Here is a 57671-nt window from a genome sequence, read left to right as displayed (position 1 = left end):
CTGTTAGCGATGCTGGATGTCGACAAAGCGTCGTTTGGTTGGCAGCAAAAAACGATGCTTACCGCCATGTCTATTCAGGGTAAAAACCGCAAACTTAAGCCCATTCGGCTTTCGTCAGCACCTACGTTGTTTGCCCGTACCGACTGGGAGCCTCTCCAAAAAACGCGACTACAAACCGCTTCGGCGTTGTTTGAATGGCCCGGCCACGTAGCCCAGGCGAGCCAAGTTCAGCAGAGTTTATTGAATGATGAACAGCAGCAACAGTTTGCGCTGGGGCGTCAACATTATCTCACTACCTGCGCGGGTTGCCACGGCAGTGACGGGGCAGGACTTAGCCGTTTTGGTCCGCCCTTGGTAGAGTCTTCGTGGGTGTTGGGGGATGAAAAACGGCTGGCGCTCATTGTATTGCACGGCATGGAAGGCCCACTTGATGTGGCAGGAAAGCTGTACGATGTTCCTGACATTCTGCCTGTTATGCCTTCTCATTCTACAATGGACGACGGGGCTATTATGGCAATATTGATGTATATCCGCAACGAATGGGGCAACAATGCGGGCCCGGTAAGCAAGGGGATTGTCGGTAAAACCAGACATACTTCGCAGGGAAGAGTAGTGCCTTGGACGGCCAAAGAATTGAATCAGTATGTGAGTCAAGCAACCGAACAGAAAGCGAAATAGCCCTATCAGAATGGATAAAAATTTGGAAATACTTAAGAATCTAAGCTTAGAAAGGCTTGAAGAAAGCTTTAAATCTATTTCAGAGTCCCCAAACAAAGAAGATGAACAAGGAAAGAAGAGACGTGAATCTTACAAAAATGCTTATCCTTTTTTCGTACAGTATTTTGCTGGGGTAGAAGAAATCACAATAGACAATTTAGTGATTGCTGCTCACTTTGTCTATGGTTGGATGCCTACTATTTTAACCTTTGAATTTGCACATATTGATAAAGTGTTAGAGTCATTGAACAAAGTAAAACGAGGTAATTTGCTTAATAGCAGCGAGATAGTTGAAATAAAAGCTTGTGTAAATAATTCCTTGGTTGGTACCTCTAAACTTTTGCACTTTATCAATCCTGATAAATACGCAATTTGGGACAGTAATATTTACGCTTATTTGAAAGAAACAAAGAAGCATTATGGTGTAGACAATGTTGATTTGTATTTAGGGTATCTCAAAAAATTAGGGGAGATTACCAATGAAGATAAATTTAAAGACTTTCACAACGCTATCAATTCAAAGGTCAAATATAACGTGACTCCCATGAGAGCCATTGAATACGTAATGTTTCATGCTCATCCTAAATCTGAATCCACTGAATGAAAAGACGCCAATTTATACAAAAGACTGCTTTGGGTTTCACGGCGCTTTCGTTGCCTGAATTTTCTTTGCCTATGGCCTCTACCCGTATGGGTATTGTGGTACATTCGTACGCGAGCCGATGGAACTCTAAAGTTCAAAGTGCTAAATACCCAGGATTTCAAAATGCGGTTGATTTACTGGAACATTGTCATCAAATTGGCGCAGGGGGCATACAGGTAGTGGTGAAAGATTGGAGTCTTGATTTTGCCCAAAAGGTCCGCGACAGAAGGGAGAAATTAGGACTTTACGTAGAAGGCTCCATTGGTTTGCCCAAAAAGCCAGAAGATGTAGCTGCGTTTGAGAATGAAGTGAAGAATGCCCGGGAGGCGGGTGCACAAATCCTCCGCACGGTCTGTTCGGGTGGGCGGCGATATGAGGTGTTTCATTCGGCGGCGGCCTTTCAAGATTTTAAGAAAAGCTCGTTGGTTTCTCTACAATTGGCCGAGCCGATTCTCCGCAAATACAAAGTCAAACTAGCGGTCGAAAACCACAAAGATTGGCGGGCGAAGGAACTGGTAGCGGCATTGAAGCAAATCAACAGCGAATGGATTGGCGCAACCTTAGATTTTGGCAATAACATTGCCTTATTGGAAGACCCCACCGAGGTAGTGCAGACGCTCGCCCCATATCTTGTCAGTACGCACATCAAAGACATGGCCGTGGAAGAATACGCCGAAGGATTTTTATTGTCAGAAGTGCCCTTGGGGAAAGGAATATTGGATTTGCCCAAACTGGTGGGTATTTGCCAGCAACACAACCCCAATGTTACGTTCAGTTTAGAAATGATTACCCGCGACCCGCTGATGATTCCGTGTTTGAATTCGGATTATTGGGCCACGTTCGAGGGTATTACGGGGGCTGAATTTGCCCAAACGCTTCAGATGGTCAAAAAAAACAAGTATGCTTCGGCACTGCCGAGGGTATCACAACTAACGCCCGAGGAACGGCTAGCGGTAGAAGAAAATAATATATTGGAAAGTTTGAAATACAGTAAAGAAAAATTAGGCCTTAAATAACCAAAAAATTACCCCTGAATTGCACCCAAATGGATAGAGAAACATTCCCCGGAATCAAACAATTTGACTTGACAGGAAAAGCCGCCATCATTACTGGAGGTTCGAAAGGACTAGGACAAGCGATGGCCGCTGGACTCGCCTCGGCGGGAGCCAACGTGATGATTGTTAACCGAAATGCAGAAGAAGGCGCTCAAACAGCACGGGAAATTAGCGAAGAATTTGGGGTCAAAGCCCTCTCTTTCAGCGCCGATACGACCGATTTGACCCAAACCGAAGCAATGGCCAAAGCGGCGATGGACGCCTTTGGCCGTATTGATATTTTAATCAACAGCGCCGGTATCAATATTAGGGGCGCCATTGACGAAGTAACACCCGAAGATTTTAAAAAAGTAATGGATGTCAACGTCAACGGTACGTGGTTGTGCTGCCGGGCGGTGGTTCCGTACATGAAACAAAACAAGCGTGGCAGCATTATCAATATGGCCAGTACGTTGGGAATTGTGGGCTTGGCCAACCGTACACCTTATACGTCGAGCAAAGGCGCGGTGGTGCAAATGACCCGGGCGCTTGCGTTGGAGTTGGCGCCTTTCAATATCAACGTAAATGCCATTTGTCCAGGGCCTTTTTTGACCGAAATGAACTTGCCCATTGCCGATACCGAAGAGTCTAAAAAGTTTATTGTGGGTGCAACCGCGCTGGGGCGTTGGGGATTGCTGCGGGAGATTCAAGGGGCTGCAATATTTCTGGCCAGCGATGCTGCCACCTACATGGTTGGCTCGATGCTTACCGTAGATGGTGGTTGGACAGCAAAGTAAGCCATAAGTGCCCAAAAAGCTCGGTTTTTATACCTAGTTTGGCCGTGGCCCTTCGGATAAAATATTCGGAGGGCCATTTTTATTAGACAATGAGAACAATCACTTAAATCGTTGTAATGTCAAACCCTGATTTATGTAAATTGTAGCGATATAACCGTTATAAGTATATTCATTATCCCACACTGATTAGACGTACCTAAAGTTTGAAAATAGCTATGAAAAAAGTATTTATTTTAATTTTTATAACCGCCGTTTGGCTACCTAGCCAAGCCCAGTTAGGCTACCGTACTCAGTGGGAGAAATCGGTAGGCTCCTCGTTAAATGGTGAGCTAGCCATTGGATGGCCTTTCAGTCATCAAACGCCCAACGGTTCAATCCTGTTTAGTTTTCCGTATCGACAGTGTGTCCTGAAATGCAGCACAACGGTCTTAAATCGGACCATTTTTGTGGATAGTACTTTAAAAAAGGATAGTCGCTACTTACTAAACAATAACTATGATTATCAGCCTTTTATCAATGGGTATTTTGTAGAAACTGGGAATATTACTGAGTCTCAAACCAATAAAGTTTATTATACCTCAACCGTTTATGACCCCAACAGCGATGTAAAAGCCGTTTTTAAACGTGCTGAAAACCCCTTGAAAGTCGGAGCACTAACGCCTACTTCCAACGGAGGATTCCTGATTTCGTTGCATGAAAATGGGGCTTTTGTCCCCGATAGCATCATAAGCGTGGGCAAGAATAGGCAAGTTACCTGGAAATATGCGATGCGCTCAGAGTTGTTTCGTTGGCAGGATTCCACCTATAAACCCACGGCATCTGATGAGCCTTTTTTGGGGAATGATAAGACTGCGGCTTACATTGCTAAGAAAGAGATTCGTTCTAAAACAGACTTTTCTCTCCTTTTGGCTACCACCAAAAATCTCGTGTTGGTAGATAGTACTGGGCGCGAAAAATGGACTGTTTTGGCCGATTCAAGTGTTTACACAACCAAAATTGTGGGTCAGGATGCACAATCTCGCTACGTAGTGTTGACGGTAAAAGATTCGACAGGAAATCTGCTAAAATTTGATAAAGAAGGAAAAAAAGCCGAGACGCTTTCCCTAAAATTACCGCCTTTCTACAACCTCAATAATGTAGCCTTTCAAAGTACGCCCGACCACGGTTTTTTGCTTTTTCGTAAAAACTACGCCATTCCTGAACTCATCAAATTTGATAGTACTGGTCTGCCGCAGTGGCGGTTTTTGGGCCCTGCCTATTTGAACAAATTAAAGGTTTATTCCAACGGCAGAATCTTGGGATATTCGCACTATTACAACGATTACAAATTGTTTCTGCTGACGCCGAGTGGAAGTCCGATTTTCTCCGATAAAATTATTCATTTTGTGGAAAATAATCAGGGATGGATTTATTTTACCACGTCTCAGAAAGTCTACGCGGTCAATCCCGAAGGAGAACTCGCTTGGACGGTAGAACGGCCTACCTCCTATGCCATTTTAAGTTTTGACCGTGACGGAACGCTGCTTTTGACCGAGACCATTTCTGCAAAGAATGAAAATGCAGCCAGTTTCTTGAAATTGGCTGGTTTAGACGTAGTTAACAAATACCGCATTTCAAAATTTTCATCGACTGGGCGTTTGATTTGGGCATTGCCAGTTAAGCTACCCGTACAAGACTCCACCCGACAGGCTCGAATGCTGGCGGGCACGTATCCCTCCAACGACCAGAAAGGCGAATACCTGATTTCCCAACTGTTGGTTACCCTGAATCCTGACGCGACGATGGGAAATTGGGATAACTTTTCGCACATCACCTCCGTCACTAAAATCACGCGGCCCTGTTACGAGAACCTTACCGCCACGCTTCAATCAACGGCATCGACCCTCTGCGAAGGACAAAAGCTACCTTTGACTGCAAATCCCGATTCGCTCCATTTTTTATCCTACCAATGGCAGCGCAACGGGCAAATTCTACCCGCTGCCCTCCAGTCTACTTTTGATGCCACCGCGACGGGAACCTACCGCGTTTTGGTGCGGGATACGGTTTGTGGGGTTTCTTCTTTATCGCCCATTATTGAAATAAAACCTGCCGTAGAAGCCACCGTTACGCCCGAAATGACTGGGCCGATTTATGCCCCGCAGAAGGCCCGCTTGAAAGCCAACGAAGGGGCGGGATTAACCTATCAATGGTTGAAGGATGGAATAGAAATCATGGGAGAAACCAGCGCGGTGTATGAAGCGGGAGAAAGCGGAAACTACGCCGTAAGAGTAACCAAAGACGGCTGTCGTAATACTTCCCAAACGTTGGGAGTTACGATTTTACAGCCGCTGGGTATGGAGCCTACGTTGACTGAGTCAGTAAATGTTTATCCCAATCCGACAAATGGCAAGTTTCACTTGACGCTACCGTCGCAGAGCCAGCAGCCTTTTGTAGAAATGCTTGACGCCACGGGCCGTTCATGGCCTTTGCAGGGGCGTGCGGGGTATTATCAAGCAGAGGCTACTCCTGGTTTGTATTGGATACGGGTAAAAGTTGGCAATGAGGAGATTAAAAAACGATTAATCATCATTCATTGAGGCTAAATAAGTGAAGAAAATATACCTTTTTGTTGGTTATTTGGGGGCTGATTCGCAAGATTCAGCTCTTTTTATTTTATTCGCAATATGAAAAACCCTGTTTCCTAAACCTTTAACTTATTATTGCAATGGCTGACCGAATAGGTGGTTATCGTATTGGCAAAATGCCAGACGATGTAACCCAAAAAAAAATCAAAAAAAACATTAATCTCCCGCCCAAAGTCGACTTGCGAAAATTTATGACTTCGGTCGAAATGCAGGTGGGGAACAGTTGCGTGGCCAACTCCTTTGCGGGAGCATACGAGTATTTGGCCAAGCGTACCCTCGGAGATTCTTCGGACGTAAGTCGCTTGTTTATTTACTACAATGCCCGGTATTTTGCGGGGGAACAAGACGAAGACAATGGCTCGATGATGGTCAATGCCATCGAAGGACTAAAAGAGTACGGTGCTTGTTCAGAAGATTATTGGCCCAACGATGAAGATAGAATCACGGAAGAACCAGATGAAGATTCCTACAATCACGGTTCTAATTTCCGGATTGTAGAAGCCGAATTTATCAAAACTGATCTAAACCTCTGGCGGCAAACCCTGGCCGAAGGGTATCCGATTGCGTTTGCGCTCAATACCTTTAAATCTTTTGATAGTGCAAATCGCAACAAAGGCCGCGTAATCATGCCCAGAGCTTCTGACGAGGTTCGGGAAACGCACGGTTGGCACGCCATGCTTTGTGTGGGTTATTCTGACCCCGACAAAATGTTTATCGTTCGTAATTCGTGGGGCGAAAGATGGGGCGACGGTGGTTATTGCTACATTCCGTACGATTATGTCATGCACGAAGACTACAACGGACACGATTCATGGATTGTCAAAGCCGTAGAAAATTTGGATTACAGCGAGGGTATTTCTGACGACAGCGAGGAGTCCAATTTCTACGATGAAGACCGGACCTACCTGACAGATTTCTACATTCAAGTCGAAGACCCCGAAGATTTTGCGGTTCAGCTAGAAGCCCTTTGTCAGGAGTACGTCACGGAGGAAGATGAGTTTTATTTTGACTACGAAACCATCGAAGATGAGGAAGGGGTAGAGTACCTCGAAATCACCAACTTTGAAATTCTGACGGATGTGTACGAAGATTTCTTGGCAGATTTGGACGCGCTCTGCGAAGAATACGCCATTGACGGAGATTATGAGTACGCGCTAGTTGGGGCCGAAGAGGAGGAAGAAGACGAATAACTCAAACATTGACAAGGGTTGGTTAAGACTTCAGTTTGTCATTTTGTGGTTAATTATATAATTTTAAGGAGATTTGTTTGTGATTTCGCTTTGTCAAACCAACCCTTTTACAATTATGAGAACCATTGATGCTTGGCTGAATGAATACGGCGAAAGCCATCAGAATCCTACCAATAAACTGGTACACTGGATTTGTGTGCCTGCCATTTTTTTTAGCGTGGTAGGATTACTTTACAGTATTAAACTGCCCGTTTTGATTGCCGAAAATCTACCGCTCAATGTAGCAATGCTCGTACTGGCACTGGTGACGATTTATTACATACGTTTATCCGTTACCTTGGCGGTGGGGTTGATTCTGTTTACGAGTTTGTGCCTTTTTCTGGCCCAACAAGTTGAAAATCAAGGCTGGACGCTGTGGCAGGTTTCGTTGGGCATTTTTGTGGTTGCTTGGATTGGTCAATTTTGGGGGCATAAAGTGGAAGGAAAAAAGCCTTCTTTTTTTAAAGATTTACAATTTCTGATGATTGGCCCCGCGTGGTTGATGCACTTTATATACAAAAAAGCGGGTATACCTTATTGATAGTTCTATCTCAAATTTGGGGGTAATCGGTGCAATGCCGATTACCTTTTTTGTTTTCCTAAACCTAAAATACCAACTGATTGACCCTACCTTATGAACGCCTTTGAACGCCAAAAAAAAATATACCTTGAAGGAGCCTCAGGAATCGTGTCTTCCATTCCCGTTGACGCTCAGGGGTTGGAAAACAAAGCGATAAAAGCCTTGTCGCCGCAGGCAGCGGCGTATATTGTGGGGGGAGCGGGCCAGGGTGATACCATGCGCCAAAATCGTCGAGCGTTTGAGCGGTGGCGCATCATCCCACGTATGTTGCGCGACGTGTCGGCGCGGGATACGAGCATTGAATTATTCGGCAAAAAACATCCTTATCCCTTATTTTTGGCTCCCATTGGTGTGCTGGAAATGGCGCATCCTGAGGCCGATTTGGCCGTAGCCAAAGCCGCCGCCGCCATGCACATACCTTACATTTTTTCCAATCAGGCATCGGTACCAATGGAAGTCTGCGCGGCGGCAATGGGCGACCAAACGCGGTGGTTTCAGTTGTATTGGAGCAAGTCGGACGAATTGGTGGCGAGTTTTGTTAGTCGTGCCGAAAGTGCTGGTTGTGAAGCAATTGTGGTTACTTTGGATACCACCCTTCTGGGCTGGCGTACCCAAGATTTGGAGTTGGCGTATCTGCCTTTTCTGCGTGGAATGGGCATTGCCCAATATACTTCCGACCCCGTTTTTCGTCGATTGTTGGAAGAACCAGACCCCACGCCTGCGCCCAAACCCAAGATAACGTACGACGCCATACGTACCTTGTGGAACGTTATCCGACATTATCCGGGGAGCTTTTTAGAAAATGCCAAATCGGGCAATCCTCGCAAGGCGGTCAAAAAATTTATTGATATTTATACGCGCCCTTCACTGACGTGGGAAAACCTGGCCTATCTGCGCGAGATTACTAAACTGCCCATTTTGCTCAAAGGAATTCTTCATCCCGACGACGCCCTCAAAGCCTTGGATCATGGCATCAACGGTTTGGTTATTTCCAACCACGGCGGTCGCCAAGTGGACGGTGCAGTGGGCACGATGGATATGTTGCCGCGCATCGCTGAAGTAGTCCAAGGGCGTATTCCTTTATTGTTGGACAGTGGCGTGCGCGGCGGGGCCGATATTTTTAAGGCTTTGGCGCTCGGCGCTACTGCCGTTTGTTTGGGGCGGCCTTACGTGTATGGGCTGGCTTTGGGAGGTAGCGAAGGCGTACAGCAAGTTTTGGCTAATTATCTCGCAGATTTTGATTTGACAATGGCATTGGCGGGTTGTCGCTCAATTGATGAAATCGGGCCAGAAAGCGTGATGGAAACGTAGGGTTTTAACCGTAAAATTTTAAACAGAAAAACCGAAGAACCGTAAAATTCCAAACCGTAAAACCGTAGAATTTTAAACTGAAAAACCGCAGAACCGTAAAGTTTCAAACCGTAAAACCGTAGAATTTTAAACTGAAAAACCGCAAAATTTCAAACCGTAAAACCGCAGAATTTTAAACCGCAAAACCGTAAAACCGTAAAATTTCAAACCGTAAAACCGCAGAATTTTAAACTGAAAAACCGCAGAACCGTAAAATTTCAAACCGTAAAACCGCAGAATTTTAAACCGCAAAACCGTAGAATCGAGAAATTTCAAACAGAAAAACCACAGAATTTCAAACCGTAAAACCGCAGAACCGAAAAATTTTAAACCGAAAAACTTTAGACTCAGAACGCAATGTAAAAGTATCTTTATTTACTTCTTTTTCAGCACCAATGCCGATACCAGCGTCATGAGCAAACCTACTGGAAACGGCTCCATGAAGGTGACGGCAAAATTGTAAAACGGATTTTGATATTGGGCGTTGGCCTTGGCAATTTCGGCGGCTTGTTGGGCGATTTCAGCCGCGCTTTTACCGTCTTCTTTCATTTTTTGGAGATGATAGGCTCCAAAATCCTCCATAAAAGTAGGGAAGAAATTGAAATAAAAAATCAACCACGTCAAAGCGTAACAAACGCAGGAAATGACCGTCACCGAAATGCCGATTTGAAATGCCTTCCCAAACGTAATTCGGCCTTCCCTGTGTTGGTCGCGGTACGATTTGATGCCGAAATAAACCAACGTTAATGAAAGAATCATGGACGTAAATCCAAACCAAACGCCGTAATCCGCGAAGGTTTCAAACCCAATGGCTCGGCCAATAGTGGTTAATAAAACCAGTAAAACAGAAGAAACCGCTCCCGAAATAAGACCGAACCGAATAATTGTCTTTTGCATAATTGGTAGTTTTGAAAAGGTGAATGTTAAAAGGGTGAAACCCTGTGCAAAAGTAAGGTTGAAGCCAAGAACGGACGGTCATCCTTTTGGGTGATTTTTTAGAAATGGCCTTAAATCATTCTTTAGTTTACCTTATAATATCCCCAATTCTTTGGCGCGGTTGATGGCTTTGGTGCGGCTGTTTACATCCAACTTTTCAAACAACCTCGCTGAATGTGTTTTGACGGTGTTGAGCGAAACAAACAGTTTATCCGCAATTTCCTGATTGGACAATCCCTGCGTAATCAATTCCAGCACTTCCAACTCCCGTTTGCTGATTCCCAATTCCTTGATTTTATTTTCGTCAAATACGGGCGGTGCCTGAACAATGATGGGAGCGGGGGCTTTGCGGGTGAATTTAAGCCCCGCCCAAACCCCGATTCCCATGAATAGAACCGCAATCAACCCACCGTATATTTCAAAAATGTGCATTCGCACCAAAAACTGGTACTCGATGAGTTTGAGCACAATCAGCAGGAGACCCAATCCAAGCCCGTACAAAAGATAAGTTTTTCTCATTCCTTCAAAAAAACAAATGACTGCGGTGGCATGACTTTTTCTCAAAATTGATTAAAATTGACAAACAACTCAATTTCTTCTCCATTATTCGCATGAAATTAGCTCATCAAACCGCCATTATTACTGGCTCTAGTTCGGGAATTGGCCGTGCCATTGCCGTTGCCTTCGGAAAAGAAGGTGCCAACGTGATTGTCAATTACAACAGCAGTAGAGCAAAAGCCTTGGAGGTTGTCAAACAAATAAAAGCCGAAGGCGGCGATGCCATCGCGGTCAAAGCCAACGTGGGCAAAGAAGCCGACGTGCTCAAAATGTTTGAAAAGGCCATTGAGGCGTTTGGCCAAGTGGATATTTTAGTGGCCAACAGCGGGATTCAGGACGATGCTCCTTTCCTAAATATGACCCTCGACCAATGGAACAACGTCTTAAACATCAACCTGACGGGCCAGTTTTTGTGTGCCCGCGAAGCCGCCCGACATTTTGTAGCCCAAGCCGAAGGGAAAACTACCATGCGAGCCATTGGCAAAATCATCTGCATGAGTTCGGTACATGACATGATTCCTTGGGCGGGCCACATCAACTACGCCGCCTCAAAAGGGGGAGTGTTGATGTTTATGAAATCCATTGCGCAAGAGCTTGCACCGCTCAAAATCCGCGTCAACGCCATCAGTCCAGGGGCTATTCAGACGCCCATCAACAAAAGCGTGTGGTCGTCGGAAGAAAATAGGCAAGCGTTAATGAAACTGATTCCGTACCGTCGGATTGGTCAACCCGAAGACGTGGCCAAGGCCGCCATTTGGCTGGCTTCCGACGATTCTGATTACATCACAGGAGAAACCCTCTACGTAGACGGCGGCATGATGCTCTATCCTGAGTTTTCAGACAACGGCTAATGAAACAGTGGTGCAGGTTGCTCACAACCTGCACCACACTCCTACAACCTGCCCCCACTACTTATTTATCCCTCAAAATCCATCGTTTTTCCCAATCGACTGCTTTCAATCGCCAACTCCATCACGCGGGTGGTATTGCGCGCGTGTTGCGGCTTCACAATCAGCTCTTTGCCTTCGGCAATGGCTTCGTAGATGTTGTCATAAAAAGGGGTGTAGTGGCCGGGTAGCGTTTGAACCGTTGCTTTTCCTGCTTCAGTGTATAGCGTTCCCCACTGGTTTTCGGGTTCTTCTCCCCAGTTTTCGGTGTTGGGTAGGGTGTTTTTTCGCAACGTATCTTCTTGAATGTCAAGCCCGTATTTGATAAAGCTTCCCTTCGTTCCGTGAATGATATAACGTAAGTTATTTTCAAAAACCATTAAACTTGCTTTAAGAATGACGCTTTTGTCGGTATAATCCATCCGGATGTCAAAATAATCGTCGGTTTCTCCACCTGGGCGAACGATTTTGATAGTGGCGGTTACTTTTTGGGGAGTGCCAAACAACACCAATGCTTGGTCGATTAAATGAGGCCCTAAATTGTATAACGTTCCTGCCCCTGCAGCGGCTACTTCTTTCCATGTTCCTTGGGCTACCTCGGGGCGAAAACGGTCAAAATGTCCTTCAAATTCAATCACTTCTCCCAACGTCCCGTCGTTGAGCAGTTTTTGGATGGTCAGAAAATCAGCATCCCAACGGCGGTTTTGGTAGGCTGTTACCACCAACTTTTTTTGTTCGGCCAGCGCAATCAGTTCGTCGGCTTCGGTGGTTGTGTTGGTGAATGGTTTTTCAATGACTACGTGTTTGCCCGCTTCCAAAGCGGCCTTGGCGTAGGGAAAATGGAGGTCATTGGGGGTACAGACAAACACAAGGTCGATGGAATCGTCGGCCAAAAGGGCTTCGGTGCTGCTGATGACCTCAATGGAGGGGTCGAATTCGTGCACTGATGCGGCGTTGCGCGTCACCACTTTGGTCAATTTGAAATGAGGGTTGACTTTCAAAAACGGCGCGTGAAAATAACGCCCCGATAGCCCGAAGCCAATTAAACCAACATTTAAAGGAGTAGACATAATCACAAGTTTTGAGTAACGTAAGGTGGTCTAAAACAGATTTGCAAATAACGAAAGCATTCTCCAAAAATGAAGGGTAAATCTTTCAAAAGTTACTGTATCGGCGCTGTCTTTTTTTAAGGAGTCGGGTAAGAGCTTCTTCCTGATTGGGTCCACAAATGTTGGTCATAGCAAGCGGTGTGTGTTGGGGGAATTCCTGATAAATTGGGCAAAAAGTTTTACCTTTGGCCTCTCAAAACTAGAACAGCTTTCGACGAATGCGTTTTTTTCAGAAGAATACCACGCTCTTTGCCCGACTCGGCTATTTCATATCCATTGTTATCTTATTGATTCTTTCGGTCATTGCCATTGAGTTTTTTGTGGGCAACGGCGACGGTATTTGGTTTGATTATGATTTAAGGCTCATTGGTTTTCGGGTGGTGGCGTGGGCTGTTGGATTGGTCAGTCTTTATTTGTTGATTCGGCAAAGTCCCCCCGTGGTTCAAAATATTTTGTTGTCATTGACGAGTGTATTTTTTGTCATTTACGGGATAGAAACCGTCGTGGGGTGGATTCATGATTCGGGCCAAAAAGCCCCCGCTGCCAACCAGCCCCAATATGCGGGCCCTGCGTATGATTCGAGCTACGCGTTTGATGAGTTTTTGGGTCGAAAACCCATCCCAAACCACAATTTTAAATGGGTCAAAACGCTGAATGGCAAGCCAGTGATTGATGTGTTGATGCACGTAGACTCGTTTTCGCGGCGCATTACTCCCTTTGCCGATAGCCTCAACGCCCAACGTAATCGGTATGCGTTATTTTTTGGATGTTCGTTCACCTACGGCGACGCAGTAGCTGACAACGAAACCATGCCCTATTATTTTCAGAAAAACAACTCGGCTTTTCAGGCGTACAACTACGGTTTTTTTGGGTACTCACCGCGCCACATGCTCGCTCGTTTGCAGCACCAAGACGTGACCAAACAGGTGACTCAAAAACAGGGTTTTGCCGTTTATACCTACATTGAAGACCACGTCAATCGGGCCATTCCGTCGGCGGGCTGGATTGGCATGTACGATGGCTATTTTCCAGACGTGGATGAATCTTCGATGCAAACCAACGGGGTGTATCGTTTTGTCCATCCGCTCAAATACCGCTTTGGGATGATGGTCTTCAAAAGCAAAGTCCGTCAGCATTTTGCCATGGATTTTCCGTTTGCGTATCGTCCAAAAGATTATGAACTTACCGCCAATCTCATCAAAAAATCGCAGGAAGAATACAAAAAACAGTTTAAAAATGACGATTTTTATGTGGTTTTGTACCCAGATGCGCTGAGAATAGATTCCCCCATGCTTGGGTTACTGAAAGAGCGGGGTATTAAGGTCATTGATTTTAGAAATCTGTTTCCTTATCCGTCCAAAAAATACCAATTGCAACACGATGGGCACCCCAATCCAGAAGCGCATCGATTGTTGATGCAAGAACTGTCCAAAGAGTTGAAAACGAAAGGTGTTATTTAGCCTTCGATTGTCAAAATAACCGAGTCGTATCATCGTATGCTTCAGATAGAACCGTTTGATTTACAGGGCATAAGCCAAGTGGCGCAGCGGCTCATTCAAGCCTGCCAGACAAGCCCAGTGTGGTTGTTTGAAGGCCAAATGGGGGCGGGAAAAACCACGCTCATCAAAGCTATTTGCCAGCATTTAGGGATTGTAAATACCGTACAAAGTCCCACTTTTTCCATCGTAAACGAATACCTTACCACGAGCGGGGAGGCTATTTATCATTTCGACTGTTATCGGTTAAAAAACACCGCCGAAGCCTACGACATTGGAGTGGAAGAATACCTCGATTCGGGTAATTTGTGTTTGATTGAATGGCCCGATAAAATTGCCGATTTGCTCCCCGACCGATTTGTTACCATTTCCATCAAAGAAACCGTGAACGGGAAGCGGGAAATAATAGTTACCGATAACAACACTGACACGAACGATTAAACACTTTTTACAGAAATGACAGGTTTTGGAGAATTGGCTCAACAAACCGCTCTTTACCCACAGGAAGCACTGGCACCCGTCAAAGTGGGTCAACAAAGTTTGTTGATCGGACTGCCAAAGGAGGTGTCATTGCAGGAAAACCGGATTGCCCTAACGCCCGAAGCGGTTGCTATTTTGGTGCGCAACGGGCATCAGGTAGTGGTAGAAAAAGGAGCGGGAGAAGGCGCTCAATTTCCCGACCACGAGTACAGTGAAGCGGGCGCCCAGATTGCGTATTCGCCGCAAGAAGTCTATACATCAGACTTGATTTTGAAAATTGAGCCCTTGGTTGAGCAAGAATTTGCGCACCTTAAAAACGGTCAAAAGATTATTTCGGCCCTCAATTTGCCCACGCGCGAACGTTCGTATTTTGAATTTTTGAACGAAAAGCACATCACGGGTATCAGTTATGAATACATCGAAGATAAAGTAGGCGGATTGCCCGTCATTCGGTCGTTGAGCGAGATTGTGGGGAGTACTGTCATGCTGATTGCGGCCGAATACCTCAGCAGTGCCAACAACGGACGCGGAATTATTATGGGCGGAATTACGGGCGTACCACCCACCAAGGTGGTCGTTATCGGGGCAGGAACTGTGGCCGAATACGCCGCCCGTACTGCCTTGGCTTTGGGGGCAGAAATTAAGATTTTTGACCAGCACATTTACCGCCTTCAGCGCCTCAAATACGCCATTGGTCAAAATATTTATACCTCAATCATTGAGACAGATACGCTGGCGGAGGCCATTCAGCGGGCCGATGTGGTGATTGGCGCGCTGCGCCCCAACGATGGCTACAGCCCAAGCATCGTTACGGAAGAGATGGTGTCAAGAATGAAGCCCAATTCGGTCATCATTGACGTATCCATTGACCAGGGCGGCTGCATCGAAACTTCGCGCATTACGACCCACAAAGACCCCATTTACCGGGTTCACGATGTGATTCACTATTGCGTTCCCAACATCGCGTCGCGGGTGGCACATACGGCGAGCATGGCATTGAGTAATGTGTTCTTGCCCATGCTGCTACGGGCAGGAAATACGGGTGGTATTGAACAAATGATGTACGCAAATCGTTGGTTTAGCAAGGGTGTTTACTGCCACGGTGGTATGCTCACCAATCCGATTATTGCCAAAAAATTCAACATGCGCCACAAAGATTTAAGTCTGTTGCTGGCCGCAAGAATGTAAAATGAGGAGCGAGGAGTGAGAATAATTCCCTTCTCACTTCTCGCTCCTCACTCCTGAAAAATTATGATTAACAACAGTAACGAAAACGCGTTGATGGACGATGCCAATTCGCCAGAAGTCAACCGACGGCTTTTGGGATTGATATCGCAGGATTTTGTTAAAATATCCGACCAATTAAAAGAGGCTTCGTACCAGATTCGAAAAAGAGGATTTTCGGAAAATCCCATTTTTGTGGCGGTACAAAACAACCTAGATTTAGGAGTTTTATTGATTGCCCAAAACGAACTGGATAACGAATGGTCGTACCGGGCCTCTTTTCTGGATGAGTTTACGCAGCGAGGATTAGTCGGTCCCGAAGCGGTAGAAATGTTTAAAGAAAACTACCGCAACCCCGACGAATATTGCTGTTTGTTCGTCATTCAGGGGGACTTTGCGGGATTTGTTTTCATCCCCTTTCCCGAAGATTAATGCCATAGGGGCGGGGGGCATCGGTGTTCCGCTTGCCTCCGCCCTTTTTGTTTGCTCTCAAACAACGGCGGGTGCTGGCACAATCATCTTAAAAGCGCTCGGAATAAGAATGGCTTTTACCTCGTTTACCTTACCCAAATATTCTCCATCTACCTGAAAGTGGACTTTTTTGGCGGACTTCATTCTCAGTGCGTCCGTTTGAAAAATTTCTACGGTTTCTGAGTTATAAGAAGCGTGAAAAAAGACCATCTTAAACAGCTCTCGTACCGCTAGTTTTTTAATCACAACCACTTCAAATAATTCATCTTCCAACGTGCCGACTGGGTTGATAAGCGCCCCCGTACCGTATTTGGTCGCGTTGGCAATGACAATCATGGCGGCTTTCATTTTAATAGCTTTTTGGTCAATCTGGAGTTCAACTTCCATCTTTGGGTTTTGCCACAAAACCTTCAGGGAAGCAATCAAATACCCCCACATTCCGCGTACTTTCTGAAGTTTAAACTTTTTCATGGCGTAGGCGTTCAGGCCAATGTCACTTAGGTGAAGGCACAGCTCCCCGTTAATGACCGTGGTGTGAATTGTTTTGGTGATTCCCGTAATCAACACATCCAATGCCTGAGCGGGATTGTCGGTGATTCCCAATTCGTATGCCAGTCCATTGGCGGAGCCTGCGGGCAAAATGCCCAATGAGATGTTGGTGTGTAAAATACATTCGGCCGCCAATTTGATTGTGCCATCTCCCCCAACCGCCACTACCCGATGGGGAGAAAACTGCTCAATTTTATCCTTTATTTTGGCTACGTTGGCACTTTTGGGGAGTTTATACAATTCAATCGTGTGATTCAGAGGGGCAAAATAGTTTGTTATTTCCTGCGCCCAATCTCTGGTGTTACGCCCTGAACCGGGGTTGAGGATAAAAAATATTTTGTGGCTTTCGGGGGTTGTCATGGGCGGATAAAAGTTGCGATTAACGACTATAATTTAGTAAATTGCTGAAGATGGAACACAAAGTAAACAATTCTGTCGTATCAGTGAAGGTTTATCACGGATATGGCCACCAAGAAAATATGATTTTGTATGGTCATGTGCTGGCTGGTAAAAAAGTAGTTCGACGTCGGTACACTACCAATGTTTTAAAGAATGTACTCCATTTGATAAAATTATTTTTTGTTACACCCGTTCCAGGGGCCCGAGTGCAACTAGAATGGGGCGAACAAAAGTTTTATACTACCACCGAAAAAGACGGTTTTTTTAAATTTGAATGGCAATCGACGGCCAATGTAGACGCTGGATGGCATCTTTTAAAAGTACACCTACTCAACGAACAAGGGCAACCCACGACCACGGGTGAAGGTAAAATTTTCGTGCCACACTCCACACAATACGGATTTATATCCGACATTGACGATACGGTACTGGTTTCACACTCGGCCGACACGGGAAAAAAATTAAGGGTAATGTTTACCAAAAACCCCCGCAGCCGTAAAACATTTGCCGATGTAGTACGATTTTATAAACTCCTCGCATTTGCGCACACTGAGCCGGATTTGCCTAACCCTTTTTTCTACGTATCCAGCAGTGAATGGAACCTGTACGATGATTTGAATGAATTTTTCAAACACAATGGATTGCCAAAAGGAGCTTTTTTGCTCAATAAAATAAAAAGATGGTACGAGTTGCTGCAAACGGGGGCCACGAAGCACCAAGGCAAATTGATGCGGGTAGTGCGGATTTTTGAGGCTTTTCCCAAACAAAGATTTGTGTTGTTGGGAGATAATTCGCAAAAAGACCCCGAGATTTATGCGCTGTTGGCCAATAAATATCCCGAAAGAATCATTGCCCTCTACATCAGAAACATAAGCCCCGAAAAGGAAGATTTTACGAGAACTGTCCTAGATTCGATTCAGGATAAAAGCATACATACCTGTCTTTTTAAACATACCGACGAAGCCATCCTCCATTCAAAATCAGTGGGGCTGCTTGATTGAATCGTTGCAAATGCTTAATAATAAAGGTTTTAAACTTTACTAAACACTTAATACTCACTACCCATTTATGCTGATTGTTGATGCCCACTTAGACATGGCGATGAATGCCGTTGAATGGAACCGCGATTATACCTGTACGGTACAGGAACTTCGGGAGCGCGAAATTGAAAAAAATCTTTCGGACAAACGCGACCGGGGCAAAGGTACGGTTTCGCTGCCTGACTTGAGAAAGGGCAACGTGGGCTTGGTGGTGGCTACCCAATTGGCGCGGGTTACCCAACGCGGAAGCGCCTTTGACGGATGGTATTCGCCCGCGCAAGCCTGGGCCATGACCCAGGCGCAGGTGGCGTGGTATCAGGCCATGGTTGATTTAGGAGAAATGGTTCAGATAACCAACGCCACGGAGCTAGATACGCACATTGCACTTTGGGAAAATACCGACGTGCCCAACGATAAAAAGCCCGTGGGATTTATTCTTTCGTTGGAAGGGGCCGATTCGCTCATAAACCTTTCGTATCTGGAAAAAGCATACGGTTATGGCCTAAGAGCCATTGGCCCAGCTTGGTACGGCTCTGGTCGTTATGCGTCGGGCACGGGTACGACCGACGGACTGACCGCGGCGGGCAAAGATTTGCTGCGAGAAATGGATGCCCTGGGAATGATTCTGGATGCCACCCACCTCACCGATAAGGGGTTTGATGAAGCTTTAGCCCTTTTTAAAGGCCCTGTTTGGGCAAGCCATCATAATTGCCGGGCATTGGTGCCGCATCAGCGACAGCTTACTGATGAGCAAATTTTGCGACTGGCTGAGCGAGGTGCGGTCATTGGTGGTGCGTTGGATGCTTGGATGATGGCCCCGGGTTTTGTGCAGCGACAATCAGATCCAAAAGCGTTTGGGGTGACCATGTCAAAACTCGTAGACCATTGGGATCATATCTGCCAACTGACGGGCAATAGCCTGCACGTTGCATTCGGAACAGATCTGGACGGAATGTTTGGTCGAGAGCAATCGCCTTATGATTTAGATACCATCGCCGACCTGCAATTGTACCAAGATTTGCTCCGTCAACGAGGATACGGAGAGGATGATTTAAAAAACATCTTTCACCAAAATTGGCTGCGGTGCTTGAAGCAGGCTTGGCAAAACAATATTTTATAAAAAGTTGTTGTCGCAATAAAACCTAGTTGCAAGCATTTGATATGTCCAAATTTTAAGTGTATAAATGACATATTAAAAAAAATTAATAAATAGTGCATATAACTTAATGGAAATTTGAAAATTACCTATAATTTGCGTTTGAGTAATTAAACTAATCCAATCTATTGTATGCGTAAAGCTCTATTTATGAGCCTTTTATCGGCATTGGTCGGTATAGGGCAATTGATAGCGCAGGACAGAACCCTGTCAGGTACTATCAAAGACGAAACTGGGCAAGCCCTGCCCGGCGTGAATGTTCTTCTCAAAGGCACCAATCGCGGAACAAATTCCGACGGTGAGGGTGCCTTTAAATTGTCGGTTCCTGCTTCTGGAACACTGGTGTTTTCATCTGTTGGTTATTTGACCAAAGAAGTGGAATTGGGGGCGGCAACAGTCATTAACGTTCAAATGGAAACCGATGCCCGCACCCTCAGCGAAGTGGTGGTGACGGCATTGGGTATCTCCAAAGATCAGAAAGTATTGAGCTATGCCACCCAAACGGTGCAGGTAGCCAATATCTCCAAAGCCCGTGAATTAAACGTGGCCAACTCTCTGGCGGGTAGAGTCGCCAACCTTGACATCGTTCGTTCTTCTTCGGGCGTAGGTGGTTCTTCTCGTGTTGTTTTGCGCGGCGACCGTTCAATCACTGGTAACAACCAAGCCCTGATTGTGATTGACGGGGTGCCGATGGACAACTCAAACTTCAGTCCGGGCAATGCCAACGGTGGTCGCGACGGAGGCGATGGCCTTTCGAGCGTTAACCCCGATGACATTGAGTCTATTAACGTACTGAGCGGAGCCTCGGCCACGGCCCTTTATGGTAGTCGCGCTGCCAACGGTGCCTTGATTATTAGCACCAAAAAAGGAGCCGTTCGCAAAGGATTTGGCGTAACCATCAACAGCTCTTTCCAAGCAGAGCAGGCCATGGTTTTGCAAAAGTTTCAGGATGAATACGGACAGGGAAGCGCGGGTGTTTACAACCGCGCCAGTGAATTTAGCTGGGGACCCAAAATGACAGGACAATCGGTGGCCCTGTGGGGACCTGACCCGGCCAACGCTTCCAAAACGTACAACATGAACGCTAACCCTGGAAGTTATAAGGATTTCTATTCGACGGGTTCTCAAATCTCAAACTCCATCGCGTTTTCGGGAGGAAGTGAAAAGACCCAAACCTATTTTTCTTACACCAACGTAGGAGCAACGGGTATTGTTGACAACAACAAGTTGAAGCGCAACAACCTCAACCTGCGTATCTCCAATCAAATTGGAGAGCGGCTTTCATTGGATACCAAAATCACCTACTTGAGCGAAAAAATCGATAATCGCCAACAAACGGGAGAGGCCTTTGCCAACTTGCAGCGCCATGTTTTGCGGATGCCGCGCAACATTTCGTTGGAGCAAGCCCAACAATTTGAGTACATTGACCCTGTAACGGGTAACCTTCGTCAGAACTTCTGGAATCCGGGCTCAAACGGTGGACAAAACCCTTACTGGATTAAAAACCGCGTCATTGCGGCCGATAATCGCGACCGTATCACGGGCTTTACTTCGTTGACCTATAAGTTAACATCGGCTCTCAAAATCATGGCGCGGGGTGGGATAGACCGCTACGTTGATAAGTTTGAAGGAAAATGGTACAACAACACCTATACCATTGCCGACAACGGCGACTACCAAACCAACTGGCGCGAAGTGAGTGAGCAGAACTATGATTTGTTTGCGATGTACGACAAGAAATTCTCGGATTTCATTGCCGTCAATGCCACAGTGGGGGGAAGTATTCAGCGCCGTAAGCAATTGGACCAGAACACATCCAACGGTGGCTTGAACCGCGAGAACTTGTTCATCACCACCAATGCCCGCAATACCCAAACCACGCGCGGCATCAACGAAACCGAAAAGCAGGGTATCTTTGCCACGGCCGACGTAACGTTTAAAAATGCCCTTACCGTAACCCTTACGGCCCGTAACGACTGGTCTTCGACGTTACCTAAAGAAAGCCAATCATATTTCTTCCCCGGAGTTGGATTCTCGGCCATTCTGTCCAATATGATTACGATGCCGGAAGCCATTTCGTTTGCAAAAGTGCGGGGCTCTTTTGCCCAAACGGGTAACGACGCCCGTCCGTACCTGTTGAACCAAACCTATTCGTTTTTGCCGGGCGGTCCCAATGGATTTATCACTCGCGACGGAATCAAACCATTCCCCAATTTGAAGCCTGAGTTGACCACCGCGCTTGAGTTTGGTTTGCAGATGAAATTCCTCAACAACCGTTTCGGGTTTGATTTGGGTTGGTACAACAGTGATTCTAAAAACCAATTGTTCCAAGTGGCCATTCCACCAGCCTCAGGTTGGTCGTCGGAGTTTATCAACGCTGGTTTGGTTAACAACAAAGGAGTGGAACTTACCCTCAACGCTACGCCCGTACAGGCGGGAGATTTTCGTTGGGACATTGATTTGAATTACGCGAAAAACGTCAACAAATTGGTGGAATTAACGCCTGAATTGAAGGAATTGAACTTGACCAATGACTTTATGAACAACATCCGCGCGATTGAAGGCCAGCCATTAGGTCAGGTATTCAGCCGTGGATACGTTCGGAATGCGTCAGGACAGGTGATTGTGGGTACCGATGGTTTGCCGCAAATTACGGCCGGTACAACCGTGTATTTAGGAAACTCACGCCCTGATTGGACGGGTGGTTTGAGCAACCGGATTACCTACAAAAATCTGGCGCTTAACTTCCTCATTAGCGCCCGCATGGGCGGCGTGGTAACGTCCTTCACCAATGCTGTTATTTATGCCGACGGGGTAACCGAAGAAACCCTCGCCGGACGCGAGAGCTACACTTTTCCCGGTGTGAAAGCTGACGGTTCTGCTAACAATATTGCCACCACTGCCGAGCGTTATTGGTTGAAAGTAGGTGGGCGTAACACCCCTGCTGGTGAGGTATTTACGTACAGTGCATCCAACATTCGTTTGAGAGAAGTAGCCCTGAGCTATAACTTACCATCGGGTTTGTTGCAGAAAACACCTTTCCAAGGAGCTTCGCTTTCGTTGGTGGGTCGTAACCTATTTTTCTTCCTAAACAAAGCAAAAGGTTTTGACCCCGAACTCACCGCTGGCGCCCAAAATACCACGGTTGGTTTGGAATCTTTCTCGATGCCGTCAACGCGTACATTTGGTGTCAATTTGAACCTCTCTTTCTAATCCATTGACGTTTAATTTTGGGGATCAAACATTGTTTAACATTACAAATAGAGACAAAATGAAAATTTTCAAAAAACTTGTCATTCCGGTTGGTATGCTGCTGACGGCTTCGGTTGGGTTTTATGCCTGTACTGATAAGTTTGAAACACTCAATACCGATAAAACAAAGCTGACTTCCATTGATAAGTCGGCCGTAGGAAATGCCTTTGCGGCAGCACAGTGGCGCGGCGTATTTGGCGACCGTGGACCTTTTCAGTTGATGGAAAGTTTATTCGCCGATTTGCACGCGCAATATTATGCCAACGTAGCCATCAATTTCCCTTCTGACCGCAACGTGATGGTGGGCAACTGGCTGAATGGTGCTTGGAATAACTTTTATGGACAGCAGATTCCGCCGCTTTTGGTGGTGTTGGATGCCACCAAGCCCGGCGGGCAGGCCGAAGATGCGGCCATTTTTGCGATGGCTTCCATCTGGAAAGTACAGATGTATTTGCCCATGACCGATTATTGGGGCGCGATTCCGTACTCAAAAGTGGGTAGCGGCGAAAAAGTTGTAGAGTATGATAGTCAGGAGTTTATCTATAAAGACTTCCTGGCCACGCTCAAAGCGGCGGTGACTGAACTGCAAAAATCCAAAGGCAAAACCATTTTGGGGAACAATGACCAAATGTATGGCGGCAACGTGGATCGTTGGATTAAGTTTGCCAACACCATGCGTTTGCGTTTGGCCATTCGTATGTCAAAAGTAGACCCTGCCTTGGCCAAAACGGAGGCAGAAGCTGCTGTTGCTGCTGGTACATTGGAAACAAACGCCGATGATGCTTTCATCAAAGTAACTGCAAACTCACCCAACCCGCTCGGTGGTATCACGGCATGGAATGAGTTCCGAATGAGTGCTGCCATGGAAAGTACGCTCAAAGGCTACAAAGACCCTCGCATCAGCAAGTTTTTCAGTCCAGTGTCGGGCGATACCTACAAAGGATTGCGTAATGGATACTCGCAGGTGCAATTGGGCTTGCCCGAAAATGCGCCGGGAGCCAATTCAAACGTAGCGCCTGCATTTCAGGATGCCGCGCGTTTTACACAACCTTGGGGTATTATGTTTGCTTCCGAAGCTCACTTCCTCCGCGCCGAAGGTGCTTTGAATGGCTGGAGCATGGGCGGAACAGCTAAAGACTTATATGAAAAAGGAATTGCGCTTTCTATGACTCAGTGGGGCATCACCGACGCGGCTGCGATTGCCGCTTACACCGCTGGTACCTCTACGCCCGTTGCCTTAAATGATGTGGTAAAAAGCCCCGGCATGACCGACATTCCCGTAAAATGGGAAGCCACGGCCGCCAAGCAACGTGAGCAAATATTGACGCAAAAATGGTTGGCATTGTTCCCTTATGGCTTTGAAGCCTGGGCCGAATACCGTCGTTCAGGATTCCCTAAACTCTATCCTCGGGTAAATTCAGATGACCCTGATGTACCAGTGGGCAGTATTGTGCGCAGAGCACCGTTTGTTGCGGGCGAAATCAGCACCAACAAGGCTGGCGTTGATTCTGGCGTATCCAAATTGGGTGGCGCAGATAAATCAACGACCCGTTTGTGGTGGGATAAACCTTAATGATACTTTTGAAGATAAATGACCGAAACGGGCGAGAAATCGCCCGTTTTTGGTTTAATACTCAATTTCTTCGTCCCGAAGCAGTTGGGCAAGATTCAGGACGCAGTCATCCAATAACGGAATGTTTTCATCGTAATTGACTAAATACCAAGGCGCATTGGGAGTAATGACAAAAATCTTCTTGGTTTGAGTGGTGATCCAAATGACTTTTTCGACACCAAAATCAAGCATTTTCTGCGATTTGTTCAACATGTACTCTAGGTCACTCGTGAGGCCAGTTCCTTCCAGAGCTATTTTAATGTCGACCTCAACGACAATTTTGGGGGCTACGTCAAAGTATTTATCGGTCAACGTAATTTTTTCTTTTTCAAAAACGGCAATATCGTTGGCTAGATTACTCCCTGAATTTACATGCAACCCAGACTCATTGGAGGCTACTAAATATTTTTTTCGATTGATGTTATTATTAACAAACCAATTGATAATAGAAACAAGTACTGCCTGCAATGAACTGCTGCCCATAATTTCTTCGAATGTTTTTTTCCCTGATAATACCTCTAAATAACCACGATAAGGTAAGGCTTGCCCGTCAAGCTCCTCGTAGACCAAGTGGGCGGGAATTTTTCGAATTTTGGGACGTCGTTTGGTGGCAATAACAACCATAGGATGTTCTTTTTTTGACAATTTTACTCAAAAAAACGGCATAAACCAAGCCAAAATTTTATCTTGCATTATCCAATAACCTCATACAAACCAATGCGTCTGGTTCATTTTTTATCCCTAAAACATGGGTTGTTTATCGGCCTGCTTTTGGGACTGGTCCAAGTTTCAACGGCCCAAAATGCGGTGGTCCGCGAAACAACCCAAACCCTCACCACCTATCCGTTTTCGGACCCTGACCCCGTGCCCCAGCCAGGGCGGGTGTACCCTTATTTTAGGTATGACGGCTACACCACTCAACCCGTGATGAAAGAATGGAAGTTTATTGAACTCGAAAACGACTACATCAAAGTATACATCACCCCCGAAATCGGCGGGAAGATTTGGGGGGCGTATGAGAAATCAACCAACTACCCTTTTATCTATTTCAACCACGTTGTCAAATTCCGCGACGTGGCCATGCGCGGGGCTTGGACATCGGGTGGGATAGAAATCAACTTCGGCGACATTGGTCACGCACCTACTGTCTCGGCACCCGTCGATTATTTTACCCGCACCAATGACGATGGGAGCGTTAGTTGCTTTTTGGGGGCGTGGGATTGGTCAGCCCGAACGCGCTGGATGGTGGAGGTCAATCTGCCGAAAGACAAAGCGTACTTTACTACTAAATCGCATTGGTATAATGCAACGCCTTTAGAAACAAGCTATTATCACTGGATGAATGCGGGTTTCAAAGCCGCTGGCAATCTTGAATTTGTGTTTCCGGGTACAAATTACATCGGCCACAACGGTGAGGCGGGCACGTGGCCCAAGGATTCGTTGGGCAGGAACCTGAATTTTTACGAACAAAACAACTTCGGCTCTTATAAATCCTATCATGTGTTGGGAAAAAACACCGACTTTTTCGGCGGTTTTTGGCACAACGACAACATGGGTTTTGCCCGATATTCGCCCTATCACGAGAAATTGGGCAAAAAAATATGGATTTGGGGCCTTTCCCGCCAAGGTATGATCTGGGAAAAACTCCTGACCGATACCGACGGGCAGTATGTGGAATTACAATCGGGGCGGTTGTTCAATCAGGCTTCCGAAGGCAGTATGTACAGTCCTTTTAAGCACGTGTCATTCATGCCCTACACGCATGACAGTTGGACGGAATACTGGTTTCCCGTCAAAAATACCCGTGGCCTGACCCACGCCACGCCGCAGGGAGCAATGAATCTGCGCGTGCAGGATGGTTGGCTCAAACTGGATTATTGCGCGGTTTCGACGGTGCAGGATACGTTGAAAGTGCTGGAAAGGAATACGCTTGTTTTTGCAAAAAAACTGTCTTTAAAACCGCTCGAAATGGTGCGTGATTCGGTAAAGTGGACAGGTGATTTCGCCTCGCTCAGGATTCAGGTCGGGGTGGAGATTCTGGCCGATGGAAGGTCGACAAATACCCAACGGTTTTTAGGATTTGCAAAAAAAATTGATTGGAAATCAGATTATGGCATGTATCTCCACGCCAAAGATTTGATGAATCAACGCAAGTACATAGAAGCGGATTCAATAATTAATACATTACTGGAAAAAAGCCCTTCTTTTAAGCCTGCACAGGTCTTACAGGCAGAAGTGGCTTATGTCAGAGGATCCACCCGTGCAGGTATAGTTGCTGATTTTGTGCTAGGTGATAATGCCTATGATGCCAAAGCCAATTTTATTGCCGGCTTGGCCTACGAAGGTATTGGAGAAATGTGGACGGCGGCCAAAGACCGTTTCGCTACGGCTTCCCTCGACCCGACTTATCGCGCTGCGGCGCTGTATCATTTGGCAAAAATGGCGGTCAGAGAAAAAAATTATGTCAAGGCGTTGGCGCTTTTAAAGCAGGCGCAGGAACGCCAAGCTGACCACTGGGACGCTAAAGCCCTCGAAATTATTGTGTTACGCCTGTTGAAATCAAATGAGGCGGCTTTACAAAAAGCAAAAGAGATTTTGCAAAACGACCCGCTGAATCATCTCGTTCGGTTTGAAATAGCCCGGATGACGCAGAAACCGGAAGATAAACAGCAGTTTCTGGGAATGATACGGAGTGAATTGCCTTCTGAAACCTACTTGGAAATGGCTATCAGTTATGAAAAACTGGGGCTGTACCCAGAAAGTCTGGAGGTACTGGAATCGTCGATTTCCAATCCAATGGTGAATCTATGGAAGGCGTATTTGTTGGATAAATTGAACCGAAAAGCGGAATCGGCGCAAGCCCTGGAAGCCGTGCTTTTGGCCTCTCCTGAAGGTGTTTTCCCTTTTCGTAACGAAACGGTGGAAGTTTTAAAATGGGGTTTGACGAAAAAACAACACGGGAAATTACGCTACTATCAGCATCTCGCAATGGCTTCAGTGCGTGGTATGCACGATGTAAGTGACTTTAGGGCAATCGAAATATATAACCCGCTACCTGATTTTTTTTCGTATTATTTGTACAAAGCAGAGGTATTGAAAAAAGACAAAGCCCAAGTAAAAACCGCTCTCGAAAAAGCCTATGAATTGGCTCCAAACAATTGGCGAACCGTAAAAGCCCTCGCGGATTTTTATGCCGAAAACGGGCAGTTAAAAAAAGCCCTCGATGTCAATGAATCACGACTTTCTAAGTCTCAAAGGCTTGGCAAATCTGAAACCCCACTGCCCGACCACGAAGTGTATATTTTGGGGCAACAGCGGGCGCGGTTACTCCTGAAATCAGAGCGCTATAAAGAATGCATTGAGCTGATGCAATCTTTGAATATCCTGCCCAACGAGGGCGCTTCGGGAGCTCATGCGTTGTTTCGTGAGGCCAATATTCGGTACGCCGCCGAATTGTCCAACCGAAAAAAATACAAAGAAGCACAACTTTATCTAGAACAGGCCGAAACATGGCCCGAAAACCTGGGCTCGGGAGAACCTTATAACCCTGACAATCGCTTGACCTTGTACCTGAAAAAATTTGTGAATCAAAAACTAAAAAATAGAGAGCCTGACGCTATCGATTTACATTTATTGAAATTGAGCAAAGGTCTTTCAGCTAAAGAATTTGATTTACTGAAACTGTTTGAATAAGCTAAAATTCGTTACAAACACCGATAAAATATCTCCCAAGGTTTGTTTTTTTAACTTTCGTAACTACTTGAAATTTACGTAGATGTCTGCTTTTAAATGCTTTTTTACGCTTGCCCTTGGGTCGATTTTGGCATCATGCCGCCCCGATTCTGATACCCTGTTTACCCGCTTAGACGCCGACGATACGGGGGTGACCTTCAATAATTTTGTGGAAGAAGACGCCGATAACAATGTACTAGGCTACGGTTATTTCTATAATGGTGGGGGAGTGGCGGCGGGTGACTTCAACAACGACGGCCTTGTTGACCTGTATTTTACGGGAAATATGGTAGCCGATAAATTGTACCTGAATACGACGAAAAAAGGCGAAAGTATCACTTTTGAAGACATCACCGAAGCCGCAGGAATCAAACACAGCGGCTGGAAAACGGGCGTGTCGGTTGTTGATATAAACAACGACGGCTGGCTGGATATTTACGTTTCGCGCTCTGGAGCCGAAGACCCGAATTTGCGTCGTAATCTATTGTATATCAACCAAGGCAAAGTCGAAAATGGGGTTAGGTTTGTTGAAAAAGCGGCTGAATATGGCCTCGACGACCCCTCCTACACCACGCAGACCGCATTTTTTGATTACGACAAAGACGGAGATTTAGACTGCTTTTTGCTGAACCATTCGGTGCAAGAATACGCGGGGTTTAGCAATTTGATTGCGCAATACCGGGAGCAAACCGATACCCGTTACGGGAGTAAATTGATGAGAAATGACGCGGGAAAATTCGTGGATGTGTCACGCGAAATGGGCCTGATTAACAACGTATTAAGCTTTGGTTTAGGGCTGAATGTGACGGATTTAAACAACGACGGCTGGCTGGATTTATACGTATCGAACGACTACAACGAAAACGATTATTTATACATTAACCAGCAGGGAAAAGGCTTTAAAGAATCCATTCGGGAAGCAATGGGACACACCTCTCTCTATTCGATGGGCACGGATGCCGCCGATGTCAACAACGACGGATGGATGGACATGGTGACGTTGGATATGTTGCCCGCCCAAAACGAACGCATCAAACTCACGGCGGGAGATGATAATTACGATAAATACCAGTCCCTTATTCGGGCGGGCTTTCACCAGCAGACGATGCGGAACATGTTGCAGTTGAATACAGGCCCTCAGTTGGGGGGAGGAGCAGGATTTTCTGAAATCGGGCAATTGGCGGGGATTTCCAATACGGATTGGAGTTGGTCAGCGCTGTTTGCCGATTTTGACAATGACGGATTCAATGACCTTTTTATTACCAATGGATACGCCCGGGATTATACCAACATGGAGTTTTTGAAATACTCCGCAGACGTACAGACGGAAATCAGCCAAACAGGTAAAAATCCTGAAACGATGGACGTAATCGCCAAAATGCCGCCTATCAACGAGCCTAATTATATCTTCAAAAATAAAGGCTTTACGGAGCAAGGAACGTGGGAGGGGGGCTTTGACAATAAAATCAAAGAGTGGGGGTTTGAGCAGCCAAGTCAATCAAACGGGGCGGTTTATGCTGATTTGGACAACGATGGGGACTTGGATTTGGTGACAAATAATGTGAGCGAAAAAGCCTTTATTTACCAAAACAACGGACAGCAGAAAAGCCCGCAAAACTACCTTCAAGTGCTACTTAAAGCCCCCAACGAAGCCTTGAAAATCGGCGCGAAAGTACGCGTGTATTCCAAAAATTTGGCGCAGACGCAGGAGTTTCAGCCCGTTCGGGGGTTTCAGTCGTCGATGTACGTGCCGCTGCATTTTGGGCTGGGAAAAACCACAGAGATTGACTCACTGACCGTCACTTGGGCCGATGGAAAATCATTTTTGGTCAAAGCCCCTAAAACTAACCAACGCCTTATTACGGATTATGCCGACGCAATTTTGACCACTGCTGGCCTTTCAGCTTTCACTGCTCAGCGGCCACTGCTCACGCCAGTTTCGTCCTCTCTTTTTACCCATTCCATTCCCTTGGTCAATGATTTTAAAATTCAGACGTTGCTGCCTCAAATGCTTTCGGGGGTGGGGCCCTGCATGGCCAAAGGCGACATAAACGGCGATGGCCGTGAAGATGTATACATCGGTGGCGGACGTGGGCAGGCAGGAGGATTGTTTGTCCAAACGAATGCGGGCTTTGTCAACTCATTACAGGTAGATTTTCAAAAAGATGCTGTGTTTGAGGATGCGAGTGCGGTTTTTTTTGACGCCGACGGCGATTCCGATTTAGATTTGGCGGTAGTCAGTGCCGGCTACGCCTTAACGCCCGTGGATTCGCTCTTGCAACCTCGTTTGTATTTTAATCAAAAAGGAAAATTTGTACGAACAAACTCGTCCGACGGTTCTAAACCGTCAGACGGATTAAAATCGTCCAAACCATCCGATGGTTCTAGATTATCAGATGATTTTAGCAAGTTACGCATCAATGCATCGGTCGTGGTAGCGGCAGATATTGACGCCGATGGCGACCAAGATTTATTCATCGGGGCGCATTGCACACCCGGAAGGTATCCGGAGGCACAGAAGTCGGTTTTAATGCAAAATGACGGCAAAGGGAATTTTTCGGCGGTGCGTACTTTTTCACATTCATCATTAGTAACGGGAGCGGCTTTTTCCGATGTAAATGGTGACAAAAAACCTGATCTACTCCTTGTGGGTGAATGGATGAAACCCACGGTGTATCTCAATCTAAACGGAAAATGGAATGAAGCCAAAGAAGCGACGAAATCGCTTACTTCTCAGCTGTCTTATGCACTCACAAAAGCGGATTTAGACAACGACGGGGATGATGATTTTGTGATTGGTAACATGGGCCTCAATACCCAATACCACGTTACTTCGGGCGACCAACTAAAATTGTACTTTAACGATTTTTCAGGAAATGGCGGAATGTTGCCGTTGGTAGCGGTTACCGAGAACGGAAAAGAATACCCTTATGCGGGGCGTGATGAATTGTTGGACCAAATCCCCGCTCTCAAAAAGAAATATTCTAGTTACGTGACGTACGCCAATGCCACCCTGCCTGAAATGTTGGGCGATGATTTGTTGAAGTCGTCGCGCCAATCTGGTGCGCAGGAATTACGCACGGGAGTCCTGTGGAACGAGCGTGGCCAATTCGTTTTCAACCCTCTGCCAATTGAGGCCCAATTCGCTCCTGTGTACGGTATTGAGGTGGTAGACATCGACAAAAACGGTAAGCTAGACGTAATTTTGGGCGGCAATTTGGATCGGACCCGCGTTCGTTTGGGAAAAATTGACGCCAGTAAAGGGCAGGTATTTCTAAACGCAGGTAATCACGATTTTCGTTATGCAAATCAGGAAAAATCAGGTTTAAACATCGAAGGAGAGGTGCGCTCTATACGTGCCGTGGGTCCCTATTTATTGTTCGGAATTAACCACCAGTCAGTTCAAACGTATAGGTTGCCTTAAACCAGTAAAATTTAGGATTTTTGCCCAGATTCTTGTATCTTTACGCGTTAAAAAATTGAAATATTTACAGTGGGAGCACCCTATTCGTTACTAATTCCAAAATATGGCAAACGAAACGATTGAAATTCCGGAACAAGTAGACAAAAGTAATTATTCAGCCGAAAACATTCAAGTTCTTGAGGGTCTGGAGGCGGTGCGGAAGCGTCCCGCAATGTACATTGGTGACATCGGCGTAAAAGGCCTTCACCACCTTATTTGGGAGGTTGTAGACAACTCCATTGACGAAGCGCTGGCGGGGTATTGTGATCGGATTGAGGTAGTAATTAATACCGACAATTCCGTAACGGTAAAGGACAACGGACGGGGAATCCCGACGGGAATGCATACCAAGGAGAAAAAGTCGGCCCTTGAAGTGGTTATGACTGTACTTCATGCGGGGGGGAAATTTGACAAGGATACCTACAAAGTTTCTGGTGGATTGCACGGGGTAGGGGTATCTTGTGTTAATGCCCTTTCAAAATACCTGCGTGTTGAAGTACATCGTGAGGGAAAAATATTTGAGCAAGAGTATAGCATCGGCAAGCCCCTATATCCTGTTCGTGCCATTGGCTCAGCCGACGACACTGGGACCTTTGTTCACTTCCTCCCTGATGACAGCATTTTTACGGCATCTGAGTACAAGTACGAAACCGTTGCTAACCGTATTCGCGAACTTTCTTTCCTGAACAAAGGAATCACGCTGACACTCACTGATTTGAGAGACCTTGACGAAAGTGGTCAGCCTCGCTACGAAGAGTTTCATTCACAGGGTGGTTTGGTTGAGTTCGTAACTTACTTGGACAACACCCGCGATCACCTCATCCCGACTCCCATTTATATGGAGAATGAAAAAGGGGTGGTACCAGTAGAGGTGGCGATGATTTATAACACGTCGTATTCCGAAAACGTGGTTTCTTACGTCAACAACATCAACACCATCGAAGGCGGTACTCACGTATCGGGTTTCCGTATGGCGCTGACAAGGACGCTGAAAAACTACGCCGAAAAGTCGGGAATACTGGCCAAAGAGAAAATTGAAATCAGCGGCGATGACTTCCGCGAAGGTCTGACGGCGGTCATCTCGGTAAAGGTGCAAGAACCGCAGTTTGAAGGGCAAACCAAAACCAAGTTGGGTAACTCCGACGTGGCGGGGGCGGTAAGCCAAGTGGTGAGCGAAATGCTCGACAACTTCTTGCAGGAAAACCCCAAAGAGGCACGTACCATCGTTGATAAAGTAATCCTCGCCGCCAAAGCCCGTATTGCCGCCCGCAAAGCCCGTGAAATGGTGCAACGCAAAACGGTATTGGGAGGCACAGGCTTACCTGGAAAACTGGCTGACTGCTCCGAAACAGACCCTGCGGGCTGCGAATTGTACCTCGTGGAAGGGGACTCGGCGGGTGGCTCGGCTAAACAAGGACGTAACCGTGCTTTTCAGGCCATCTTGCCGCTTCGCGGTAAAATCCTGAACGTAGAAAAAGCGCAGGAATACAAAATCTACGAAAACGACGAAATCAAAAACATGATTACCGCTTTGGGAGTTGTGTTTGGAAAAGATGGCGACGAGCGCGCCCTCAATATGGACAAGCTCCGCTACCACAAAGTGATCATCATGACCGATGCTGACGTGGACGGAAGCCACATCCGTACGTTGATTTTGACGTTCTTCTTCCGATACATGAAAGACCTCATTGACAACGGGTACGTGTATATTGCACAGCCGCCGTTGTATTTGGTGAAGAAGGGCAAAGAAGAGCGCTACTGCTGGACTGAAACCCAACGCGAACAAGCGGTGATGGAAATTGCGGGTGGCAAAGAAGACAGTGTTTACATTCAGCGCTATAAAGGTTTGGGAGAAATGAACCCTGAGCAGCTCTGGGAAACGACCATGGATCCTACGCGCCGCAGTTTGAAGCAGGTAAGCATTGATTCGGCGGCCGAAGCAGACCACCTGTTCTCGATGTTGATGGGCGACGAAGTTGCCCCCCGTCGTGAGTTTATTGAACGTAATGCTAAATATGCGAGAGTGGACGTCTAATTGTTAGTGTTAACAAACCATTAAATTGAGCCACTCTGCCCCCGGGACGAGTGGCTCAATTGTTTTATAAAGTACCTTTGACCTTATTTCTTTACGTGACCAATGGGATAAATGAAAAGAGAGCTGTTTTTGCAGAAAACGCTCTTTCTGAACAATAATCACCACGTTTACGCATTTGAATAAATATATATTCCATTGGTTATCTCAGTTAAAAGATTGTTTTAAATTCCGAATTTCTTATGCCTAGTTCTCAGCATTCTAACGATAATCGCAAAAGTGGTTTTTCTTCTTTATTTTCTTTTATTCGCGACCGTAAAGAAGTGAAGGAAGGGGAAGCACCTTACGACGGAGACCGCTTTGCCCGCTCGGCCGAACGCCTTAGTCAGACCATTGAGCAAAGTAATTTTATCAGCCGCGACCTTAGCTGGCTACAATTCAATTACCGGGTATTGGACCAGGCGCGCAGTGCTCGTCGGACGGTATTTGAGCGGATGAAATTTCTGGCGATTTCAGATTCAAACCTTGATGAATTTTTTACCATTAGGGTGGGGAGTTTGTACAATTATCTTGACTACGGAAAAGAGCGGGTGGATTATTCGGGATTACGGGAAATTCCGTTTCGGAAAGCACTATTTTCCGCCATTCACAAGTTTACGCAGGAACAGGACGAGGTTTTTGAGAATGATTTATTGCCCCTTTTTGAAGAACAAAAATTAAAAATTGGTCGCTGGGATGATTTAGAAGTGCCTGAGCAGGAAGAAGTTGGGAAGTACTTTGACCGTACGATTTATCCCATGCTTACGCCCATGTTGTTTGACTATACGCATACTTTCCCCATTCTGCTGGCCAAAACCCTGATTTTCGCCGTCGTCACTCGCGCCACCGAATCGGTGAAGGAAGATGAAGAAAATCGTAAAATTTCGTTTGTTCAGATTCCTGCCAATCTGAAACGTTTGTATACAATTGAACGGAAAAACGGGGAAACGGTATTTATTCCCATTGAAGAAATCATGCGGCATGAGTTGCGCAAACTGTACCGCAATGTCGAGATTTTGGACATGCATTTGTTCAGAATCGTGCGAAATGGTGATTTTTCCATTGATGACAACGACGACGTTGAAACCGACTTTTTGGACGAAGTAAAGCAAAAGCTCAAAACGCGTCGGTTGGGGCGAGTGGTACGTATGGAAGTGGAGCCAAATATCTCCGAATGGCTGCTCAATTTATTGAAAAAACGTTGGGAAATAGACGATTATAACGTTTTTACCTGCCGACATCTCTTGGATTTTACTTGTTTGTGGCAAATAATCAAACACCCAGAGTTTGCGGAGTTGGTTCCTACCCCTCCCGCACCCGTACCGCCTTTGGGGGTAACTCGCGAAGAGATGGAGGATATTTTTGAAACCATCAAAGAAGGGGATATACTTCTGCATCACCCTTACAATAATTTTGAGCCCGTACTGGAGCTTTTGGAAGAAGCCGCTGACGACCCCAAAGTGTTGGCGATTAAATTGACCATTTATCGTTTGGCCAAAAAATCACGCATCACAGAGGCATTGCTTAAAGCCGCCGAAAACGGCAAGCACGTCTCGGTGCTTTTTGAGGTAAAAGCCCGCTTCGACGAAGAAAATAACATGCGGGAAGCCCAACGCCTGCAAAAAGCGGGGTGCTTTGTTATTTACGGCATTAGCCGTTTCAAAACCCACACCAAACTACTTCAGATTGTGCGGGCCGAAGAGCAGGGCGTCATCAGTTATTCACACTTGGCCAGTGGAAATTATAACGAAGAAACGGCCAAGCTATACACGGATATTGGCCTTCTGACCTGCGATGAAGTCTACAACCGCGACATTACCGAGTTTTTCAACGTCATTACGGGGCATTCATTACCCAATGATTACCAATATTTACTCACCGCTCCGCGCGACATGCGCAAGCAAATCATCAAGTTGATTCAGCAAGAAGCTACCAATGCGGCCAACGGTCTGGTGAGCGGTATTTGCTTTAAAATTAACTCTTTGGAAGATAAAACAACTATTGAGGAACTCTACAAGGCATCACAGGCGGGGGTACCCATTCGGCTGATTGTACGGGGTATTTGTTGTCTTCGTCCTGGGCGGCAAGGGTTGAGTGAAAACATTACGGTGCGTTCTATTGTGGGTGATTTTCTGGAACACACCCGGATTTTCTATTTTCACAATAACGGCAATCCCAAAATATACGGAGGCAGTGCCGACGTCATGGTGCGCTCCTTTGACCGCCGGATTGAATCCATGTTTGCCTTTGTTAATCCCCGCGTGAAGCAACAGGCCATCAATATTTTGGACTACAATCTTCGTGACAACGTCAATTCGTACGAGTTGTTGGAAGATGGGCATTATGTAAAATGCGCTGAAAAGGGAGAAGAAGAGTCGTTTGATATTCACAAAAAGTTCTTCCATGTAACGTTGGAAGAAGTAATGAAAGCGAAACTTTTTGCCGAAACCAAAACCGAATCAACCGAAAATTCGACGGTCGAACCAACCATAACCCTTTCTGAATCAGAGGTATGAGAATTGTTTTAGCCTCGTTGTTTTTTGCCTTATTTGGGGGTTGTTTTTTGCAGCCTACTCAAGCCCAAACAGAGAAGAAAAAAGCGCTCTTTGTCATTGTCGACGGAATTGCGGCGGATGTGATTGAAAAGTTAAAATTGCCAAATCTGACGGCCATTGCCCAAACGGGAGGCTACACGCGAGCATACGTGGGCGGCAAAAAAAATACCTATTCTCAAACTCCCACCATCTCGGCGGTGGGGTACAATAGTTTGTTGACGGGAACGTGGGTAAACAAACACAACGTGTGGGACAATAACATCAAAGACCCTAATTATCATTATTGGACTATTTTTCGGTTTTTTGAAGCGCAGTATCCTCACAAGAAAACGGCCGTTTTTTCAACGTGGCTCGACAATCGTACAAAACTGATTGGGGAAGGGTTGCCGCAAACCAACCAACTACAATTAGATTATTTCTTTGACGGGTTTGAATTGGATACGCTTCATTTTCCGCACGATAAAGAAGCCGAATACATCCATCAAATTGACGAAAAGGTGGTTGACGAAGCCGCCCGATACCTCCAAACCGAAGCTCCTGACCTTTCGTGGGTTTACTTGGAATATACCGACGACATGGGGCATAAATTCGGTGACAGCGACCGTTTTACCAACGCCGTTCGTCTGATGGACAACCAGATGGGGCGCTTGTGGAAGGCCATTCAGTACCGTGAGCAAAATTTTGGGGAAGAATGGCAACTGTTTATTACCACCGACCACGGACGCGACGCCGCAAGCGGCAAAAACCACGGAGGGCAGTCGGACCGGGAGCGGAGCACTTGGATTGTGACCAATGCCAAAGACCTCAATGCGTATTTTCAGGGAAAAACGGGAGCCGAAACGCTGCCTGCTGTGGTGGATATTATGCCATCTATTGCTCGGCATTTGGGCGTTTCGATTCCTAAAATACAGGCATTTGAAGTGGATGGAACCGCGCTAACGGGCAAACTGTCGCTCGTAAATTCAACCTTGAAAAAAGAGGGAAATCAGTTGGACTTGACGTGGAAAGCGCTAGAAAAGGAAGGAACCGTAAAAATATGGCTAACCACCACTAATGAATTTGAGCAGGGTAAAAAAGATCGCTATTTGCTCATGGACGAAGTGCCCGTCGTCAACGAAAAAGCCCTGATAGATGTAACAAAAATTCCTTCAAAGTTTTATAAGATTGTATTGGAAGCAAAATACAATGTACAAAATAAGTGGTTGGTAGAATAAATACACCATTCCAACCTTTGGCTTGATGTCAGCGTCATGGTTTTGGCAGCTTTTTTTAGCTGTCTGTACTATTACAAGCAGAATGCGTTGACACAATGAAAAAAATAATTTTGTTCGGACTGGTGGCTTTGATTGGTATTCGTTGTCAGTCCACTTCAGATGCCTTACTGGCCCCAGAGGCGGCGGGATGTATTTCTGATCAGCCGATTTTAACTGGTAAATGGACGATGACGGAGTTTCGTTATTTTGGGGGCTGTTGTCCCGTTATTGCCGATTCTTCTTGGAAAAAAGCCCCCGAAAATTCGTATTTATTGGAATTTACCAGCGACGGTCAGCTAAAAGTGACAAATAATCTTTCGGGAACCAACGGTGTAGCACCAGCATTTCCCGCCCGATTAATGACAGATTTTAAGTTTGATGGAAAAGAGATTTCGTTGGGGGAGCAAGTTCTTGGCGGGGTGGCTTGGGAAAAGAAAACGCGGGTGGTAAAATTAACTACTAAAGAATTGATACTGGGGATAATCGTGGGCAAAGAAGGCGAAACCAATGAGCGAAAGTTTGTGAGAATTTGCCAATAAAAAACGATTGCATGTGGATTGATGTTGGTTATAATAGACAGCAGGGTAGAACAACGATTGCAAAACAAGTAAAACCTGAATCTAAGGTGCTTCCTTAGGTTGTAGAAGGTTTTCTACAACTATTTAGCAAGATTTTTAGGGTATTTTGCTTTACAGTTTGTAGTTTTATGCCTGTAAATTAACTCATCAATTTCATATACTATGGCATTATTTGATTTAGATATGATGCAAAGCCTCTATGCTAAGCTCGGAGAACGAGTAGAGGCTGCTCGTAAAGTGGTAGGCCGTCCGCTTACGTATACAGAAAAAATTCTGTATGCTCACCTTACGCAAGGAGACGCAACCACCGTTTATGAGCGTGGAAAATCATACGTTGATTTTGGTCCCGACCGCGTAGCTATGCAGGATGCAACGGCTCAAATGGCGTTGTTGCAGTTCATGCAGGCGGGTCGTCCTAAAGTAGCGGTCCCTTCAACCGTACACTGTGACCACTTAATTACGGCCCAGGTAGGTTCGTCGGAAGATTTAAGTAAAGCAGTGGTTGAAAATCAGGAAGTATACGATTTCCTTTCTTCTGTTTCCAATAAATACGGCATTGGCTTCTGGAAACCTGGAGCGGGTATCATTCACCAAGTGGTGCTTGAAAACTACGCTTTTCCGGGTGGTATGATGATCGGAACCGACTCACACACCGTAAACGCGGGTGGATTGGGAATGATTGCCATCGGAGTGGGTGGCGCAGATGCCTGCGACGTAATGGCGGGCTTGCCGTGGGAGCTTAAATTCCCTAAATTGATCGGGGTAAAACTAACGGGTAAATTGAGCGGCTGGACGTCGCCAAAAGACGTAATCCTGAAAGTAGCGGGTATTCTTACTGTAAAAGGTGGAACGGGTGCTATTGTGGAATACTTTGGTGAAGGGGCTACTTCGATGTCATGTACCGGCAAAGGAACGATCTGTAACATGGGTGCTGAAATCGGAGCCACAACTTCCACCTTTGCTTACGATGAGTCGATGGAGCGCTACTTGCGTTCAACGGGTCGTGATGCAGTAGCCGACATTGCCAACACGGTAAAAGAACACCTTACGGCTGATGCGGGGGTATACGATGAGCCCGAAAAATATTTTGACCAAGTTATTGAAATCAACCTCAGCGAACTAGAGCCGCATTTGAACGGGCCCTTTACGCCTGACTTGGCAACGCCAATTTCAAAAATGAAAGAAGCGGCTTTGGCCAATGGTTGGCCGACCAAAATTGAGGTAGGTTTGATTGGTTCATGCACCAACTCTTCTTACGAAGACATTGCTCGTTCGGCTTCTTTGGCGCGTCAGGTGGCGGCCAAACACCTTAAAACCAAAGCTGAATTTACCATCACTCCCGGCTCTGAGCAAGTGCGCTACACGGTAGAAAGAGATGGCTTCTTGGCCACTTTTGACGAAATTGGCGGTAAAGTATTTGCCAATGCCTGCGGTCCCTGCATTGGGATGTGGGCGCGGGTGGGTGCTGAAAAGCAAGAACGCAACACCATCGTTCACTCGTTCAACCGTAACTTTGCCAAACGGGCCGACGGAAACCCCAATACCCTGGCATTTGTAGGCTCGCCTGAATTGGTGACGGCCTTGGCCATTGCGGGTGATTTGACATTTAACCCCCTGACTGATACCCTCATCAACGAATTGGGAGAAGAAGTAAGACTCGACGATCCAAGCGGAGACGAACTGCCACCACGTGGTTTTGACGTAGAAGATGCTGGCTACCAAGCCCCTGCCGAAGACGGTAGCGGTATTTCAGTTGCAGTTTCTCCAACGTCGAATCGTCTTCAATTGCTTGACCCGTTTGCAGCGTGGGAAGGTACCGACCTCAAAGGCTTGAAAGTGTTGATTAAGGCCAAAGGAAAGTGTACTACCGACCACATTTCGATGGCGGGTCCGTGGTTGAAGTACCGTGGTCACTTAGACAATATTTCAAATAACCTTTTGATTGGTGCCGTAAACTTCTTTAATGAGAAAACGGATAACGTTAAAAACCAATTGACGGGCGAGTATGGCCCAGTACCGGCTACCCAGCGCGCTTACAAAGCCGCGGGTATCGGTTCGATTGTGGTCGGTGATGAAAACTACGGTGAAGGCTCGTCACGTGAGCACGCGGCCATGGAGCCTCGCCACTTGGGAGTACGTGCGGTACTGGTAAAATCGTTTGCCCGTATTCACGAAACCAACCTGAAAAAACAAGGAATGTTGGCCTTAACATTTGCGGATAAGGCTGATTACGACAAAATTCAGGAAGACGACAGCGTTGATATTGTTGGATTGACAGAATTTGCTCCAGGAAAATCGTTAACGTTGGTATTCAACCATGCTGATGGAACCGAAGACGAAGTAGTGGTCAATCATACTTACAACGACCAACAAATCGAGTGGTTTAAGGCAGGTGCCGCTTTGAATATCATTCGTGCACAAGTTGCTGGTAACTAATCTGTTACTCAGAAATAAGTAATAGGGTAAGCGGGGCAAATGCCCCGCTTATTTTTTGGTATGCTGGTAATGTGACGAAATAAAAAAAGCTGCCGAAAGGCAGCTTTTTTTGAAAAGTCTTTGCAGAAATGTTATTGGCGGGCTGCTTTCCAGGCTACAAAGTCAGACATATTTACCTGACCGCGAATTTCTCCACCTCTATTAACAGCCGTGTGAAGATTTGCGTAAAATAGACCTGAGAAAAGCAAATTTTCCTGCTGTTGGTTTAATCCCTCCCATCTACCAGAAATCGGTGATGTGGTTACTGCGCTAAACGTATGGATTACTCCTCCAGTTTCCCAACTGTTTCCGCTATGGAAGTGACCAGCCGTTGGGGTAAGGCCAGAATACGTAATGGTATAAGTAAGGGTTTTGGTTTCTTTGTTGTAAATCCCTTCCATCCTTCCTGTAGCACTGGTTGTAACAGGAGGAACCTCATTAGCACCGGTCAACGTCGCTTCAAATTTAACCTCTGGATTTGTGTGTGGACCTTCGTCTTTACAGCCAACCATAACGCCTACCGTGAACAGGGCGAAAAAAACGGGTAAAGCTTGCGTCAATCTCTTCATGGAATTTGCTGATTTGTTTGTTTAGTTGCAATAATATAGGTTTATCTCAGAATATACAAAAATTTGTGCATAAAAATCCTTCAACGTACCCTCCAAACGTCTAATTTTCGAACGTAAAGCGGCTGTTGGTCCCACCAAATACGGAGCCACTCGTCGGTTTCTCCGATGACCGTTACTTTGTTCCCCTGGGCAATCGACAATGTGACCGGAGCCGCCGAGGAGGGGGCATCCCGCAGATAAGTTTGACCTTTGTTGATGATGGCAATCTGGTAAGAATCAGGGAGATTGAGCAGCAAAAGTAGAGCAATTAAATAAGCAATCACCACAAATTTATGGCGACTTCGGATGGACTCACCCCTGACTCTCTTTTGGTTTAACGCCCAAAATGCGTAAATGGCCACAATCAATAAAAATAAATTAAAATAAAGGGAGTACTTGCGAAAGAAAAGGAAAACAAAACTAAAATCATCCACCTCATAACCCGTCAGGTTGTGATTGGCGGCAATTTCGTTGATTTTGTTTAAGATGTTTTGACGGGGTTGTTTATTATAAATCATGCTTAGATAATAAAGTGCCCGTGCATAGTCATTTTGCTTTTCGCTGATGAAAGCCAATTTATAATAAATCGGAATGGGAATAGTGGTCGTGTTGACGACCTGCGAAAGGTGTTTTTCGTACAGTACCTTTGCCTCTGCCTGTCGGCCGCTCAAAAACAACGAATCAGCTTGCGATAGGTTTACGTCCTGCGCCTGTGTCGACAGCGTGATGATGAGTAAACACACCGATTTCCAACAAATCAATAACCATTTTTTGCTCTTCAATTGTTTTTTATCGGTTGGTATATCCCTCATTTTCCACGCCACTCTTCCCAGTTTTTCTTATTAATTATTCAATTTTACAAAACCACCGTCGATTAAGTAATCACAGCCGGTAATGAAACCCGCTTCGTCAGAACACAAATAAAGGGCCAGCGCGGCAATTTCTTTGGGTTTTGCCATTCGCCCGATGGGTTGTGTTTTAGAAAGTTTCTCAAACATTTCTTCTTCTTGCCCAGGGTAGTTTTTGGCAATAAAGCCATCCACAAAAGGCGTATGAACACGGGCGGGCGAAAGGCAATTACAACGAATGTTGTTGTGTAAATAATCTTTAGCCACCGAGAGTGTCATGGCAATGACGGCACCCTTACCAGTCGAGTACGCAAAACGATCGGGAATCCCTACCGATGCTGCCACCGAAGCGGTATTCAAAATAACACCGCCGCCTTTGGACAAGAAATGGGGGATAGTAGCAAAAAGGCAATTGTACATGCCCTTTACATTGACGTTCATGATGCGGTCAAAGTCACTTTCGGTGGTGGTATGTGCTTTACCGATGTGGGCGATTCCTGCGTTATTGACTAAAATATCAATGGGATGTTGTTGGGAAATGGCGTCAATTGTGGCAATCACGTCTGCCTGTTTGGAGACATCCAGCCCGTGAGCTTGGGCCTTAAACCCTTCGTTTTGGAGTTCAGTGGCCACACTTTGCGCGAGCGTTTCGTTCAGTTCAAGAATATGGACGTAGGCGCCTTGTTGGGCGAAGAGTTGACTGATTGCCAGTCCAATACCACTGGCACCGCCCGTAATGAGGGCTACTTTATCGGTAAGTGAAAACATGAGGTATAAAATCTTTTTGCTGATAAAAGCGCTAAAGGACGTAAAATTACCGCGATTTTATAAAATTGAACGTTTTTAACCCTCTAATTTTATAAATGACTAACTTTTGTGGTCCATGAATCCAAACAGTGTTTAAAATCGTATATGTACCAATTATTCAAAATCGTATCTTTAACCACTAAATAAGTTTCTTTTGAAGAAATAAGGCCAATTAGGTAGTATTGTTTTTATTAAATTTCTAAAAAAGATGCGTAAGTACACATTAGCATTGGCAGGCTGGTTGATGGTAGCTTTGGGAGGATGTAAATTGTCAGAGATTACCCCAGCCATTGAAGAGGAAGTGACTGGATACAGAGAGTTTATTAATCAAGCGTATGGTGCTGATCCAGTTCAAAAATGCGATATATACGCCCCTGTGACAACGGGAGAGCGCCCTTCGGAAGTGCTGATATTGTTGCACGGAGGCGCGTGGGGGTCGGGAGATAAGTCGTTTCTGATTCCAAGCGTGATGGGGCTCAAAGGTCGAAACAAAAATTTAACCATCGTCAACGCCAATTATCGCCTTACGAGTACCAAAGGCATTCGGTTGGAACAGCAAATGGCAGACATCCAATTATTGGTTGAGTATTTGCGGAAAAATGCCGATAAATATAACATCACCCAAGAGGGGTTTGTGATTGGTGGGGTAAGCGCGGGAGGGCATTTGGCCTTAAACTATGCCTATTCCAATTTTGCTGGGGTAAAGCTCAAAGGAGTGGTGGGCATTGCGGCCCCGACCGACCTAACTTCCGAGCCGCTCCGGGAAGCAGGCCTCGAACTCCCAATTCAACAATTAATCGGAAAAACCTTCTCAGATTCACCAGAAGAATACCAAAAAGCAAGTCCTTTCTTTATCGTTAACCACAAAGCCCCACCAATTACGATGCTCTTTTATGGCGGCAAAGACCGCGTGGTTCCCAAAGAACAAGGTGAAATTCTTTGCTTCAAACTCAACCTTCTGCGTCTAAAATACCGCTACTATTTTTATCCTGAAGAAACCCACGATTTTACGGCAGACCTGCTGATTGACAAGATATTGAGTATTTATTGAAACCTTACTTAATGACAGTCATCGTTCCTTTGAAGGTACGGTCGGTAAATTTCAGGCCGTAATAATATTGTCCCGTGGGCACGGCCTCGGCGCACCATTTGAATTTGCGGTCGGTAGATGTAAAAATAAGTTTTCCCCATCGGTTGTAAATATCAACCTGCAAAAACTGTGGTCCGCAGGTAGCGACGGAAAGACTTTCCAAAAAGAAACAATCGTTTTTTCCATCGTTGTTGGGGGTAATTACGTTCGGAATGTTTTTGTCAAGACTTTCAATGCTGGGCAAGTCACCAAATCGTAACACTACCGCTATCGTATCGGTTTTTACGGGGCCGCAACTGTTGTCTTCGGTAATGAAATTGACGGTTAATTCTTTGCCCGACAGCTCGGTGTATTGGGCGCAGGTAGGCTCCCATTCAAAGCGAGAAACCAAGCGGGGCGCGCCCGTTTTATCATTAAACTTCATCCCGTATTGGGCAAGCGTAAAACCTTTGGGTTGGGCATATAGCTTGAGTTGGTCGGTCTTGTCGAGGTCATCCCCAAACACGTCAAATCCTAAGACTTCGGCATCTACCGAAGGGAGCGGCACATCAATGGGCTGTCGGCCCGTCACACTCGTCGATACATCAGGGGCGTTGTTGGGCTTGGCGGTGGATTGTAGCCTTACACTAACGGTATCTTTTACTTGCTTATTACAAGCCACATCCGTAACGATAAAGTCAACGATATACTCTCGATTAGTGGCCGTACAAGGTGGAGTCCAAGTAAATGGCTGCGTTACGCTTCCCTTGCCCGTGGCGTTGTTAAAGGTCATGCCCGCCGCCGTTAGCTGAAAGTCCCGCCCTTTGGCTTCCAAGACCAAATCATCATTGTCGAGGTCAATCCCCGTTACTTTGAAATTGAGGGTAGTACCTTGCGGTATGGTGGCGCGGTTGTTGCTCAAATCGGTGGTTACATCGGGATTATTGTTGGTCGAACCTTCGATAATAACCCGAATTCGTAAGGTATCAGTCAGGGGTTGCGGACAGCCGTCGTCGCTCACAATCACCTCCAAAATAACGGGTTGGTTGTTTCGGCTTTCCACGCATTTTTCAAAACAAATCTGTGCTTTTAGGGTATCGGTTGCGGAAGTAGTAATGAATGAAACAGGGTTGGCAACGACCGACTTATCGTCAAAGTTAATGCCTACGGTTTTGATGGACAGCCGTTGGTTGGGGTCACCGTCGGTCAGCATAATGTCTAGGCATTTAGCCTGATCTTTTTTGATAGTTAGGGTTTCTCCTTCTTTGTAAAAGGCTCTTTTGCCCGTTTCGCGATAGAGGGCTACGGGCGTTCGGTTGAGGGGACAGTCCACGGCTTTCAGCTGAAACTCCCGCCGTGTGGCGCCAATTTTCACCCCTTTTCGGTATTCTTCTACCAGCACCGCAAATACGTAAAGCCCCGCTTTGTCGGCGGTGACGCTCAGCACGCCCGTTTGGCGGTTGATGGTCAACGGTCGTGGGCCAGGAATCATGTTTTCGTTGGTGATGCCCGGTGCCCAGTTTACTTCGGGGTAGCTACTGGCTCCGCGCGCAATAGGCTCGGGATTGTTGGGGCCAGCGTACCCCGCCCAGGGCTTGGAAAGAGAATAAACTAGGCTGTCGCCATCGGCGTCTGTACCGCTGAAATCGAAGACAAAAGGGCGATTTAGGCAAATGTAGTCCCCTTTTAGCTCACCGAACTTGGGAGAGGAATTGACGTAGGGAAGATTATTTTGAACCAACGCGGGGAACTCCGTGTAAAAAGTCTCTCCCGTGCTGGCTGGATTGGTGATGTTGGTGATGATATTATTGCGACAACAGCGTTCCCACACGATGTAATACCCCTTGGGGTCGTTGAAGTTTTGGGTATTAATGACGATTTCGGAAGAATATCGGAGCAGTAAAGTCCGTAAATCGGTATTGGCATTGCTGCACGTAGGGTTGGTGTAATTAATGAGCTTTCGGGCAGTTTGCGGAAGCTCAATATTACCCATAGGCGCATTGTCTGATTTACGAAAGAAATACAGAATCACCGTGGAGGTTTCGGCGCCGGTACGACCATTGGCTTGGTCAAAATAAAAATTAAGCCCAATGTAAAAACGGTTGGCTGAACGGTTGGTTGGATAAAATTCAATTTCGCCTCCCACAATATGCGACGCCCACGAAGTGAGCGGAAAAAGCACCAATATCCACAATGCGCGAAGTAGAATTTTTTTCATAAGGTTTTAGGGCTTAACTTCTCGTTGTATTTTTGCCGAATTGTTTCAAACTCTTACGCAAAAAAACACCGTTGCGTTGCTTGATGAGTAGAAAGGAATCAATGTAAAGATTTATGGATAACGTAACGAATCAAATTGGATGAAAAATTACAAAAAAAATAGACAAGTCGTATCTAATTTACTCATTGAAGATTTTGCATCCGAAGGAAAATGCATTGGAAAGCTGGAAGGCGCGGTTGTTTTTGTGGAAGGCAACGTGGCTCCCGGCGATGTAGTTGATGTTGAAATTCTAAGTTTTAAGAAAAAAAAGTTCTACGAGGCCCGCGTTATCAAAACGCATTCATTGTCGGAGAAGCGGGCGGAGCCGTTTTGTGAATACTTCGGCACCTGCGGAGGATGTAAGTGGCAGCACATTGGCTATAAAGAGCAACTTCAATTTAAGTGGCAGCAGGTCAGCGACCACCTACACCGCATCGCCAAGGTACCACTTCCTGAAATTGAGCCTATTTTCCCCTCTGAGAAGACTACTTTTTACCGTAATAAACTAGAGTATACTTTTTCTAATTTGCGTTGGTTTACCAACGAAGAAATTGCACAAGGTGTTGAACTTGAGCGTAATGCGTTGGGTTTTCACATCCCCAAACGTTTTGACCGGATACTGGACATTGAAAAATGCTTTCTTCAACCCGACCCTTCCAACGATATTCGCAACCAACTGCGGACGTTTGCGCTTTCAAAAGGGTTTCGTTTTTATGACCAAAAACACAATGTCGGCTTTGTACGTAATGTCATTATCCGAACTGCAAATACGGGCGACGTGATGGTGATTGTGCAGTTTGCGGAGCCGAATCAAGAAGATATTGACGTGACAATGGCCTTTCTTGCCGAAACTTTCCCCCAAATCACTTCGCTACAATACATCATCAATACCAAAGGCAACGACTCGTACTATGACCAAACGGCCATTCTTTACGCTGGTAAGCCGTACATTGAAGAGCAAATGGAAGGCCTGACGTTTAGGGTTGGCCCCAAATCTTTTTATCAAACCAACTCCGACCAAGCCTACGAATTGTACAAAATAGCACGTGAATTTGCGCTATTGATGGGTAATGAGCACGTCTATGACTTGTATACAGGCACGGGAACCATCGCCAATTTTGTGGCGCGGCAGGCCAAAGCCGTGATAGGAGTGGAGTACGTGCCCGAGGCCATTGAAGACGCCAAAATAAATTCAGCCATCAATGGCATTGAGAACACGCGCTTTTATGCGGGCGACATGAAAAACGTGTTGAACGAAGAGTTTATCCATCAAAACGGCCACCCCGATGTGGTCATCACCGACCCGCCACGCGCTGGGATGGATGAGCCAGTCGTACGCACCTTGCTGAACATGGCGCCAACCAAAATCGTGTACGTTAGTTGTAACTCTGCCACGCAGGCGCGCGATTTGGCGTGGTTGGACGAGAAATACACCGTGCAGCGCGTACGCCCCGTCGATATGTTTCCGCATACGCACCATGTAGAGAATGTGGTGCTGTTGGAGAAGAAGTAGGTAGGTCTATGTTTTGCTGTTTAAAACAAACCCCCGACGGAAGTCCGTTGGGGGTTACTGTTTTCGTTACCTATCAATTATCTACTTTTTTTTAATGAGCAGTATTGCAAAATTTACTTCTTCTTCAGAGGCCACATATCTGATATGACTCGGTTGTCGACAAAGGCTTTTTCGGCTTTGGCTACGATGTCTGGATATTGGACTGCCACGTTATTTTCTTCACCGAGGTCTTTTTTTAGATTATAGAGTTCCAATTTACCCCCTTTGGCACTTAACTTGACGGCTTTCCACTCTTCCCCCAATCGTACTGCTTGGTCAAAGCCGCGCTCATAAAACTCCCAGTAGAGTGATTCATGTTTTTTCTTCAAGGGTTTTCCTTGGAGTGTATTGGCAAAGGAAAGTCCGTCTAAACCTTGGGTTTTGCTGCCACCTGCCAACTCGGCTGCGGTTGGGAAAAAGTCCCAGTTGGCCAAGACGTCGTTGTTGGTTAATCCTTTTTTTACCTTCCCTCCCCAAGCAATCAGCGGGACACGGATTCCGCCTTCGTACATATCGCGTTTGATGCCCTTCAGTGGGCCATTGCTGTCAAAAAACACGGGGTCGGCTCCGCCCTCTTGGTGTGGGCCGTTGTCGGAAGTAAAGAAAACGTAGGTGTTTTCCGCCAAATTAAGCGATTTTAACAGTTCCATCAGGCGTCCCATGTCGCGGTCTAAGTGTGTGACCATGCCCGCAAAATTGGCCTTAGGTTGGGCCTGAGAGCGATAATTGCCCCCTTTTTGAATAAATGGCGTTTCTGGAAACGTACTTTTTTTATCAGCAGTTAAAAAAGGAGATACTGATTCGGGCGTGGGCGCAAAAACCTCGGCGTGTGGCATTGTAATGGCCAAATACATGAAGAAAGGTTTTGCTTGGTTGTTCTTGACAAATTCCAAAGCCGCGTCCATGACGTACAGATGCGAGTGCCTGAGTGAGTCAATGGGTTGAATCACGGTTTTGCCCTCTTTGATAGTCCAAAGATTGTTGGTAAAAAAATGATGGGCATGAACGTGGTGGGTGTATCCCAAAAACTCATCCCAACCTTGCTTCTCGGGTGAGCCGGCATTATGCGCCTGTCCTAAGCCCCACTTACCAAAAATACCAGTATGATAACCATTTTGTTTGAGATACTCCGCGACGGTAAAGTCTTCATCGCGCAGGGGTATTTCGCCATTGCCTCTGATATAGGCATGACCCATGTGTTTGCCAGTCATCAAGGCACAGCGCGAAGGCGCACAAACCGTACTGCCAGAGTGGTAGTCGGTGTACCGAATACCTTCCTTGGCCATTTGGTCAAGATGGGGCGTTTGGAATTTTTTCTGTCCATAACAGCTCAAATCTCCATAGCCCAAATCGTCGGCCATGACGTATATAATATTGGGTTTGGAAGCGGGTTTGGTGTTTTTAAAACCAAAAATGCCCACAGTGAGAAGCAGTGCGATGATGATTGAATATTTCATATTATTGGGATTACTTTTTTACTTACCATAGCCCGGATTCTGTTCTAAGGAGGTATTATTTTGCAATACCACCGTGGGAACAGGCCACAAATAATCGCGGTCTTTGTTAAATTTTCTGGTACCGATTTTACCGCCGGCAAAATTAAAAATATCGGTATTCATTACTTTCTCGGCCGTACCCCAGCGACGAATATCGTGGTAATAAAGACCCTCTCCAGCCAACTCAATGCGCCTTTCGTGGCGTATTTCAGCACGCATTTGTTCTTTGGTCAGACCCGTAGGAAAATTGGGCATACCGGCACGTTTGCGGATAAGGTTCAAAGCATCATATACGGCTTGGCTGGGTCCTGCCACCTCGTTTTGCGCTTCTGCAAACATCAGTAATACATCCGCATAGCGAAAAACCATGTAATTCAATTCTGACTGCCCTTCGGCAATGGTAGCCCTATCTTCATTGTCTTTATAAACAGTATATTTTTTTTGTCCGATACCCGTAAAACCAAAGGTATTGGCAAGGACCGTTTTGGCTCTAAAAGTAGTACTGGGGAGTATATTGGTTTGATTCAGGCGGGGGTCACGGTTGTCGTAGGGCTTTTTAGGATCAAAGAGCTTTGATTGAGACGCGGGCAAACCATCAGTCATGTAATAATCATTGAGTAAATCGGGTAGGGGAGCTATCGAATTGAAATCAGTAAAGGTAATGTCCATAGAATGAGTAAACTCGGGGTTTTTAAACTGTACGTCAAATATGACCTCTGAATTTCCTTCTTTGTCTAATTGAAACAGCTCACGATAATCGGCGAATAGCGTATAAGATTTGCCATCAATGATTTGTTTGGCCGCTGCTGCTGCTCCCTGAAAATCGCCTTTATACAGCATGGTTCGCGCTTTTAAAGCAAACGCGGCACCTTTGGCAGCATGACCTTTGGTGGTGCCTAGTTGGGGTAAGTCAGCTACGGCTTCATCACAGTCTTTGATGATTTGAGCATAGACTTCGTCGGCTTTGTTGCGGGGCAATGTTCCCTGTTTTTCTAAATTAGGTGTTTCTAAAATCAAAGGCACACCGCCATAATACAGCCAGAGATCATGATAAAATAAAGCCCTCAAGAATTTTGCTTCGGCAGTATATCGTTTCTTTGTGGTTTCATCCATGGTTATTCCACCAATATTACTCAGTAAAGTATTGGCCCGACCAATACCCACGTAGCAAGCGCCCCATTTGTTATTGATAATACCATTGTTGGCGGCATCATGAATGCCTTGGGCAATAAAACCACCCCCTCCGGTATTGTTATAGGTGAAAGCATTGGGGGTAGCGGCTTCCATCGCAATCATGGCTACTCCTCCATATATATTGCCGTTTAAAAGTGCATTATAAGTGCCTACGAGTGCCGCTTCAGCGTGTTGGCGGGTTTTCCAAAAGTCCACTTGTATCAGTCTGTCGGATGGTGATACATCTAAAAAATCGGAACAACTGCCCATAACCACCGTAAGGGCTACAATTATATATTTTCTCATGTCGAATTTCATTTTAAGTTAAAAAGTTACGCTTAAACCACCAGTCACCACTTTTGCAATGGGATAGGCAATGATTCCTTCATTGGCGGCATTTCTTTCCGGATCACCCAAAGTGAAATCTGCAAATGTCAGTAGGTTTTGACCGTTTACAAAGGCTCTTAACCTGCTAATCCCCAGTTTTTTAGTGAATTTGTCAGGAATCGTATAGCCTAATTGGATGTTTTTCAATCGCAGGTAAGACGCGTCTCTCATCCAAAAATCAGATACTTGGAAGTTTTGCGGATACCCATTGGCCGTGGTCAATCGCGGATATTTCGCATTGGGGTTATTGACCGTCCACGATTCTGTTAAGAATTCTTTGGTGACACCTGCTCCATTGCGGTACGGGAATCCTAAGTTGGCATTGACGTAGTTTTGAAGCCCTTGCACTCCTTGAAAGAAGGCGGAAAAATCAATGCCTTTATAGTCGGCACCAAATGTAAAACTGTAGGTGTATTTTGGAATGGTATTGCCGATGATTTCGCGGTCGTTGTTATCCACTCGATTATCCCCATTCACATCAACATAGCGAATGTCGCCAGGTAAAGTGACCGTATTTTGAAAGGGGGCAGCTTTGATTTCGTCGGTATTCTGGAAGTAGCCCATACTGCGTAAACCAAAGTAGGAGTCAATCGGAGAGCCTTCAAAGATAACCCGGTTTCCATTGAATATTCTTTGACCTCCTGTGTTCAAGACATTGTTGGACAATTGTAATAAGTTACCACCGAGGTTATAATTGAGTTTGCCTATTTTATCACGCCAGTTGAGGGTAAACTCGATGCCTTTATTTTGAACTTCGCCTATATTTCGCACTGGCCCAATTAGGTTGCCGACTTGTTGAGGAATATTCACCTGACGCAAAATACCCGAGGTGATTTTATTGAACCAGTCAAACTCGCCCGTCAAGCGTTGGTTAAAAAGCCCAAAATCAAGCCCAATATCCGTCATGGTGGTCGTTTCCCAAGTTAAATTTTGCTCGGCTATTTGTGTAACTGCCCCACCGCTTACTACGGTATTATTGTAATTGTAATTTATTCCCGATGTGACGGCTTCTATGAATCCAAACAATTGTTGCGGCTGACTGCCCAATTGCCCCCAAGAAGCACGCAATTTGAGGTTAGAAATCGGTTTTACGTTTTTCATGAATTCTTCTTCATTGATGCGCCATCCCGCCGAAATTGAGGGAAAAAAGCCCCAACGTTTATCGGGAGCAAAGCGCGACGAGCCATCGTAACGGAAATTGGTTTCTAACAAATATTTGTCATTGAAAACATAATTGATACGACCAAAGTAAGACATAAGTCGTGATTGGGTGGAGTTACCACCCACTACGGGGTTGGCACTTCCCGCGATGAGTTCAGAGATTTCGTTGGCAAAATATCCCTGATTCCCCGCATTGAAGCTGCCGTTTTTGAACATTTCCAAGCTAAAACCTCCCAATGCGGTGAGTTCACTTTTACCAATAGTTCTGTTCCAATTGAGGGTATGAAAATTGGTCAAACTCAGGGCTTCGGCCAGACTCTGCCTTACACCCCGAATCGGAATATTACCCATAGGGGCTATTGCGCCTGTTTTGGGATGTTTTAGGTCAATGACTGGGTTGTTGTATTTTTCAACGTCATAACCAAAATTGGGAGCAATCGTAACTCTGTAGCGTAGGTTTTTTGCCAACTGCGCCTCGGCAAAGAAATTGAAAATGGCGCTGAAATTGGTGTTTTTGCGAAAACCCTCAAATGCCAACGCGTAAGGATTACGGTAAAAATTATGACCTGGTACACGAATCCACTGGTCGGCGTAGCTTCCATCGGCCAAAAGGGGCACTTGCATTGGTAAGCCCCGATAAATAAGCCCCATCAATCCGCCTTCGCCATTACCTTCGTCGGCGGTGTAAGCCGACTCGCGATAGTCCCAAAAATTGGCGATGATGTTGCCTCCTATTTTCAACCACTTTGTCACATCGGAGGCGATGTTGGTATTGATAGAATAGCGTTTCGCGCCCGACCCCAACATAATGCCGTCTTGGTTGAGATAACCCAGCGATAAAGCAAACGTTGTACGGTCATTGCCACCCGAAAAGCGAAGATTATGCTCCTGCTGAGCAGCTTTCCGAAACATAACATCAAACCAATTTGTGTTGGCATAAATGTACGGGTCAGTCCCCGATTTGTATTCATCAATGATTGCCTGCGAATATTCTATGGGGCTACCCTGATTTTGTAATGCCAAGTTTTTGCCTTCCATGTATTGTACAGCATCAGAGACGGCATCCGGGAAGGTAGTGGCCTCTTGGTAGCCTGCGTACATGTTGTAATCCACTTTGAATTTTCCCTTTTCGCCACCTCTGGTTTTGACCAATACTACTCCGTTGGCGGCTCTATTGCCGTAAATAGCCGAAGAGGCCGCATCTTTCAGTACCGTAATGCTCTCTATATCAGCAGGGTTGATGTCTCTCAAGTTATATTCTACGCCATCCACCAGAATGAGCGGGTTATTATTGGTGCCAAACGAGCCCACTCCCCGAATCCGGATAGTTGCGCCATCTGCCCCGGGCCTTCCTTTCGACATGTTAACATATACACCCGAAAGGCCCTGTAAAGCCTGCGAAGAGTTGGTAATGGGGCGGTTTGCCAAAAATTTTTGGTCAATTGAAGCCACTGAGCCTGTTAAATTGGCCTTCTTTTGCGTACCATAACCTACTACTACAATCTCGTCCAGCGCTTTGGTGTCGGGTTTCAGCGACACATTCAGCGTAGTTTGAGTGCCGATTGTGATTTCTTGGGAAAGATAGCCCACAAACGAAAACACCAGTACTTCATTGTTGTCGGAGAGTATAAGCCGATACTTTCCACTGGCATCGGTCGTAGTACCGCGCTGGGTTCCCTTCACCAAAATACTTACACCCGGCAAACCCGATCCGTTTTCGTCGGTGACGGTGCCGGTGATGGTTTGGTCGAGTGGCGGAGAAAATGCATTTGGGAGGTCAAGTTGTCCTGTTTGAATTTTTTCCGTTGTTTCCCTTTTGAGAATTATCTGCCTTCCGACAATTTCGTAGGTCAATTTTTGGGGAGTCAACAGTTTTTCCAACACCGCCGAAAGTTTTTCATTGGAAGCCGTTACCGTAATTTTGCGGGATGCTCGAATGAGATTTGGGCTGTACGAAAACTTTACTTCGACCATTTTTTCAATCTCGGAAAGTACCGAGTTGATGTTCTGATTGGTGGCTTGTATCGAAATACGACGTTCAAGCAATTCTTGGGCCACCGAATCAAAGGCAAACGAAACGTTCGCAAAAATGACGGCAAGACAGAGGTGTAAAAAGGACCATTGCATGATTTTTACCGCCCAATGCCGGGCAGCGTAATTTTTTTTCATAGATTTGAATGTTTTTGTTAGACGAAAATTTGACAAAACACCCCAGCATCTGATTTTTTCAGATGTTATTAGCGTAACAGGGGCTTTTTTGAAGTCGGTGATGGTGGTGCATTGCCGACTTCGTTTTTTGAAAGGGAATCAGGTATTCTTTTACTTCATTCGGCCTGGGGTGTAGTGGTTTTAAAATACATTATAAATGACATCCTTTGCCCGAAATGATAATCTGGGCGTCCAAAATCTGATAGTTGGCTTCGATACTTTTACAGATAATATCCAGTTTTTCGTAGAGAGACTCGTCGGTCAGATTGGCTGTGAACTGGCACTTGGAAAAAACCTCTTCATCAAATACGATGTCGATCCCGTAAGCTTGTTCAATCAGATTGAAAACATCAGAGGCTTGGGCCGCTTCAAACACAAACGAGTGCCGCATGGGTGTAGGGGTGGTGGTACTGAGTAATGTTGGATTCTCTACCAACGACTTCACCAATCGGATTTCCTGACGTGATAAGACCGCCTGTTGGTTGGGCAATAGAACAATCCCCTCAACTTCCCGGGTGCTGATGGATGGTTGGTTACTGATTTTTGGCGCTACTGCCACGGCTACTCGACCCGTACGAACTTTCACTTCTACGTTTTTATCTTCGGGAAATGCCTTTATGTTAAAACTTGTACCCAGCACTTTGGTGACCAACTCATTGGCATACACAAAAAACGGTTTATTGGGATTTTTAGCCACTTCAAAAAACGCTTCTCCGCTCAAATATACCTCACGCTTACTGCCCTCATTGAAGGTTTTGGCATAACTTATCTTGCTTTTTGGGCTTAGAAATATCGAACTCCCATCGGCGAGGGTAATAAGAATGGGTTTGGAGGTATCATTTACTTTTTCCAACAAAGCCACCTCCGACTGCTTACGATTTACTTCGTAAGTTAGTTTAATAGTAGGAGTGGGACGATTAAAAAGCCACCAACTCATCACCAACACGACGGATGCCGCCGCTGCCCACCGAATCCATACGGGTAGACGACGGATTGGAGCCTCCTGCTCTTCCCCGATTTGCTGCTGGATCTGCTGAAACACTCTATCTTCGTTGGCTTTTGTCGAGAAACTGCCCTCCACCTGCGCCTCTAGGGTCAATAATAAATTTCGGGCAACGGTTACCTCCTGTTTTTTTTCGGGATAATGTTGGATAAAATCTTCCCAAAAAGCCGTGGATTCAGTTGTTGGGTTTTGAACCCATCGACGAAAATTGGCATCTTCAATAAAATCGCTGGTGGTGAATTGCGAATATTTCATGGTGACTATTTTGGAAATAATTGTACTATTCCCCTTCTACATAGAAAGAGACAATATGGGAGGTTTTCAACCTCCCATATTGAAAAAAATTTTAGAAAAAATGGAAAATAATTTGTGCGATGATGAAAATCAACAAGATAGCCAGTTTGCGTAGTATTTGAAGTGCCTTCTGAACGAGGTTTCGGGCGGTTTGTTCTTTGATGTGAAGGAGGTCGGCAATTTCTGAATACTCAAAATTATGGTAATAGCGCAGCAGAAGCGCCTCGTTTTGACGAGGGGGTAATTGGCTCAACCAAGTATTTAATTTTTCGGACTGAATCAACGTATCTTCTTCATGGGTAAATAGAGACTCGGGTGAGGGTTCCATCGGTAAAACAGCTTCCTGTACATTTTCCCATTCTTCCCCATGCAAAGAATCGGGTTTGAGCGAGCGGTGAATTTTTCGCCGCAGCGAACGAATCATATAAAACTTGACCGATTGTGCCTGATTTAACGAATGACGACTGCGCCAAATATCCACAAACAGGTCTTGAATGGCATCGTTTACCGCATCTTCGTCAGGATGAATACGTTTGCCGTAACTAAAGAGTACTTGAAAATACCTGCGATACAACACCTCAAAAGCAGTTTCACTGCCTTCTAGTACCGTCTGCCAAAGGGTTTCATCGGTAATTGTTTCGTTTAACACGGAGTCCTGAATAAGGAATTTAATTCAACAAAAGTAGGAAAAAATTAAACTTTTCTAATTCTGCTGTTTTTTTAGAACATCCTATAGACACGCCTCATTTTTAGAAGAGGCCTAATGCAACCTAAAAAATCCCCGAAATAAGTTATCGGGGATTTTAAAATTCACTTTTATCTACCTATCAAATTACTTTTCAAAAAAATACAGCGTTGTCATCAATTCCATTGTTGCGCGCATCATGTTTGGAATGGTGGTAGCTGCCCTTGCTCATAAATTCGTACCAAATTGCTCAGTCCCGATGGTCATAAATAGGGCCCAATAGTCGATGGCAATGCCTATGAATAACATAAGCTCATAAAATACCTTCGGTGTTTTTATGGGATAACATTTACGATTGATAAAGACTATGCCGAAAGGCTCAGGTCGAATAATTGTCTAAGTTCTCAATCTTTTATCGCCTCTTTCTCAAAATCGCCTTCGTTGACCCAACCCAATTTGAATTTCTCTCCTTTCATAAATCGCTCATAAAAGCCGTTTACTTCAGCCCCGGGATATTGCTCATAAAGGTGACCGTAACCTTGCATACGGAGGTCGCCTTGTGCCAACAACTTGGCTTCCATTTCTCGCTCCATTGATTTTTTAATCGATTGGTAATTAGAGTTTTGAGCCAAATTGTTGATGCAATCGGGGTCTTTTGACAAATCATATAATTCTTCGGCAGGGCGTTTGCCAAACGACAATTTCCAAAAATATTTATCTATCCCTTTACGCCTATGATCCAAAAGCATAGTTTTGACAGGTCCACCATCGCAATTCAGGTAGCCGGTTTCGGGATTGCAAGCAGGCCAACGGTCGGGCTCATAGTTTTTTAGGTACAAAAACCCATTTTTATGCATTCCCCGCACGGGATAACCCACATCTTTGGGGCGGCCGAAATCGTGGCGTTCTTGTCCTACTAATTGAAAATTACGTGCAGCGTCAACTTGTCCAGATTTTGTAGCATTGAAAATAGGAACTAAGCTTTTGCCAGTGATGGGGCGCATACCCGATTTTTGAACAGTGATGCCTGCCACTTCCAGAAACGTAGGTGCAAGGTCGGTCATGTTTACGTAGTCGGTTACGACTCTACCCGCATTTTTAATACCTTTTTTCCACATCACGGCAAAAGGGACATTATTGGAATTGAGGTATTGATTTCCCTTTACTCTTGGAAAGGGCATTCCGTGGTCGGAGGTAAAAACAATCAATGTATTTTCTAATTGCCGTGACGCTTCGAGAATTTTCAGCACTCTTTCAATGTGACTATCCATGTATTCAATTTCCATGGCATAATCGAGTAAATCATTGCGAGTGGTATCAGAGTCGGGATAGTATTTGGGAATGTTGTCCACCATTCCCAATTTTTTGCCACCTTTGGCTACACCACTGCCGTATTCGTAAGCCCGATGAGGCTCAGTGAAACCCAACCAAAAAGCCCAAGGTTTCTTATCGGATGCTTCCAAAAACGCACCAAAATTGCTTGCGTAATCGTTGTTAGAAATGTATTTGGTAGGGGGTGTGGTTTTGTGAGCAGAAAAGTCCTTAATCAATATCTCACGTTTGCTTCCGTCTTCTTTAAAGGCTTTGCCGGGGGCATAGCCTTTACCTGTATAGCCCACAAAATAGCCATTTTCATCAAGCACTTCGGGATAGGTTTTGAAATAATTGGGAAAAAATATGGAGTGATTCATGGCGGCATCTAATTGCCAAGGATTTCGGCCTGTGAGCATACCTAAAGTATATACACATTTTTTTTAGCCGAATTTGATACCCTCCACCGTGGTCTGTGTCCTCACCTAAAGTATATACACAAGTATTGATTATCTTAGGGGAATGAACTTACCCGATAAACG

General features: G+C 45.7%; 41 protein-coding genes (1 of these 41 running past the window's edge). 26 read left to right on the top strand and 15 right to left on the bottom strand.

The genetic code is table 11. The annotated features are described in order from the left end of the window. The 8 genes from NCI00_RS21935 to NCI00_RS21900 all read left to right on the top strand — a co-directional run. A protein-coding gene (locus NCI00_RS21935) for a DUF7133 domain-containing protein (protein ID WP_253531235.1) crosses the window boundary here: on the top strand, positions 1-678 show its 3' portion. Its footprint begins 1914 nt before the window's first position; 678 of the gene's 2592 nt are visible here — the last part of the coding sequence; the start codon falls outside the window, past its left edge; its stop codon occupies positions 676-678. 10 nt (positions 679-688) lie between these two features. Continuing rightward, positions 689-1321, top strand: coding sequence for a hypothetical protein (locus NCI00_RS21930; protein ID WP_253531232.1), 633 nt, complete (start codon positions 689-691; stop codon positions 1319-1321). Continuing rightward, entirely contained in the window at positions 1318-2376 is a 1059-nt protein-coding gene (locus NCI00_RS21925; protein ID WP_253531230.1) for a sugar phosphate isomerase/epimerase family protein, read from the top strand. The genes NCI00_RS21930 and NCI00_RS21925 overlap by 4 nt, the downstream gene beginning before the upstream one ends. A 29-nt stretch (positions 2377-2405) precedes the next feature. After that, entirely contained in the window at positions 2406-3191 is a 786-nt protein-coding gene (locus NCI00_RS21920) for an SDR family NAD(P)-dependent oxidoreductase (RefSeq protein ID WP_253531227.1), read from the top strand. Between the two features lie 215 nt (positions 3192-3406). Beyond that, positions 3407-5767, top strand: coding sequence for a T9SS type A sorting domain-containing protein (locus tag NCI00_RS21915; RefSeq protein ID WP_253531224.1), 2361 nt, complete (start codon positions 3407-3409; stop codon positions 5765-5767). 128 nt (positions 5768-5895) lie between these two features. Next, positions 5896-7005, top strand: a complete 1110-nt coding sequence (locus NCI00_RS21910; protein WP_253531221.1) for a C1 family peptidase — start codon at positions 5896-5898, stop codon at positions 7003-7005. 115 nt (positions 7006-7120) lie between these two features. Next, positions 7121-7585, top strand: coding sequence for an Mpo1 family 2-hydroxy fatty acid dioxygenase (locus tag NCI00_RS21905; RefSeq protein ID WP_253531218.1), 465 nt, complete (start codon positions 7121-7123; stop codon positions 7583-7585). Positions 7586-7678: 93 nt separating this feature from the next. Continuing rightward, positions 7679-8935 carry a lactate 2-monooxygenase gene (locus NCI00_RS21900; protein WP_253531215.1) on the top strand — a complete coding sequence of 419 codons (1257 nt, stop codon included), beginning with the start codon at positions 7679-7681 and terminating at the stop codon, positions 8933-8935. Between the two features lie 414 nt (positions 8936-9349). Here NCI00_RS21900 and NCI00_RS21895 read toward each other — a convergent pair whose 3' ends face one another. After that, positions 9350-9871 (bottom strand): DUF4199 domain-containing protein, encoded by a 522-nt coding sequence (locus tag NCI00_RS21895; RefSeq protein ID WP_253531212.1) that lies wholly within the window; start codon positions 9869-9871, stop codon positions 9350-9352. A 132-nt stretch (positions 9872-10003) separates the two neighbouring features. After that, positions 10004-10429, bottom strand: coding sequence for a response regulator transcription factor (locus NCI00_RS21890; protein ID WP_253531210.1), 426 nt, complete (start codon positions 10427-10429; stop codon positions 10004-10006). Positions 10430-10521: 92 nt separating this feature from the next. Between NCI00_RS21890 and NCI00_RS21885 the strand changes: the two genes are divergently transcribed. Continuing rightward, complete coding sequence (locus NCI00_RS21885) at positions 10522-11319, top strand: SDR family oxidoreductase (protein WP_253531208.1); 798 nt, start codon at positions 10522-10524, stop codon at positions 11317-11319. A 65-nt stretch (positions 11320-11384) separates the two neighbouring features. Here the strand turns inward: NCI00_RS21885 and NCI00_RS21880 are convergent, their stop codons facing one another. Then, positions 11385-12425, bottom strand: coding sequence for an oxidoreductase (locus tag NCI00_RS21880; protein WP_253531206.1), 1041 nt, complete (start codon positions 12423-12425; stop codon positions 11385-11387). A 257-nt stretch (positions 12426-12682) separates the two neighbouring features. On the opposite strand from NCI00_RS21880, the gene NCI00_RS21875 reads away from it, so the two are divergent. The 4 genes from NCI00_RS21875 to NCI00_RS21860 all read left to right on the top strand — a co-directional run bounded on the left by NCI00_RS21875 (position 12683) and on the right by NCI00_RS21860 (position 16096). Continuing rightward, a complete protein-coding gene (locus NCI00_RS21875; protein ID WP_253531205.1) occupies positions 12683-13924 on the top strand; it encodes an SGNH/GDSL hydrolase family protein in 1242 nt (413 codons plus the stop codon). 36 nt (positions 13925-13960) lie between these two features. Then, on the top strand, positions 13961-14401 hold the full coding sequence (gene tsaE, locus NCI00_RS21870) for a tRNA (adenosine(37)-N6)-threonylcarbamoyltransferase complex ATPase subunit type 1 TsaE (RefSeq protein ID WP_253531204.1): 441 nt from the start codon (positions 13961-13963) through the stop codon (positions 14399-14401). Between the two features lie 15 nt (positions 14402-14416). After that, on the top strand, positions 14417-15628 hold the full coding sequence (locus NCI00_RS21865) for an alanine dehydrogenase (protein ID WP_253531203.1): 1212 nt from the start codon (positions 14417-14419) through the stop codon (positions 15626-15628). Positions 15629-15691: 63 nt separating this feature from the next. Beyond that, on the top strand, positions 15692-16096 hold the full coding sequence (locus NCI00_RS21860; RefSeq protein WP_166558877.1) for a hypothetical protein: 405 nt from the start codon (positions 15692-15694) through the stop codon (positions 16094-16096). Positions 16097-16153: 57 nt separating this feature from the next. On the opposite strand, the gene NCI00_RS21855 is transcribed toward NCI00_RS21860, so the two are convergent. Next, the gene (locus NCI00_RS21855; protein ID WP_253531202.1) at positions 16154-17044 is read right to left on the bottom strand and encodes a diacylglycerol/lipid kinase family protein; all 891 of its coding nucleotides are present in this window, start codon (positions 17042-17044) and stop codon (positions 16154-16156) included. Positions 17045-17094: 50 nt separating this feature from the next. Here NCI00_RS21855 and NCI00_RS21850 point away from each other — a divergent pair, with 50 nt between their 5' ends. The 4 genes from NCI00_RS21850 to NCI00_RS21835 all read left to right on the top strand — a co-directional run bounded on the left by NCI00_RS21850 (position 17095) and on the right by NCI00_RS21835 (position 24104). Further along, positions 17095-18084: an App1 family protein phosphatidate phosphatase gene (locus NCI00_RS21850; protein WP_253531201.1), complete on the top strand. Its 990-nt coding sequence runs from the start codon at positions 17095-17097 to the stop codon at positions 18082-18084. Between the two features lie 67 nt (positions 18085-18151). Then, positions 18152-19243: a dipeptidase gene (locus NCI00_RS21845; protein WP_253531199.1), complete on the top strand. Its 1092-nt coding sequence runs from the start codon at positions 18152-18154 to the stop codon at positions 19241-19243. Between the two features lie 168 nt (positions 19244-19411). Continuing rightward, on the top strand, positions 19412-22492 hold the full coding sequence (locus tag NCI00_RS21840) for a SusC/RagA family TonB-linked outer membrane protein (RefSeq protein ID WP_253531196.1): 3081 nt from the start codon (positions 19412-19414) through the stop codon (positions 22490-22492). 58 nt (positions 22493-22550) lie between these two features. Further along, positions 22551-24104, top strand: a complete 1554-nt coding sequence (locus NCI00_RS21835) for a SusD/RagB family nutrient-binding outer membrane lipoprotein (RefSeq protein ID WP_253531193.1) — start codon at positions 22551-22553, stop codon at positions 24102-24104. A 54-nt stretch (positions 24105-24158) separates the two neighbouring features. On the opposite strand, the gene NCI00_RS21830 is transcribed toward NCI00_RS21835, so the two are convergent. Further along, the gene (locus NCI00_RS21830; protein ID WP_253531190.1) at positions 24159-24767 is read right to left on the bottom strand and encodes a PDDEXK family nuclease; all 609 of its coding nucleotides are present in this window, start codon (positions 24765-24767) and stop codon (positions 24159-24161) included. Positions 24768-24860: 93 nt separating this feature from the next. Here NCI00_RS21830 and NCI00_RS21825 point away from each other — a divergent pair, with 93 nt between their 5' ends. The 7 genes from NCI00_RS21825 to NCI00_RS21795 all read left to right on the top strand — a co-directional run bounded on the left by NCI00_RS21825 (position 24861) and on the right by NCI00_RS21795 (position 40231). Beyond that, complete coding sequence (locus NCI00_RS21825; RefSeq protein ID WP_253531187.1) at positions 24861-27836, top strand: DUF5107 domain-containing protein; 2976 nt, start codon at positions 24861-24863, stop codon at positions 27834-27836. 82 nt (positions 27837-27918) lie between these two features. Further along, entirely contained in the window at positions 27919-31299 is a 3381-nt protein-coding gene (locus tag NCI00_RS21820; RefSeq protein ID WP_253531184.1) for a VCBS repeat-containing protein, read from the top strand. A 103-nt stretch (positions 31300-31402) separates the two neighbouring features. Next, positions 31403-33373: a DNA topoisomerase (ATP-hydrolyzing) subunit B gene (gyrB, locus tag NCI00_RS21815; RefSeq protein ID WP_166558886.1), complete on the top strand. Its 1971-nt coding sequence runs from the start codon at positions 31403-31405 to the stop codon at positions 33371-33373. Positions 33374-33612: 239 nt separating this feature from the next. Further along, positions 33613-35925: a polyphosphate kinase 1 gene (gene ppk1 / locus NCI00_RS21810; RefSeq protein WP_253531181.1), complete on the top strand. Its 2313-nt coding sequence runs from the start codon at positions 33613-33615 to the stop codon at positions 35923-35925. Further along, complete coding sequence (locus NCI00_RS21805; protein ID WP_253531178.1) at positions 35922-37178, top strand: alkaline phosphatase family protein; 1257 nt, start codon at positions 35922-35924, stop codon at positions 37176-37178. Before ppk1 ends, NCI00_RS21805 begins: the two co-directional genes overlap by 4 nt. A gap of 95 nt (positions 37179-37273) precedes the next feature. Next, positions 37274-37756, top strand: a complete 483-nt coding sequence (locus tag NCI00_RS21800; protein ID WP_253531175.1) for a hypothetical protein — start codon at positions 37274-37276, stop codon at positions 37754-37756. A 201-nt stretch (positions 37757-37957) separates the two neighbouring features. Then, positions 37958-40231, top strand: coding sequence for an aconitate hydratase (locus NCI00_RS21795; protein ID WP_253531172.1), 2274 nt, complete (start codon positions 37958-37960; stop codon positions 40229-40231). 131 nt (positions 40232-40362) lie between these two features. Here NCI00_RS21795 and NCI00_RS21790 read toward each other — a convergent pair whose 3' ends face one another. The 3 genes from NCI00_RS21790 to NCI00_RS21780 all read right to left on the bottom strand — a co-directional run bounded on the left by NCI00_RS21790 (position 40363) and on the right by NCI00_RS21780 (position 42494). Next, the gene (locus NCI00_RS21790) at positions 40363-40839 is read right to left on the bottom strand and encodes a CHRD domain-containing protein (protein ID WP_253531169.1); all 477 of its coding nucleotides are present in this window, start codon (positions 40837-40839) and stop codon (positions 40363-40365) included. Positions 40840-40919: 80 nt separating this feature from the next. Continuing rightward, entirely contained in the window at positions 40920-41660 is a 741-nt protein-coding gene (locus tag NCI00_RS21785) for an SH3 domain-containing protein (RefSeq protein ID WP_253531166.1), read from the bottom strand. Between the two features lie 60 nt (positions 41661-41720). Further along, positions 41721-42494, bottom strand: coding sequence for an SDR family NAD(P)-dependent oxidoreductase (locus tag NCI00_RS21780; protein WP_253531163.1), 774 nt, complete (start codon positions 42492-42494; stop codon positions 41721-41723). A 247-nt stretch (positions 42495-42741) separates the two neighbouring features. On the opposite strand from NCI00_RS21780, the gene NCI00_RS21775 reads away from it, so the two are divergent. Further along, positions 42742-43584, top strand: a complete 843-nt coding sequence (locus tag NCI00_RS21775) for an alpha/beta hydrolase (protein WP_253531161.1) — start codon at positions 42742-42744, stop codon at positions 43582-43584. Between the two features lie 4 nt (positions 43585-43588). On the opposite strand, the gene NCI00_RS21770 is transcribed toward NCI00_RS21775, so the two are convergent. Then, entirely contained in the window at positions 43589-45820 is a 2232-nt protein-coding gene (locus NCI00_RS21770; protein ID WP_253531158.1) for a T9SS type B sorting domain-containing protein, read from the bottom strand. Positions 45821-45959: 139 nt separating this feature from the next. Between NCI00_RS21770 and rlmD the strand changes: the two genes are divergently transcribed. Next, positions 45960-47372, top strand: a complete 1413-nt coding sequence (rlmD, locus tag NCI00_RS21765) for a 23S rRNA (uracil(1939)-C(5))-methyltransferase RlmD (RefSeq protein ID WP_253531155.1) — start codon at positions 45960-45962, stop codon at positions 47370-47372. Positions 47373-47485: 113 nt separating this feature from the next. Here the strand turns inward: rlmD and NCI00_RS21760 are convergent, their stop codons facing one another. The 6 genes from NCI00_RS21760 to NCI00_RS21735 form a co-directional block, all read right to left on the bottom strand. Continuing rightward, positions 47486-48868, bottom strand: a complete 1383-nt coding sequence (locus NCI00_RS21760) for an arylsulfatase (protein WP_253531152.1) — start codon at positions 48866-48868, stop codon at positions 47486-47488. Positions 48869-48886: 18 nt separating this feature from the next. Next, positions 48887-50386 carry a RagB/SusD family nutrient uptake outer membrane protein gene (locus tag NCI00_RS21755; RefSeq protein WP_253531149.1) on the bottom strand — a complete coding sequence of 500 codons (1500 nt, stop codon included), beginning with the start codon at positions 50384-50386 and terminating at the stop codon, positions 48887-48889. An 18-nt stretch (positions 50387-50404) separates the two neighbouring features. Beyond that, on the bottom strand, positions 50405-53797 hold the full coding sequence (locus NCI00_RS21750; protein ID WP_253531147.1) for a TonB-dependent receptor: 3393 nt from the start codon (positions 53795-53797) through the stop codon (positions 50405-50407). 190 nt (positions 53798-53987) lie between these two features. Then, complete coding sequence (locus tag NCI00_RS21745; RefSeq protein ID WP_253531144.1) at positions 53988-55094, bottom strand: FecR family protein; 1107 nt, start codon at positions 55092-55094, stop codon at positions 53988-53990. A 91-nt stretch (positions 55095-55185) separates the two neighbouring features. Continuing rightward, entirely contained in the window at positions 55186-55782 is a 597-nt protein-coding gene (locus NCI00_RS21740) for an RNA polymerase sigma factor (protein WP_253531141.1), read from the bottom strand. A gap of 440 nt (positions 55783-56222) precedes the next feature. Then, positions 56223-57548, bottom strand: a complete 1326-nt coding sequence (locus NCI00_RS21735) for a sulfatase-like hydrolase/transferase (RefSeq protein ID WP_253531137.1) — start codon at positions 57546-57548, stop codon at positions 56223-56225. Positions 57549-57671: the final 123 nt, after the last annotated feature.

This window comes from Runella salmonicolor (assembly GCF_024158025.1).
Taxonomy (GTDB): Bacteria; Bacteroidota; Bacteroidia; order Cytophagales; family Spirosomataceae; genus Runella; species Runella salmonicolor.
Note: the sequence above shows the minus strand (reverse complement) of the source record. Positions and strands in the feature narration are given on the sequence as shown.

Coding starts and splice junctions, on each gene's coding strand:
- NCI00_RS21930 (WP_253531232.1), top strand. CDS start 689: ATGGATAAAAATTTGGAAATACTTAAGAATCTAAGCTTAGAAAGGCTT.
- NCI00_RS21925 (WP_253531230.1), top strand. CDS start 1,318: ATGAAAAGACGCCAATTTATACAAAAGACTGCTTTGGGTTTCACGGCG.
- NCI00_RS21920 (WP_253531227.1), top strand. CDS start 2,406: ATGGATAGAGAAACATTCCCCGGAATCAAACAATTTGACTTGACAGGA.
- NCI00_RS21915 (WP_253531224.1), top strand. CDS start 3,407: ATGAAAAAAGTATTTATTTTAATTTTTATAACCGCCGTTTGGCTACCT.
- NCI00_RS21910 (WP_253531221.1), top strand. CDS start 5,896: ATGGCTGACCGAATAGGTGGTTATCGTATTGGCAAAATGCCAGACGAT.
- NCI00_RS21905 (WP_253531218.1), top strand. CDS start 7,121: ATGAGAACCATTGATGCTTGGCTGAATGAATACGGCGAAAGCCATCAG.
- NCI00_RS21900 (WP_253531215.1), top strand. CDS start 7,679: ATGAACGCCTTTGAACGCCAAAAAAAAATATACCTTGAAGGAGCCTCA.
- NCI00_RS21895 (WP_253531212.1), bottom strand. CDS start 9,871: ATGCAAAAGACAATTATTCGGTTCGGTCTTATTTCGGGAGCGGTTTCT.
- NCI00_RS21890 (WP_253531210.1), bottom strand. CDS start 10,429: ATGAGAAAAACTTATCTTTTGTACGGGCTTGGATTGGGTCTCCTGCTG.
- NCI00_RS21885 (WP_253531208.1), top strand. CDS start 10,522: ATGAAATTAGCTCATCAAACCGCCATTATTACTGGCTCTAGTTCGGGA.
- NCI00_RS21880 (WP_253531206.1), bottom strand. CDS start 12,425: ATGTCTACTCCTTTAAATGTTGGTTTAATTGGCTTCGGGCTATCGGGG.
- NCI00_RS21875 (WP_253531205.1), top strand. CDS start 12,683: ATGCGTTTTTTTCAGAAGAATACCACGCTCTTTGCCCGACTCGGCTAT.
- tsaE (WP_253531204.1), top strand. CDS start 13,961: ATGCTTCAGATAGAACCGTTTGATTTACAGGGCATAAGCCAAGTGGCG.
- NCI00_RS21865 (WP_253531203.1), top strand. CDS start 14,417: ATGACAGGTTTTGGAGAATTGGCTCAACAAACCGCTCTTTACCCACAG.
- NCI00_RS21860 (WP_166558877.1), top strand. CDS start 15,692: ATGATTAACAACAGTAACGAAAACGCGTTGATGGACGATGCCAATTCG.
- NCI00_RS21855 (WP_253531202.1), bottom strand. CDS start 17,044: ATGACAACCCCCGAAAGCCACAAAATATTTTTTATCCTCAACCCCGGT.
- NCI00_RS21850 (WP_253531201.1), top strand. CDS start 17,095: ATGGAACACAAAGTAAACAATTCTGTCGTATCAGTGAAGGTTTATCAC.
- NCI00_RS21845 (WP_253531199.1), top strand. CDS start 18,152: ATGCTGATTGTTGATGCCCACTTAGACATGGCGATGAATGCCGTTGAA.
- NCI00_RS21840 (WP_253531196.1), top strand. CDS start 19,412: ATGCGTAAAGCTCTATTTATGAGCCTTTTATCGGCATTGGTCGGTATA.
- NCI00_RS21835 (WP_253531193.1), top strand. CDS start 22,551: ATGAAAATTTTCAAAAAACTTGTCATTCCGGTTGGTATGCTGCTGACG.
- NCI00_RS21830 (WP_253531190.1), bottom strand. CDS start 24,767: ATGGTTGTTATTGCCACCAAACGACGTCCCAAAATTCGAAAAATTCCC.
- NCI00_RS21825 (WP_253531187.1), top strand. CDS start 24,861: ATGCGTCTGGTTCATTTTTTATCCCTAAAACATGGGTTGTTTATCGGC.
- NCI00_RS21820 (WP_253531184.1), top strand. CDS start 27,919: ATGTCTGCTTTTAAATGCTTTTTTACGCTTGCCCTTGGGTCGATTTTG.
- gyrB (WP_166558886.1), top strand. CDS start 31,403: ATGGCAAACGAAACGATTGAAATTCCGGAACAAGTAGACAAAAGTAAT.
- ppk1 (WP_253531181.1), top strand. CDS start 33,613: ATGCCTAGTTCTCAGCATTCTAACGATAATCGCAAAAGTGGTTTTTCT.
- NCI00_RS21805 (WP_253531178.1), top strand. CDS start 35,922: ATGAGAATTGTTTTAGCCTCGTTGTTTTTTGCCTTATTTGGGGGTTGT.
- NCI00_RS21800 (WP_253531175.1), top strand. CDS start 37,274: ATGAAAAAAATAATTTTGTTCGGACTGGTGGCTTTGATTGGTATTCGT.
- NCI00_RS21795 (WP_253531172.1), top strand. CDS start 37,958: ATGGCATTATTTGATTTAGATATGATGCAAAGCCTCTATGCTAAGCTC.
- NCI00_RS21790 (WP_253531169.1), bottom strand. CDS start 40,839: ATGAAGAGATTGACGCAAGCTTTACCCGTTTTTTTCGCCCTGTTCACG.
- NCI00_RS21780 (WP_253531163.1), bottom strand. CDS start 42,494: ATGTTTTCACTTACCGATAAAGTAGCCCTCATTACGGGCGGTGCCAGT.
- NCI00_RS21775 (WP_253531161.1), top strand. CDS start 42,742: ATGCGTAAGTACACATTAGCATTGGCAGGCTGGTTGATGGTAGCTTTG.
- NCI00_RS21770 (WP_253531158.1), bottom strand. CDS start 45,820: ATGAAAAAAATTCTACTTCGCGCATTGTGGATATTGGTGCTTTTTCCG.
- rlmD (WP_253531155.1), top strand. CDS start 45,960: ATGAAAAATTACAAAAAAAATAGACAAGTCGTATCTAATTTACTCATT.
- NCI00_RS21760 (WP_253531152.1), bottom strand. CDS start 48,868: ATGAAATATTCAATCATCATCGCACTGCTTCTCACTGTGGGCATTTTT.
- NCI00_RS21755 (WP_253531149.1), bottom strand. CDS start 50,386: ATGAGAAAATATATAATTGTAGCCCTTACGGTGGTTATGGGCAGTTGT.
- NCI00_RS21750 (WP_253531147.1), bottom strand. CDS start 53,797: ATGAAAAAAAATTACGCTGCCCGGCATTGGGCGGTAAAAATCATGCAA.
- NCI00_RS21745 (WP_253531144.1), bottom strand. CDS start 55,094: ATGAAATATTCGCAATTCACCACCAGCGATTTTATTGAAGATGCCAAT.
- NCI00_RS21735 (WP_253531137.1), bottom strand. CDS start 57,548: ATGCTCACAGGCCGAAATCCTTGGCAATTAGATGCCGCCATGAATCAC.